The organism is Streptomyces sp. SP18BB07, assembly GCF_036322545.1.
Taxonomy (GTDB): domain Bacteria; phylum Actinomycetota; class Actinomycetes; order Streptomycetales; family Streptomycetaceae; genus Streptomyces; species Streptomyces deccanensis.
Genome location: NZ_JAQYWT010000333.1, coordinates 169,491 through 217,439, shown reverse-complemented (window position 1 = coordinate 217,439; position 47,949 = coordinate 169,491). Strand labels below are relative to the sequence as shown.

At 72.2% G+C, this 47,949-nt stretch carries 32 protein-coding genes, 1 other RNA gene and 2 pseudogenes; 15 read left to right on the top strand and 20 right to left on the bottom strand.

Features of this window, described 5'->3' with window-relative positions; all coding sequences use genetic code 11:
* The 5 genes and pseudogenes from PUR53_RS26595 to PUR53_RS26575 all read right to left on the bottom strand — a co-directional run.
* Window positions 1-918 (bottom strand): annotated as a pseudogene (locus tag PUR53_RS26595) (hypothetical protein); the annotation flags it as partial.
* A complete protein-coding gene (locus PUR53_RS26590; protein ID WP_329895333.1) occupies window positions 915-1,349 on the bottom strand; it encodes a DUF6507 family protein in 435 nt (144 codons plus the stop codon). The gene PUR53_RS26590 and the pseudogene PUR53_RS26595, both read right to left, overlap by 4 nt.
* Window positions 1,350-1,493: 144 nt before the next feature.
* Entirely contained in the window at window positions 1,494-2,474 is a 981-nt protein-coding gene (gene galE, locus PUR53_RS26585; RefSeq protein WP_329909863.1) for a UDP-glucose 4-epimerase GalE, read from the bottom strand.
* A gap of 63 nt (window positions 2,475-2,537) precedes the next feature.
* Entirely contained in the window at window positions 2,538-4,166 is a 1,629-nt protein-coding gene (locus tag PUR53_RS26580) for a glycosyltransferase family 2 protein (RefSeq protein WP_329909862.1), read from the bottom strand.
* 133 nt (window positions 4,167-4,299) lie between these two features.
* A complete protein-coding gene (locus PUR53_RS26575) occupies window positions 4,300-4,815 on the bottom strand; it encodes a MarR family winged helix-turn-helix transcriptional regulator (protein ID WP_329909861.1) in 516 nt (171 codons plus the stop codon).
* 129 nt (window positions 4,816-4,944) lie between these two features.
* On the opposite strand from PUR53_RS26575, the gene PUR53_RS26570 reads away from it, so the two are divergent.
* Complete coding sequence (locus PUR53_RS26570; RefSeq protein ID WP_329895329.1) at window positions 4,945-5,358, top strand: organic hydroperoxide resistance protein; 414 nt, start codon at window positions 4,945-4,947, stop codon at window positions 5,356-5,358.
* Window positions 5,359-5,432: 74 nt separating this feature from the next.
* On the opposite strand, the gene PUR53_RS26565 is transcribed toward PUR53_RS26570, so the two are convergent.
* From PUR53_RS26565 to PUR53_RS26525, 9 genes are all read right to left on the bottom strand, one after another.
* Window positions 5,433-7,049: a hypothetical protein gene (locus PUR53_RS26565; protein WP_329909860.1), complete on the bottom strand. Its 1,617-nt coding sequence runs from the start codon at window positions 7,047-7,049 to the stop codon at window positions 5,433-5,435.
* A 39-nt stretch (window positions 7,050-7,088) separates the two neighbouring features.
* A complete protein-coding gene (locus PUR53_RS26560) occupies window positions 7,089-8,387 on the bottom strand; it encodes a hypothetical protein (RefSeq protein WP_329909859.1) in 1,299 nt (432 codons plus the stop codon).
* Window positions 8,384-10,609 carry a bifunctional glycosyltransferase/CDP-glycerol:glycerophosphate glycerophosphotransferase gene (locus tag PUR53_RS26555; protein WP_329909858.1) on the bottom strand — a complete coding sequence of 742 codons (2,226 nt, stop codon included), beginning with the start codon at window positions 10,607-10,609 and terminating at the stop codon, window positions 8,384-8,386. The genes PUR53_RS26560 and PUR53_RS26555 overlap by 4 nt, the downstream gene beginning before the upstream one ends.
* A gap of 4 nt (window positions 10,610-10,613) precedes the next feature.
* Window positions 10,614-12,815 carry a bifunctional glycosyltransferase/CDP-glycerol:glycerophosphate glycerophosphotransferase gene (locus PUR53_RS26550; protein ID WP_329909857.1) on the bottom strand — a complete coding sequence of 734 codons (2,202 nt, stop codon included), beginning with the start codon at window positions 12,813-12,815 and terminating at the stop codon, window positions 10,614-10,616.
* Between the two features lie 233 nt (window positions 12,816-13,048).
* On the bottom strand, window positions 13,049-15,295 hold the full coding sequence (locus tag PUR53_RS26545) for a bifunctional glycosyltransferase/CDP-glycerol:glycerophosphate glycerophosphotransferase (RefSeq protein ID WP_329909855.1): 2,247 nt from the start codon (window positions 15,293-15,295) through the stop codon (window positions 13,049-13,051).
* 162 nt (window positions 15,296-15,457) lie between these two features.
* Complete coding sequence (locus PUR53_RS26540) at window positions 15,458-16,354, bottom strand: carbohydrate ABC transporter permease (RefSeq protein ID WP_329895323.1); 897 nt, start codon at window positions 16,352-16,354, stop codon at window positions 15,458-15,460.
* The gene (locus tag PUR53_RS26535) at window positions 16,351-17,640 is read right to left on the bottom strand and encodes a carbohydrate ABC transporter permease (protein WP_329909853.1); all 1,290 of its coding nucleotides are present in this window, start codon (window positions 17,638-17,640) and stop codon (window positions 16,351-16,353) included. Before PUR53_RS26535 ends, PUR53_RS26540 begins: the two co-directional genes overlap by 4 nt.
* Before the next feature lie 90 nt (window positions 17,641-17,730).
* Window positions 17,731-19,170: an ABC transporter substrate-binding protein gene (locus tag PUR53_RS26530; RefSeq protein WP_329895321.1), complete on the bottom strand. Its 1,440-nt coding sequence runs from the start codon at window positions 19,168-19,170 to the stop codon at window positions 17,731-17,733.
* 286 nt (window positions 19,171-19,456) lie between these two features.
* The gene (locus PUR53_RS26525; RefSeq protein ID WP_329909867.1) at window positions 19,457-23,632 is read right to left on the bottom strand and encodes an FHA domain-containing protein; all 4,176 of its coding nucleotides are present in this window, start codon (window positions 23,630-23,632) and stop codon (window positions 19,457-19,459) included.
* A 506-nt stretch (window positions 23,633-24,138) separates the two neighbouring features.
* Between PUR53_RS26525 and PUR53_RS26520 the strand changes: the two genes are divergently transcribed.
* From PUR53_RS26520 to PUR53_RS26505, 4 genes are all read left to right on the top strand, one after another.
* Window positions 24,139-25,869 (top strand): serine/threonine-protein kinase, encoded by a 1,731-nt coding sequence (locus PUR53_RS26520; RefSeq protein WP_329895320.1) that lies wholly within the window; start codon window positions 24,139-24,141, stop codon window positions 25,867-25,869.
* Between the two features lie 343 nt (window positions 25,870-26,212).
* Entirely contained in the window at window positions 26,213-27,454 is a 1,242-nt protein-coding gene (locus PUR53_RS26515) for a serine/threonine-protein kinase (RefSeq protein WP_329895319.1), read from the top strand.
* A 283-nt stretch (window positions 27,455-27,737) separates the two neighbouring features.
* Complete coding sequence (gene prfB / locus PUR53_RS26510) at window positions 27,738-28,841, top strand: peptide chain release factor 2 (RefSeq protein WP_329895318.1); 1,104 nt, start codon at window positions 27,738-27,740, stop codon at window positions 28,839-28,841.
* Between the two features lie 308 nt (window positions 28,842-29,149).
* Window positions 29,150-30,076: a hypothetical protein gene (locus PUR53_RS26505; protein WP_329909851.1), complete on the top strand. Its 927-nt coding sequence runs from the start codon at window positions 29,150-29,152 to the stop codon at window positions 30,074-30,076.
* 123 nt (window positions 30,077-30,199) lie between these two features.
* On the opposite strand, the gene PUR53_RS26500 is transcribed toward PUR53_RS26505, so the two are convergent.
* Window positions 30,200-30,391 carry a hypothetical protein gene (locus PUR53_RS26500; protein WP_005486830.1) on the bottom strand — a complete coding sequence of 64 codons (192 nt, stop codon included), beginning with the start codon at window positions 30,389-30,391 and terminating at the stop codon, window positions 30,200-30,202.
* A 242-nt stretch (window positions 30,392-30,633) separates the two neighbouring features.
* Here PUR53_RS26500 and ftsE point away from each other — a divergent pair, with 242 nt between their 5' ends.
* The 5 genes from ftsE (at window position 30,634) to ssrA (ending at window position 34,670) form a co-directional block, all read left to right on the top strand.
* Window positions 30,634-31,323 carry a cell division ATP-binding protein FtsE gene (gene ftsE, locus PUR53_RS26495; RefSeq protein WP_009320785.1) on the top strand — a complete coding sequence of 230 codons (690 nt, stop codon included), beginning with the start codon at window positions 30,634-30,636 and terminating at the stop codon, window positions 31,321-31,323.
* A 34-nt stretch (window positions 31,324-31,357) separates the two neighbouring features.
* Window positions 31,358-32,275 (top strand): permease-like cell division protein FtsX, encoded by a 918-nt coding sequence (ftsX, locus tag PUR53_RS26490; RefSeq protein ID WP_239754858.1) that lies wholly within the window; start codon window positions 31,358-31,360, stop codon window positions 32,273-32,275.
* A 68-nt stretch (window positions 32,276-32,343) separates the two neighbouring features.
* Window positions 32,344-33,543, top strand: coding sequence for a S41 family peptidase (locus PUR53_RS26485; protein WP_329909849.1), 1,200 nt, complete (start codon window positions 32,344-32,346; stop codon window positions 33,541-33,543).
* Window positions 33,544-33,641: 98 nt separating this feature from the next.
* Window positions 33,642-34,184 carry an SsrA-binding protein SmpB gene (gene smpB / locus PUR53_RS26480; protein WP_329895335.1) on the top strand — a complete coding sequence of 181 codons (543 nt, stop codon included), beginning with the start codon at window positions 33,642-33,644 and terminating at the stop codon, window positions 34,182-34,184.
* Window positions 34,185-34,283: 99 nt separating this feature from the next.
* Window positions 34,284-34,670, top strand: a transfer-messenger RNA (tmRNA) gene (gene ssrA / locus PUR53_RS26475).
* A 55-nt stretch (window positions 34,671-34,725) separates the two neighbouring features.
* Here ssrA and PUR53_RS26470 read toward each other — a convergent pair.
* Genes PUR53_RS26470 through PUR53_RS26450 form a run of 5 tightly spaced genes read right to left on the bottom strand, consistent with a single transcriptional unit; the run spans window position 34,726 to window position 41,117 of the window.
* Window positions 34,726-35,739 carry a LacI family DNA-binding transcriptional regulator gene (locus tag PUR53_RS26470; protein ID WP_329909847.1) on the bottom strand — a complete coding sequence of 338 codons (1,014 nt, stop codon included), beginning with the start codon at window positions 35,737-35,739 and terminating at the stop codon, window positions 34,726-34,728.
* A complete protein-coding gene (gene yicI, locus PUR53_RS26465) occupies window positions 35,736-38,021 on the bottom strand; it encodes an alpha-xylosidase (RefSeq protein ID WP_329909845.1) in 2,286 nt (761 codons plus the stop codon). Before yicI ends, PUR53_RS26470 begins: the two co-directional genes overlap by 4 nt.
* 26 nt (window positions 38,022-38,047) lie before the next feature.
* Window positions 38,048-38,872, bottom strand: a complete 825-nt coding sequence (locus PUR53_RS26460) for a carbohydrate ABC transporter permease (RefSeq protein WP_329895313.1) — start codon at window positions 38,870-38,872, stop codon at window positions 38,048-38,050.
* Window positions 38,869-39,822: a carbohydrate ABC transporter permease gene (locus tag PUR53_RS26455; protein WP_329909843.1), complete on the bottom strand. Its 954-nt coding sequence runs from the start codon at window positions 39,820-39,822 to the stop codon at window positions 38,869-38,871. Before PUR53_RS26455 ends, PUR53_RS26460 begins: the two co-directional genes overlap by 4 nt.
* A complete protein-coding gene (locus PUR53_RS26450) occupies window positions 39,819-41,117 on the bottom strand; it encodes an ABC transporter substrate-binding protein (RefSeq protein WP_329909841.1) in 1,299 nt (432 codons plus the stop codon). Before PUR53_RS26450 ends, PUR53_RS26455 begins: the two co-directional genes overlap by 4 nt.
* 274 nt (window positions 41,118-41,391) lie before the next feature.
* Here PUR53_RS26450 and PUR53_RS26445 point away from each other — a divergent pair.
* From PUR53_RS26445 to PUR53_RS26425, 5 genes and pseudogenes are all read left to right on the top strand, one after another.
* Window positions 41,392-42,183: pseudogene (locus tag PUR53_RS26445) on the top strand (LysR substrate-binding domain-containing protein); the annotation flags it as partial.
* Between the two features lie 160 nt (window positions 42,184-42,343).
* Window positions 42,344-43,327: a hypothetical protein gene (locus PUR53_RS26440; RefSeq protein WP_329909839.1), complete on the top strand. Its 984-nt coding sequence runs from the start codon at window positions 42,344-42,346 to the stop codon at window positions 43,325-43,327.
* A 206-nt stretch (window positions 43,328-43,533) separates the two neighbouring features.
* Entirely contained in the window at window positions 43,534-45,636 is a 2,103-nt protein-coding gene (locus PUR53_RS26435) for a glycosyltransferase (RefSeq protein ID WP_443080362.1), read from the top strand.
* Window positions 45,633-46,874, top strand: a complete 1,242-nt coding sequence (locus tag PUR53_RS26430; RefSeq protein ID WP_329909837.1) for an acyltransferase family protein — start codon at window positions 45,633-45,635, stop codon at window positions 46,872-46,874. The genes PUR53_RS26435 and PUR53_RS26430 overlap by 4 nt, the downstream gene beginning before the upstream one ends.
* Window positions 46,875-46,992: 118 nt before the next feature.
* Entirely contained in the window at window positions 46,993-47,841 is an 849-nt protein-coding gene (locus tag PUR53_RS26425; protein ID WP_329895306.1) for a hypothetical protein, read from the top strand.
* The last annotated feature ends 108 nt before the right edge of the window (window positions 47,842-47,949 follow it).

The following is a 47,949-nucleotide window of genomic DNA, read 5'->3' as shown; positions in this document are numbered from 1 at the left end:
GGCCGCCCGGGAGGGGTTCTTGCCCCACTCGTCGTACGCGATGAGCGCCTTGCCGGTCTCCACGACGGCCGTACGGGAGTCACGCAGCCAGGAGGGCAGTTTGTCGTCCGGGGCCAGCCAGTACGCGGCACCCACCACCGGGACGGCCGTGATGAGGATGCCCGTGGCGAGCTTGCCGAGACCGACCCAGGCCTGACCGGCCGCGTCCCAGCCGTTGAAGCCGACCAGCGTGCCCAGGCCCTTGATCGTGCCCCACACGCCGTCGACGACGAAGCCGACCGTGAAGTCCCAGGCGTGCTCATGGATGTAGTACCAGGGGTTGGACTCCTCGACCGGGTCGCCCCACGGCAGACCCCCGGCGTTGTTGAGGTCCTCGCCCCGGTAGCCGTACATGTTCTCTTTGTTGCTGCCGTCGTTGACGACGAGCGCCTCGCCGCCGACCAGCGCGACGATCTTGTTGTAGCAGTCGCGTTCGGCGGCCTGGAACGCGGCGTACGCGGCGTTGATGTCGGAGCGGCGGTTGTTGTTCTCCTCGACGAGGTCGCCGTCGGCCCGCCACTCGTCGTCGCCCTCGATCTTCGCGCGGAAGGCGATCGCGTCCCGGCGGAGCTGGTCGAACTTCTGCTTGAGCGGACCGACGGCGGCGGCGTACGTGTCGAGCGCCGAGGCCACGGTCTCCAACTCGGTGGCGAACTCGTCGCCCTTGGCCGCCACCGGCGCGGTCGTCGCGAACAGCGCCTCCGCCTCAGGTGCCTTGTAGTACGCGGAGAGGCCGCCGAAGCGGGTGTGGATCGCCGAGCCCGAGTCCTTCAGGGAGGTGCCGGCCGAACGGACACCCGCGATGCCCAGGTCCAGCTGCTCCAGATTGCCGGTGAACTCGGGGACCTCCTCCGGGATGACGGGGATGTCGTCGCTCACTTCGGCCCCTGCCCGCCGTTCCCGTCGACACCCGGAGGCGGCGGAACGACCGTCGCCTTCAGGGCGTTGGCCTGCTGCGTGGCCGCCATGTCGAGGTCGCCGGTCACATAGGCGTTGGTGGCGTTGGCCGCGCCCTGCACGGAGTCGATGGTGCGTTGCGCCATGTACGCCAGCTTCTGCTGCCGCTCCTGGAGGTACTTGCTCAGCGCCGCCGCGACCGGTCCGACCGGCACCCGTGGCGTACCCGCCACCACCGGCCCGATCATGGGGCCGCTGAACTGCCCGCCCGGCACGGCCGTCCCGGCGGACTCGGCCGCGCTCGCCATGTTCGACACCAGCGAGTTGGCGGCCTTCTCCAGGCCGCCGGCCGCCTCACCGGTCGACTTCAGCGTGGTCTGCACGTTGATCGGATCGATGTCCCAAGCCGGCACCGTCGCTACCCCCGTAACGCCCTGTCGGACACGTCGTACGTACGTCAGTCGCCGAGAAGTTCTTCGTCGGCTTCCCCTAGTACACACGAGCAAACGGCACCGGACAGTTCCCGCTTCACATCGATTCCGTCACAGCAGGCGCTGCTACCGCTCCGTCCGCCGCGTCCACCCCGCCCACGCCGAGGAGATCATGTCCTCGACGCCGTACCGCGACTTCCAGCCCAGCTCGGCGGCGATCCGGTCCGCCGAGGCGACGACGCGCGCGGGGTCGCCGGGCCGCCGGTCGACCACCACGGGCGGCACGTCGTGGCCGGTGAGCGCGTTGATCCGGTCGATCATCTCGCGCACCGAAACACCCTCCCCGCGCCCGATGTTGAGGGTCAGATCCGTGCCCGGCGCCTCGCGCAGCCGCCGCGCGGTCGCCACGTGGGCCTCCGCGAGGTCGACGACATGGATGTAGTCCCGCACGCAGGTGCCGTCGGGGGTCGGGTAGTCGGCGCCGAAGATCCGGGGCGGGGCGCCCTCGGAGAGCTTCTCGAAGACCATGGGGACGAGGTTGAAGACGCCGGTGTCGGCCAGTTCGGGGGTCGCCGCGCCGGCCACGTTGAAGTAGCGCAGGGAGGCCGTCGACAGGCCCGTCGCCCGGCCCGTGGCCCGGACCAGCCACTCGCCGACCAGCTTGGTCTCGCCGTACGGGCTCATCGGCGCGCACGGGGTCTCCTCGGTGACGAGGTCCCCGTCCCGCGCGGCGGACGGCATGCCGTACACGGCGGCGGAGGACGAGAAGACGAAGGACGCGACTCCGGCGTCCGTGACGGCCGAGAGCAGGGTGCGCAGGCCCTCGACGTTCTCCCGGTAGTAGTGCAGGGGCAGTTCGACGGACTCGCCGACCTGCTTCTTCGCCGCGAGGTGGACGACGCCGGTGACGTGCCGGTCCCGGATCACCCGGGCCAGTTGCTCCCCGTCGAGGGTGGAGCCGATCTCCAACGGGACGCCCTCGGGCACCCGTTCGGCGACCCCGGTGGACAGGTCGTCGTAGACGACGGTCTCCTCGCCCGCGTCGAGCATCGCGCGCACCACGTGCGCCCCGATGTATCCGGCGCCACCGGTGATCAGCCAGGTCATGGACGACCGTCCCCTCGTAGTCAAGACGATGTTGCTGGGTTGTTGGTGGAATCGCGTCGGCTCTCAGTGAAGCAGGCGTTTGAGGCGTCGGCGGACGACCTCGGTCAATCCTCGCCAACCGGGCGCGAGTCGTACCGCGAGCGCCCCGGCGTGGGTCGCGTACGGCTGCACCAGGAGCACTCCGTGGCGCGTGCTCGGCAGTGCGCTCCGGCGTAGCAGCCCGGCGCCCGCGAGGGCGTGCGCGGTGGTCTCCCGGCGGCTGCCGTCCGCGAACCGCAGCCGGAGCCGCAGGTCCCACGTGCCCTTGCCCAACGCGGCCAGCTCCAGCGGGACTTCCGCCGTCCAGCTGTCGACGTCCGACTCGTCGGACGCGCCCGGCCCGCTGTCGCCCTCCGCCTCGGGCAGGAGGGGCGCCGTGCCGGTGAAGCCCACGCGCCCGTCGTCGCGTTCGACGAACTCCGCCTCCACGGTCCGGGGCCCCGCCTCCGCCATCCGCCCGTACAGCTCGTGCAGCCGCAGCCGGAGGACCGTGCCCCGGGTGCGGGGGCGCAGTTCCGCGTCGACGGCGGCGGGCAGCAGCTCCATGGGGCGGACCAGGAGATGGTCCAGCTCCACCTGCGGCAGGTCGGCGGACCAGACGGGCGTGCCGTCGCCCGCGCGCGCGTAGGGCGGGGTCAGCCGGGCGGGGCGGGCCGACATCTCCTTGAGGCGGGGCAGGTCGCGCGGCTCCTCGGCGGTGAGGATCACCCGGGCGACGACCCGGCCGGGCGCGGGCGCCGGCGCGAAGTCGCCCTCGTCGAAGGTGGCCAGGTACGCGCGCGTGAGCGTCCACCACTCGCGCCGGTACTCCGCGCCGCGCAGGTCCAGCTCGCGCGCGTACATCCGCAGCGAGTGGTCGAGGAAACGCGTCCGCGTGGCCCGTGCCGGGGCCTTCTCGCCGGCGCCCAGCAGGATGTCGTACGACATCCGGTCGGCATCGAGGCGGGCCCGCCAGTTGGCGATGTCGGAGCGGTCCAGGGAGATGGACAGCCGGGCCGCCGACCGGCGCACCTGCCAGACGTACACCGGGTCGGGGACCAGCGCGACGCGCGGCGCGGCGGCCAGGACGCGTGCGCCGAACACGAAGTCCTCGTACGGGAAGCGGCCCTCGGGGAAACGGATGACGCGCTCGCGCAGGAAGGAGGTGCGGTAGAGCTTGTTGACGCAGAGGGTGTCGTGCACCAGGCGTACGCGCTGGGACGAGTGCGCCACCAGCGTGCGCTGGGCGTACAGCTCGGGCTGCCAGGGGGTCTCCCGGCCGGACGGCAGCTCCTTGCGCACGCACAGCCCCGACGCGACCGGCGCGTCGTGCTCCAGGGCCGCCGCCAGCAGCGCGTCCACGGCGCCGGGCGGCAGGATGTCGTCGCTGTCCAGGAACATCACGTACGGCGCGGTCGCGACGTCCAGGCCGGTGTTGCGCGGGGTGCCGCAGCCGCCGCTGTTGGACGTGCGCCGGACCACCCGCAGCCGGGGCTCGTCCTCGGCGAGTCGCTCCAGCAGTTCCGCGCTGCCGTCCGTCGAGCAGTCGTCGACGGCGATCACCTCACGGACGGCCTGCCCTTGTGCGAGGGCCGAGCGCACGGCGTCCGCCACATGGGCCGCGTCGTCGTACCCGATGACGACGACGGAGACCTGCGCCTGCTGAAGAGCCATGGTTGCCCCGCACCTGTGAGAGGTATGTGTGCAAATCTTCCCTTAAGGGCGGCTTCGCGGCCCCGTGGGGAAGATGGCACGCGGGAGGCTGGGGTTCCGCATGACGGTGTCGGATTCTGCGGGGTACTGACGGTCACCCGGCCGGATCCGTGAGAGCCGCCTCGTCCAGGGCGACCGTCAGGCGGTCCAGGCGGTCGCGCAGATCACGGATGTCGTCGATGTCCAGGCTGGTCGCGGAGACGATCCGGCGGGGCACGGCCAGAGCGCGTTCCCGCAGGGCAGCGCCCTCCTCGGTCGGTCGCACCATCACCGAGCGCTCGTCGCGCGCGCTGCGCTCGCGCCGGACGAGGCCGGCCGCCTCCAGGCGCTTGAGCAGCGGCGAGAGCGTCCCGGAGTCGAGCCGCAGGTGCTCGCCGAGCTTCTTCACGGGCAGCTCGCCCTGCTCCCACAGAACGAGCATCACCAGATACTGCGGATAGGTGATCCCCAGGTCCTTGAGGACCACGCGGTAGACACCGTTGAAGGCGCGCGAGGCGGCGTGCAGGGAGAAGCAGATCTGCCGGTCGAGACGGAGGAAGTCCTCCTCGGAGATCTGCCCGGAGATCTCCGAGGAGATCCCCTCGGGCGTGGAGGCGGGGCTCTTGGTCATGACTCCAGGGTAACTCCTGTCCGCCATTTAGTTGTGTGCAATTGAATTGTGTGCTCTACTGGAGTCCGTGAACGGCGGTCGGACCGGACCGCCGGACGTGAGATGACCTGTGAAAGGGATGGTTCTCCCATGGACGCGCTCTACACCGCTGTCGCCACCGCCACCCACGGCCGCGATGGTCGCGCCGTCACCAACGACGGCAAGCTCGACCTCGACCTGGCCCTCCCGGTGGAGCTCGGCGGCAACGGCCAGGGCACCAACCCGGAGCAGCTCTTCGCCGCCGGTTACGCGGCCTGTTTCGCCAGCGCCCTCGGCCTCGTCGGCCGCGCCGCCAAGGTCGACGTCAGCGACGCCGCCGTGACCGCCGAGGTCGGCATAGGCAAGGAGGGCGAGGGCTTCGCCCTGAAGGCCACCCTCCGCGTCGAGCTCCCCGACACCGTCGACGAGGCCCTCGGCCGCAAGCTCGTCGAGCAGGCCCACCAGGTCTGCCCCTACTCCAACGCTACCCGCGGCAACATGCCGGTCGAGCTGGTCGTCGAGTAGGTCACCCCGCGGGGGCTCCGCCGCAACGGCGTGACACCCCGCCGCTCGGCGCGGATCGCTCCGTACCACTCCCCCTACGGGGCGATCCGCGCCAGCACCTCCCCGGTCCGCGGACTCCAGTCCACGACCACCGCCTCCGCCGGCACCTTCTGCCGCGGGGTCAGCACCAGCCACCGCACCCCGTACCGCCGCGCGACGACCGCACGCCGCTCGCGCGTCGACGCCGGATCCAGATACGCCCGCACATCCGCGTGCCGCCGACCACGCTCTCCCTCCTCCAGCGCGGGATCGGGCCAGGTCGGCGCCGCCATGTTCACCCCGTACCCGGGGAGCGCGCGGGCCGCGGCGTACCCGTCGGTGATCAGCGTCTCGCCCGCCCGCACATGCCGCGCCGCCCAGTCGTACGACGGCCAGCGCGGCGGCTGGTCGAAGCCGACGGGATCCAGCGCCCGGGGCACGACCGCCCCCGCCTGGACGGTCCAGAAACCCACGCAGACCCCGACGGCCGCGGCCCCGCCCAGGAGCCGCCGGGCCCAGCCCCACGGCCGGGGCGCCGCCAGCTCCACCGCCAGGGCGAACTGCGCCGGCACCGCCGCGAGCGCCAGCACCCTCCCGTACGTGTAGTGCCCGCTGACCCAGCCGTACGCCACCGTCAGGCACTCCACCGCGCACATCAGCACCAGCGGGTCCCTCGGCGACCGGCGCCCCCGCGCCCACAGCGCCGGCAGCCCGAGCAGCATCGCCAGCCAGAGGTTCCCCGCCGCGCTCTCGTACAGCAGGCGGTGGACCCCGTCCACGCCCGGGTGCCCGACCAGCGACAGGACGGCGTAGTACGGCCAGGACACCGCCACCGCGAGGGCGGCCGCGCCCGCCGACGCCCACCGGGCCACCACCGGGCGCCGCCAGCCGCGCTGCCAGGCCGCCACGATCGCCACGGCCCCGGCCAGCGAGGCCACCGCCGTGATCGGATGCACCAGCACGATCAGCCCGTACAGCGCCCCGAGTGCGGCGTACGCCCAGACGCCGCCGAGACCGCTCGGCCCGACGTACCGCACCCGCCCGGGGGAGCCGCCCCCACGCGCGCGTGCCCCCGTCCACGCCCAGGCCCAGAACGTCAGCCCGGTCGCGAACGCCGACGGGTAGCCGAGGGTCATGGTCAGCGACATCAGCCCGAGGAAGCCGCTCCACAGGACCCGCTCGGTGCCCCACAGCAGCGTCATGAACAGCACCGCGAGGACCGGCGCCCACGGCCGGGGCGTCAGCACGCGGACGAAGCGGCCGATCCCGGTGAGCAGCACCAGCAGGTTCACCGGCCCGGCCAGCTTCACCACGGACCAGCCGCTCAGCCCGGTCAGCCGCGCGAGCACGCCCTGCGCGACGGCGTACGGGGAGTAGTACGGGCTGCCCGCGCCCGGCAGATCGGCGGTCGGGTGGGCCGGGTGCAGCAGGTCCCAGCGCAGCCGCTCGACGACCGCGGCGTGCTGGCCGGCGTCGCAGCACAGGGGCACCCGCCAGTACGCCAAGGTCATGACCAGCCAGAACAGCCCGCCCATGACGACATACGGGGTCGGTCGGCGGGACAGCCGGGTACGGCCGCCGCGCAGCGCGGTGACACCGAGCGCGCCCCGCCGACGGCGCCGGACGCGCGGGTCCGGGCCGGAGCCGGGGGTGGTGTGGGCTGTGCGGGGCATTTGCCGTGTATTCCCGGTATGGCCGGGAGGGTCAACGGCTCAGCTCGCGGTCACCACATCGAGTGAGTCGCGGGTGGTGGTGATCCGCTCCAGCAGCAGCGGCAGCCCCAGGACCGGCAGCAGCCACGCCACGACGATCAGCCGGTCGCCCCAGATGGTGATGTCGGGATGCGCGGCCTGGTTGAGGATGCCCGTGCACGCCGCCGCGAGCACGAACCAGCCGAACACCGGCCGCTGCCGCAGCGCGCCCCACGCGCCCGCCACCAGTGCGGCGAGGAACAGCGGCTGGGTCAGCTGCCGACGCCCCCACTCCGCCCAGAAGTTCGCCTCCAGGCGCAGGAACTCCGGCCACGGGGCGGTCCGGTCGGGGCGCGTGAAGTGATCGGTGAGCAGGTCCTGGAGGCTCTCCGTGGACGCCGGGTGGTGCAGCAGCGCGGCGAGCGCCGGCGTGCCCACCACCGCGCACGCGGACACGGCCCCGACCGGCAGGACCCATGGCTCACCACCGCGCACGCTCCCGTGCCCGCGTCGCGCGGCGACCACCGCGCACGCCCCCGCCAGACACACCCCCAGGAACAGCGCCTGTGAGTGCTTCACCGTGAAGAGCGCCGCCAGGGAACCGGCGACCAGCGCCGCCCCCGCCCGCACCCGGCCCTCCCTCGCCAGGGCGCACCCCCAGAGCGCCGTCAGCGTCAGGGCCAGCAGCACACCCTCGGTCATGGGCCGCATGGCGGTCGCGCCGCAGGGGAGCACGTAGTAGAGGGCCTGTCCGGTGAGGGCGACGCGCACAGGCGCGCGGACGGCACGCAGGACCACGTAGGCCAGGACGCCCCCGGCCGCCGCGATCAGCACGCTCGCCAGCCACACGCCCCACAGGACCCCGAACACCGCGACGAACGGGGCCAGCAACAGCGGATACCCGGGCCGCACCTCGAAGATCCGCAGGAACCGCTCCGAGGTGAACGGCGCGATCGGGACGCCCGACTGCCCGGCCGCCAGCCGCCGGTCCACCTTCCGCCACAGCTCCCGCCGGCACTCCTCGGCGACCCGCGCCGCCGGACTCGGCGCCCGGAACCGCACCACGTCCACGCGCTGCTTCCGCTCGGCCCACGCCGCCCGGCTCCCGCAGTAGTGGTCGATGGTCCCGGCGGCCGACTCCCGCACACCCGCGCCGCCCAGCGTGAGGGCGTACGAGACGTAGTTCCTGGTGTCGGGAGTGGCGCGCCCGGTGACGCTCGCCAGTTGGCACAGCGCGAAAACGGCGGCGAGCAGCAGCACCCACGCCCGCGCGCGCGTCGCGAGGACCCGCGCCCGCACGCCGACCGTGGGCGCCCTCATGACGACGGGACAGCGGCGGCGGCCGCCGAGGACGAGGCCGGTCGAGGCGCGGGCACCGCCCCCGCCGTCCCACCCAGCATCAGTGTCCGCACGACCCGCTCGGACGCCCGCCCGTCGTCGAACTCGCAGTACCGCTCCCGGAATCCGGCCCGCAGCCGCGCCGACTCCCTGTCCCGCCACTGCCCGGAGTCGAACAGCCAGGCGAGCTCCCGGTAGGAGCGGGAGACATGGCCGGGCGGGTCGGCGGTGATGTCGAGGTACATGCCCCGGCTCGCGGCGAAGGCGTCGAGGTCGTCGGCGTGGACGACGATCGGCCGGTCCAGGTTGGCGTAGTCGACCATCAGGGCCGAGTAGTCCGTGACCAGGACGTCGGAGGCGAGCATCAGCTCCTCCACATGCGGTTCGTCGGTCGCGTCCACGACGACACCCCGCCGGTGCAGCTCGGCCAGCCCGAACCCGCGCGCCGGGCCGTCCGCGAGCGACGGATGCAGCCGCACCAGGAGGGTGAGCGCCTCGCCCAGGCTGCGCCGCAGGTCGGCGGCGAACCGGGCGAGGTCGAAGCGCTCGACGTGGCCGCCGCGCCGGTAGTCGCGGGGCGTGGGCGCGTACAGCACGACCGTGTGCCCGGCCGGGACGCCCAGCCGCTCACGGACCGCCGCGCCGCTACCCGGACCGGCATTCACGAGGACGTCGTTGCGCGGGCTGCCGGTCCGCAGCGAGGTGAAGCCGCACGGGTACGCCCTGCTCCACACCAGCTCGGAGTGGCGGTTGGCGACGAGACTGTGGTCCCAGCGGTCGGCCCCCCGCAGCATCCCCGGCACATCCACGCCGAGCCGGGCACCCGGCTTCCGCAGCAGGTCGGCGCCCATGAACTTGAGCGGGGTCCCCTGGTGGGTGTGGACGTGCACACTGCCCGGCCGCTTGGTGAGGGCGCCCGGCCAGTCGGCGTTGCCCACGAAGTACGTCGCCCGCGCGGCCAGCCGCAGATACTCGGGCGAGCCCGGCGTCACATGCTCCACACCCGGCGGCAGCGCCGCCACCCGCTCCGGCCGCACCACCCACACGCCCCGGATGTGCGGCGCGAACTCCCGGGCGGCCTGGTACACGGCCGCCGGATCCCCCAGCACCCCACGATGGGAGAACGCCGAGTACAGGGCCAGGTTCGGGTCCAGCGGCAGCCGCTCGTGGGCCAGCGACCAGCCCCGCCCGATCCACTCGGCGCCGGCCGCCCACAGTCGCTCCCCGCGCACGCCCAGCGCGGTACGGGCGCGGGCCGCGCACCGCCGGGCGCGGTAGGCGGGCCAGCCGCCCTCCAGTACCCGGTGCGCGGGGGCCGGGGAGTCGTCGCCCGACCGGTGCTTCCGGTACAGCCCCTCCGTCCGCCGGAAGAACTCGGCCTGGTCGCCGGGCGGCACCCGGTCCGATGCGGCGAGGATGTCCAGACAGTGGTCCGCCATCGCGCTCCGCACCCGGGAACACCAACTCGCCAGTTCCGGACGGGACTTCAGATGGGCGAAGACCCTTTCGTACTGGTCGTGCACGTCGAAGTGCCCCCGGCCGGAGGTGGACAGGAGGGTGCCCCGCGGGCGCTGCCGGCAGGACACGCAGATCCGGTCCAGCGTGGCGATCCGCCCGGCGCCGAGCAGCACCGGGAACGTCCACGGCGTGTCCTCGTAGTGGCCCGGCGGGAACCGGAAGCCGTGCGCCTCCAGGAACTCCCGCCGGTACGCCTTGTTCCACACGACCGTCGGCAGGCCGAGGACCTCCGGGCGCTCCGCGACCGTGAAGACGCCCTCGCCCACCGCGCTCAGGAGGTGCGCGCGGGCGTCGCGGCGCGTCTCGCCCCACCAGTACGCGCGGACGTGGTCGAAGACCAGCACATCGGGGTCCCCGGCCTCCTCCAGCCGGTCCGCCAGCGCGCGCAGGGCGCCCGGCACGAGGGTGTCGTCGCCGTCGAGGAAGAGGACGAAGTCACCGGTGGCGTACGGCAGTCCGGCGTTGCGGGCGCGGCCCGGGCCCACGTTCGCGGGCAGGTGCAGCACCCGTACCCGCGCGTCACGGGCGGCGTACGCGTCGAGGATCTCGCCGCCGCCGTCCGGCGAGCAGTCGTCGACGGCGATCACCTCCACGTCCCCGTACGACTGCTCCAGAACCGAGTCGAGGCACTCGCGCAGCTGGCCCCGGACCTCGAAGACGGGAATGACGACAGTGAAACGGGGCATGTCCTCAGCTCCTCACGAGGGTCGCGGCGGTCGGAGTCGGCGTCGGGGCCGGTGTCGGGGTCGGCGTCGGGGCCGGGGCGCGCTCGGCGAGCGGCACCACCGGCGGCAGCGCCTCCGGGCGCTCGCGGAGGAACACCCGCCGTACCACCCGCTCCGCCGCCCGGCCGTCGTCGAACTGGCAGAACCGCTCCCGGAAGACGGCCCGCAGCGCGTCGGACTCCGTATCCGCGTACGAGCCGTCACGGAACAGGTCCGCCAACTCCCGCTCGGTGCGCGCCACATGACCGGGCGGCGCGGCCGGCAGATCGAAGCAGACGCCCCGGGTCTCCCGGAACACCTCCCAGTCGTCCGCGAGGATCACGACGGGACGGTCGAGGTGGGCGTAGTCGAACAGCAGGGACGCGTAGTCGGTGATCAGCGCGTCGGCGGCGAGGCAGACCTCCTCGACGCGGGGGTGCGCGGTGACGTCGATGATCCGCCCGCCGCTTCGGCGAGGGGGGCCGGCGGCGGAGCGGCGGGGCGCCCGCAGCAGCACCACGAACTCCTCGCCCACCGCCTCGCACAACGCCTCCAGGTCGAGCCGGGCCTCGTGGCCGGGGGCGTGGTCGCGGTGCGTGGGGGCGTAGAGGAGGGCCTTCCTGCCGTCGGGAACGCCCAGCGCACGCCGGGCGCGCGCCACGTCCTCGGCCGTGGCCGTGCAGAGGACGTCGTTGCGCGGGCAGCCGTACTCCAGCTGTTCGTACCGCCCGGGGAAGGCCCGCTCCCAGGTCTCGGTGGTGTGCCGGTTGGGGGAGAGGACGAAGTCCCAGTGGTCCACCTGCCCGAGGAGCTTCTTCGCCCCGGCGGGACCGTCCGCCCCGGCGGCGACCACCGGATACGCGGACCGGTCCAGGCCCGTTGCCTTCAGCGGGGTGCCGGGCGGGATCCGGAGATGGACGCTTCCGGGACGCTTGACGACCGTGTCGCCGAGGTCGGCGCAGTCGGCGCCGTCGACGAGGTACTTGGCGCGGGCCAGCAGCCGCCAGGCGCGCGGAGTGCCGACGACGGCGTGCTCGGCGCCCCGGGGGACCCGGTCCACCGCGTCGGCCGGGACGAGGAACACCGAGCGGACCCGGGGGGCGAGTTCGCGGACCTTCGCGTGGAGGGCGACGAGGTCACCGCCGACGCCACGGTCCCGGTGCGCGCGGTACACGGCGAGGTCGCGGTCCAGCGGCAGACGGCGCTGGGCGGCGTACAGGGCGCGGGACAGGGGCGTGCGAGGACGAGGGAGCGCGGCCAGGGCTTCGACGGCGGCCCGGTGCGCGGCGTGCAGGGCCCGGAACCCGGCGTACGAGCCGCTCGCGAGCAGTCGGTGCTGGAGTCCGAGGCGGCCGGCGGGCGGGGTGAAACCGGCCGGGCGGTGAAGGTCGTAAAGATGGGTGGCGCGGCGGAAGAAGGCCCGGCGGTGGTGGGCGGGCAGCCGCTCCAGGTGCGCGAGACCGCGCAGGACGATCGCGAAGAGCCGCCCGAACAACGCCTCCGACAGCCCCTGCCCGGCCGCGGCCCGGGCGAGCACCAGCTCCACCTGGTCGAGGAGCTCCAGGTGGTGGTCGCCGGGCGCGTACAGGCGGCTGCCCTGTCGGCGCAGCAGATGGCGTACGCAGACCGTGTCCCGTAGCTCGGCCGTGCGGTCGGCGGCGAGGGCGACCAGGCCGTTCCAGCCGAGGTCGGTGAAATAGCCGATGGGGAAGGTGAGTTGGCGCTCGACGAGGAAGTCCCGGCGGTAGGCCGCGCTCCACGCCGGGGCGTCCGGGCCGGCCGGGCGCACGACGGTCGTGGCGCCCTCCCACCAGTGCGCCCGCTCGTGCGCGAAGTACAGGACGTCCGGGTCGTCGGTCTCGTCCAGCCGGTCCGCGATCGCCCGCAGCGCGCCGGGCGCGAGCGTGTCGTCCCCGTCCAGGAACAGCACGTACGACCCGTGCGCGGCCGCGAGTCCCGCATTGCGGGCGGCGCTCAGCCCGCCCGCCGGGGGCGACTCGACCGGGGCGACACGGGTGTCCCTGACGGCGTACGCGGCGCTGATCGCCCCGGCCGGCGAGTCCGCCGCCGCCTCGTGCACCGGAATCAGCTCGAAATCACCGAACGGCTGACCGAGAACCGACTCCAGAGCGAGCGGTAGCCGCCCTTCTACGCCGTAGGTGGGGACGATGATGCTGAAGCGGGGCATTCTTTCCTTTCGGGATGCGTTGTCGGGGGCGTCGTGGGGTGCGTCGTCGGGTGCGGGTCCGGTGGGGCTTCTCGCGCAGTTCCCCGCGCCCCTAACGGCATGGGGCGCGCCCGGTGCTTTTAAGGGGCGCGGGGAACTGCGCGACCAGCCCCCGCCGGGCCCGCGGATGGGGGTCGAAGGGGCGCAGCCCCTGGGGATGGGACGGGTAGGGGCGGCGGGGGCGAGAAAAACGCCTACGTCCCCAGCAGCTCGTCGGTCGCCCCCGCCCGCATACTCGCCGCGGACGGAACCGGATGCCGCTCACCCAGCGGCACGACATCACCCGGCGGCACCTGCTCACCCAGCACCACCCGCCGCACCACCCGCTCCGCCGCCCGCCCGTCGTCGTACGGACAGAACCGCTCCCGGAACGCCGCCCGCAGCTGCGCCGACCGCGACCCCCGCCAGTGCCCCGTCGCGAAGATGTCGATCAGTTCGTCCTCGCTGCGCGCCACCGCCCCCGGCGCGCACGCCCGCAGATCGAAGTACGTCCCGCGCGCCGCCTCGTACGCCTCCCAGTCCTCCGCGTGGATCACGATGGGCCGGTCGAGGTTGGCGTAGTCGAACATCAGCGACGAGTAGTCCGTGATCAGCGCGTCCGAGGCGAGGCAGAGGTTCTCCACGCTCGGATACCCGGTGACGTCCAGCAGCCGGCCGTGCGCCAGATCGGTCAGCGGGGAGCCGTACGCGTGGTGCGCCCGGGCCAGGACGACGAAGCGCGGCCCGAGTTTGCGCAGGACGCGCTCCAGGTCCAGATGGGCGCGCTGCGCGTGCCGGTAGTCGCGGTGCGTCGGGGCGTACAGGACGGCGACCGCCCCCTCGGGCACCCCGAGGTGCTCGCGCACCCGGGCCACGTCCGCCGAGTTCGCCCTCAGGAACACGTCGTTGCGCGGCGAGCCGTATTCGAGGGTGGTGAACGGCGAGGGGTAGACGCGCTCCCAGACGAGCGTGGAGTGGCGGTTGCCGGACAGGACGTAGTCCCACTGGTCGCTGCCGCGCAGGACGTCCTCGAAGTCCGTGCCGCGCGCTGCCGCCGGCCGGTCCCGCAGATCGGTCCCCATGTGCTTGAGCGGGGTGCCGTGCTGGGTCTGCAGCAGCACCTGGCCGCGCCGCTTGACCAGCCGTCGGTCGAAGTCGGTGTTGTTCACCAGGTACTTGGACCGGGCGAGCGCCGTCCAGTACGCCATCGAGCCGGGCAGCACCCGCCGGGTCGCCACCGGGAGCGTGTGGTGGTGCTCCGGGCGCGCGACCCACGAGGTGCGCATCGAGGGGACGTACGTCCGGAACGCGTTCTCCAGCGCGGCCGGGCTGCACTCGTAGCCCCGGCCCCCGTACGCGGCGAACACCGCCCGGTCCGCGTGCAGCGGGAGCAGACGCTGGACGCGGTAGTGCAGGCGCAGGCCGCCGGCGCGGAGCAGCCCGGCCAGGCCCCGCACCAGGCGACCGGCGCCCCGGACCAGCCGCGCTCCGGCCCACAGGGCGCGGTAGAGGCGCGGGCTGCCCAGCCGCAGGAGCGCGTGCCGGAGCCGGGCGCGGGCGCGGAGCGGCGCACCGGTGGTGCGATAGCGGGCGCAGTGCGCGCGGACCGTGCGCAGGAACTCGGCGCGCGCCTCGCGCGGCAGCCGGTGGCGCCGGGAGAACACGGAGGTGAGGTGATCGAGCATGCGCCGGAACAGCACCGGACGCCACTGCGCCAGCTCCGGCCGCTCGTCGAGGTAGGCGAACACCCGGTCGTACTGCTCGAACACATCGAAGTGACTGTGCGTAGTCGCCCCGAGGAGGCTGCCGTGGCGGCGCCGGCGGTGGTGGACGCAGACCCGGTCGAGGGTGGCGACGGACTCGGCCGTCATCAGCACGGGGTACGTCCAGGCCGTGTCCTCGTAGATGCCGGGCGGGAACCGGAAGTCGTGGTCCTCGACGAACTCCCGTTTGTACGCCTTGTTCCAGGCCGCGGGGCGGACGGTGAGCAGTCCGGGGCGGTCGTCGAGCCGGAACGGGGCCGGGCCCTGCTCGGTGAGCCGGCGGTCGCGCGGGTCGTGGACCGGCTCGCCCGACCAGGAGACACGGGCGAAGTCATGGACGAGGACGTCCGGTTCGCCGGTCTCCTTGACTCGGTCGGCGATCGCCTGCAGCGCGCCCGGCGTGAACGTGTCGTCGCCGTCGAGGAAGAGGAGGTAGTCGCCCCTGGCGTGCTCCATCCCCGTGTTGCGGGCGGCACCGGGCCCCGCGTTCTCCCGCAGGCGCACGGTGCGCCGCACCCGCGGGTCACGGGCGGCGAACTCGTCGGCGATCGCCCCGCAGTTGTCGGGCGAGGCGTCGTCGACGACGATCAGTTCGAGGTCGGTGAAGGACTGGGACAGCACAGAATCCAGGCATTCGTGCAGGTACGCCTGAACCTTGTACGCGGGAACGATGACACTGAACCTGGGCAAGGAGGACATCCATGGGTCGGCGCGGGCATACTGCCCGGAAACGGCCGATGGGATGATTTGGTTACGGTGCGTGTTCCATACGGGGGATTCGACGGGGAGTTGGGGGCGCACGGGTGTGTTCGCGGGGGGCTGGTGGTGAGGGCCGCGCGCGCAACCCCCACCACACGGCGCCTACTTCACGGCTCCCGCCATCACCCCCGACACGAACTGCCGCTGGAACGCGAAGAACACGGCCAGCGGGATCACCATCGAGATGAACGCGCCCGGCGCCAGCACCTCGATGTTGCTGCCGAACTGCCGTACCTGCTGCTGGAGTGCGACCGTCAGCGGCTGCGAGTCGGAGCTGGAGAAGACCAGCGCGACCAGCATGTCGTTCCACACCCACAGGAACTGGAAGATCCCGAGGGACGCGAGCGCCGGTGCGGCCAGCGGCAGGACGACCGTCGCGAACAGCCGTACCTCACCGGCCCCGTCCAGTCGCGCCGCCTCCAGCAGCTCGCGCGGGATCTCCGCGAAGAAGTTCCGCAACAGGAAGATCGCGAACGGCAGTCCGAAGCCGACGTGGAAGAGCACCACACCGATGATGTCGCCGAAGATCCCGAGGTCCCGGAAGAGCCCGGACAACGGGATCAGCGCCACCTGCACCGGCACCACCAACAGCCCCACCACGCCCATGAACCACCAGTCCCGGCCCTTGAAGTCCAGCCAGGCGAAGGCGTATCCGGCCATCGCGCCGATCAGGACGACCAGCAGCGTCGCCGGGACCGTGATCCAGACCGTGTTGAACAGGGCGTCCGTGATGCCGTCGTTCTCGAGCAGCGACTCGTAGCTCTTGGTGGTGAGTTGGGCCGGGGCCGAGAACACCTTCCACCACCCGGAGGTGGAGATGTCGGTCGGGTCGCGGAACGACGAGACCAGCAGCCCGAAGGTGGGCACCAGCCAGAACAGCGCCACGAGGAGCAGGAAGAACCGCAGTGCGCCCCCGGCCGCGCCGCTCGCGAGCCGGGAGGCGACGGAGCGTTTCTCGACCGGCCCGGTAGCCACGGGGCGTTCCTCGACAGCCGTCACCGCTGGCGCTCCTTCCTGAGCCGCCGGATGTTGACCCACATCACCGGCAGCACGAGCAGCAGCAGGACCACACCGATCGCGCTGCCGAGACCGAAGTCGCCCCCACCGCCGTACGACACCAAGTAGAGCTGCAGAGCGAGGACGTTGGCCTCGTCCTGGGTGGGCTGGGGCGCGATGATGTAGACGAGGTCGAACACCTTCATCACATTGATCATCAACGTGACGAGGACGACGACCAGGACCGGCGCGAGCAACGGCACGGTGACCTTCCGGAACACCTGCCACTCGTTGGCCCCGTCCACCCGGGCCGCTTCGAGCAGATTGCGGTCCACCCCGGCCAGCCCGGCCGCGATCAGCACCATCGCGAAGCCGGCCCACATCCAGACGTACGACCCGATGACGGCCGGCGTGACCAGGGTCGGGCCGAGCCAGTCGATGCCGTTGTAGGGAGCCGCGAAGTTCGAGCCGGGCAGGCGCAGTTGAGCTCCGTCGGCCGCCGCGGGCAGGCTGAACGTGCCGTCACCGCCGCTGGTCGCGGTGGCGACGACCTCGCCGTCCTTCACCGCCTCGACCTTGACGCCCTCCAGCCCCTTCTCGCCCGGGTCGACGGCCCCCTTCTCGCCACCGCCGCCGAGCCGGAAGTCCAGCCAGACGGTCCCGGTGACCCCGCCGGCGTCGGCGGGCCCGGCGGCCTTCGCGTCCCGCGCGTCGCCGGGCAGGCTGTTGGGGGCGATCCCGACGAGGGGGAGGAGCGCAGGGGTGCCCGACCGCACGGTCCCGTCCGTGATGAACGACCCGCCGCCGGACGCCTTGAGGTCGCTCACCTGGGCATTGGGCCGGGCCTTCGGATACACCGACTCGTCCACGAACACGTCGTGCACGGACGTCACGACCGCGTTGGCGACACCTTGGTCCGGATCCTGTTCGTACACCAGCCGGAAGATGATGCCCGCGGCCAGCATCGAGATCGCCATCGGCATGAAGACGATCAGCTTGAACGCCGTTCCCCAGCGCACCCGTTCGGTCAGCACCGCGAAGATCAGTCCGAGCGCGGTGACGAGGGCCGGGGCCACCGCGACCCAGATCGCGGTGTTGCGTACGGCGACGAGGGTCGCGTCGTCGGAGAAGATCTCCGCGTAGTTGTCGAGGCCGACGAAGCCCGAGCCGTCCGCGTCGAACAGGCTCCGCCAGACCGAGTACCCGATCGGGTAGACCACGAGCGCGCCGAGCAGCACCAGCGCGGGCAGCAGAAACAGCACCGCCACCCACAGCCGGGTACCCGTCACGCTCTTGCGCGGTGCGGCGGGGGACGCCGGCCCTTCACCGGCGCCCCCCGCCGTCTTCGTCGTTGTCCCGGCGGACGACATGAGTCGCCGTCAGCCGTTCCCGTAGGCCTTGGCCGCGTCGGTCTCCAACTGCTTCTGCGCACCGGCCACGTCGTCGGGGTTCTTCAGGAAGTCCTGGAGGTCCTTCCACTCACCGACGCCCTGGGTGCCGCCGAACGCCGCCGGGGCCTGGTCGGACATGTCGAAGCGGAAGTCGTCACCCGCCGCGAGCAGCGCCTTGGCGATCTCCCTGGTCACGTCGTCCTTGTAACTGCCCTCATCCATCTCCTTGTTGGGGGACAGGAAGCCGCCCTGCGCCGCCCAGATCTCCGCCGCGTCGGTCGAGGCGAGGAAGGTGAGCAGCGCCTGCGCGCCCTTGCCGTCCTTCAGGGCCACGGCCGCGTCGCCGCCGGTGACCACGGGGGAGTCGTCGCCGACCGCCGGGAACGGGAACACCTTGGCGTCCGTGCCGATCTTGGCGTCCGTGTCGCCGTTGATGGTGACGGCCACGAAGTCGCCCTCGAAGACCATGCCGGCCGGGGCGTCCCCGGTGAAGGTCTGCGTGATCGACTTCGGGTACTCGGTCCGCAGCGCGCCGGACGCCCCTCCCGCGATCAGCTCGTCCTTGCCCCACAGCTCCGCGAGCTTGGTGAGGGCTTCCTTCACCGAGGGGTCGGTCCACTTGATCTCGTGCTTGGCCAACTGGTCGTACTTCTCCGGGCCCGCCTGCGACAGATAGACGTTCTCGAACCAGTCGGTGAGCGTCCAGCCGTCGGCGCCGCCGATGGACACGGCGGGCGAGCCGGCGTCGGACAGCGTCTGCGCGGTCTGCAGGAACTCGTCCCAGGTCTTGGGCTCCTCGGTGATCCCGGCCGCCTCGAACGCGGCGGTGTTGTACCAGACGAGGGACTTGTTGGCGGCCTTCGCGTAGACGCCGTACTGCTTGCCCTCGTAGGCGCCGAGTTCCTTCCAGCCGTCCGAGAAGTTCTTGTCCAACTGGGCCTGGGCCTCGCTGCCGAGCGGCTTCACCCAGCCCTTCTCGGCGAACTGGTGCAACACGCCGACCTGCGGCAGGAACGCCACGTCCGGCGGTTTGCCGCCCTCGATCTTCGTACCGAGGAACGTGGACGTGTTGTTGCCGGTCGGCACGAACGTCACCGAGGCGCCGGTGCGTTTCTCGAACTCGTCCAGCACCTTCTGGAAGTTGTCCAGCTCCGGGCCGGTGAAGACCGCCGCGACCTCCAGCTTCTGGCCGTCCAGCTTGGGGAGTTCCACGGTGGCCTCGGTGCCGCCGTCGTTGCCGTTGTCTCCGCCGTCGTCCTTGTCGTCGTCACCGCCGCACGCCGTGAGCGAGAGGGCGAGGACGCCCGCGGCGAGGACCGCCAGGGCCTTGGACGTGGGCTGGCCATGGGGGTTGGGCTTGCGTGTGCGGCCGATGCGGCTGATACGGCCGATGCGTGCAATGCGATCTGTGCGGTGGATGTTGCGCATCTCTGACCCCGTTCTCCGTGCGTCGTCGAACGTAGAGCGCTGTCCCGTGCGCTCTGGTCTACGCCGGGTGCTCGGGGGCGGCAAGAGCGCCTGCCGTGTCAACGTCTTGATCGTGATGGCGTCGTGACCATGGCGCCGCCGGGTCCGCGCTCTGCGGGGCCGGGTCCGCGCTCTGCGGGGCCGGGCGCGCCTGTGCGCCGTGGGGCGTCCCGGCGTGTGGCGGGTGACCGTTCGTCGTGGTTGCTCGCGCAGTTCCCCGCGCCCCTGACGGGCCTGCGGCCCGCAGTCAGAGCAACGACGGTACGGACGGTGCCGAGACCTCTCGGGCCGCTCGGTCCAACGCGCTGGCCAGCAGGGCCAGGTCCGTGGGGCCGTTGCCCAACTCCCGTACGGGGCGGCGGGCGGGCGGGTCGCCCATCCGGGTCCAGTCGAGGGGGACGACGGTCGGCCGGAGGGTGGCCGTGCGCGGGATGCGCCCCGTCACCCGGCCCGCCTGGAACGCGGTCGTACGACCCCCCTCACCCAGCAACTCACCCCGCCCGGGCGCCGGTTCGTCGGGCCCCGGCACCGGCGCGCTCAGCACGACCCGCCCGCCGGCCGCCCGCGCCAGCTCGCTCTCGCCCTTCGGCCCGCCCCCACCGGTCGTGGCCACGAGATGCACCCCGAGCCGCTCGCCCTCCCGGGCCACCGCCTCCAGGGCCCGGACGACCGACCCGGCCGCCGGCCGCCCCGTGGAACCCAACGGGGGCGACAGCAGTGCGTCGAGGTCGTCGACGATCACGACGAGCCGGGGGAGCTCCGAGGCGAAGCCCTTCCCGGTCCCGCCCCGGCCGTCCTGCCCGGTGCTCCTCCGGCTCGGCCGCAGCCGCAGCGTGGAGCTGGAGGACGAGTCGAGGTCGGCGGCCCCGGCCGATGCCGCCTGCGCGGACCCCGGCCCCGACGAGCCCGGCCCGGACGATCCCGCCCCCGGGGCCACGGACTTCGCCGACCCGGACCCCGACACCGCCGAGGTCGCCGAGCGCTGCGGGACGATACGGCCCGACACCTCACGCCGTGTGTGCCACTCCACGAACCCGAGCCCGCCCAGCAGTTCGTACCGGCGCTTCAGCTCGGAGATCAGGGACTGGGCGAACTCCCGCATCCGAACGGGGTCGTTGGCCGTGAGATGGGTCCCCACATGGGGCAGGTCGGTACAGACCCCGAGCCCTTCCCCGGCCCGGCCCCCGCCTGCCCCGGCGGTGCCACCGCCACCGCCGTCCCGCCCGTCGACGAGGACGATGCCCAGCCGGTCGGGCCGCTCGGCGGCGGCGAGCGACGCGGCGACGGCCCGCAACAGCTCCGTACGGCCGCTGCCGACCGGCCCCTCGATCAGCAGATGGGGGCCCTCGGCGACGAGGTCCACGGAGACGGGCCCGCGCGGCCCGGCGCCGAGCACGGCCCAGGCGCGCCCCCCGAGCGCCGTCGTGTCGTCGCCCGCGTCCGCCCAGCGCGCCATCAGCGACGCCGGTGTGGCCCGCGCGAGCCCCAACTCGTCCAGCAGCCGCGCCGATTGCGGCAACGGCGCCGACACCCGCGCCTGGCGGTCGGCGACCGCCGCGTCCGTCCGCAACGGCGCGAGCGCCCGCGCGAACCGCTCGGCCCACGCCGCCGACACCGCGTCCAGCGTGGCCACCGTGCCGTGGTTCAGCAGGCCGGGCGCCTCCCGCGCGTTGAGCGAGGGGAGGTCCCGGGTGCCCGGATGCGTCCGTTCGTCGGCACCGGAGAGCGCGCCGCCCGAGAGGTCGAGGGCCGTGTGCGTACGGCTCACCACGGCGGGGTCCGCGTGGTCGGGGCGGGGGCGCCCCGGCGAGACGTCGGACGCCGTACCGCGCGCGTGGTCCACGGGCTCCCGCGACGGAAGCCCGCCTTCCACGCCCCGCCCGGCCGCACCGACACGCGCCGCTCCCGAACGCCCCACGGGCCCGTCATGCGCCGACCCCGTACGTCCGGGGGCCCCGCCCCGCGCGGCCCCCGAGCCTCCGGCGCGGTCGCCGGACCCCGACACCGGGCCCGCCGCGCCCGTCGTCGGACCGGTCGCAGCGGTCACACGGGCCGCACCGGAACCGCCCACCGCGCCGGACCCGGCGGAGGTGACGCGCAGCAACCGCAGCGCCGTGGCGACGTCACCACTGAGCAGGGCGACGGCCCCGCACGCGCGGAACGCGGGAGAGACCTCGCAGGCCGCCGTGTACGTCTCCGCCACCGGTGAGGCGGGCGACGCGGACTCCGTCTCGGCGAGGCACACGACATGGATCCCGGCGACGGGCCCCTCGTGCGCCAGCCGCACCACGGCCTCACGCACGTCCGCGCCCCCTGGGTCCCCGTCCACGACCACCACCGTGTACGGCCCGGCGAAGCCACCGCCGGCCGGTCCGTCGTCCCGGGCCCACGACGGCCGCCGCGCGCCCCGCCGGCCCGCGCCGCCCTCGGCCGCCCCGGTCCCGCGATCGGCCGAGCCCGCCGCCCCGGCCGCCGTCGTACGTCCGCCGTCGGTGCCCGGTGTGCTCCCGGGCGCGTGGCCCGCGGTGTCCGCCGCGTGGTCCTCCACACGGCGCAGCAGCTCGTCCAGCCGGGCGGTCGTCTGCTCGCGGTCGTAGGCGAGGAGGAGACGGCAGTCCTGGCCGTGGGCGGGGCGGAGATGGGGGAGCCAGCCGAGCCAGGACCAGTCGGTGGTGCGCTCCTCGGCGGTACGGGTGCGGTCCGCGCTGATCAGGACCAGTTCCAGGGTGTCGGGGGAGTGCAGCGCGGCGAGCTGGGCCACAACCGCGCGGGTGAGCCCCAGCAGCCGGGGGCGCGGTCCGGCCAGCCCCAGCGCGCCGACCTCCCGCAGCCCGGTGGTCACCGGCACCGCCGGCAACAGGCCCGAGCCGTCCGGCGCCACCCGGTCGGTCGTACCGAGCCGCACCGTCAACGCCTCCGGGTGCCCCGGCCCCCGCTCCCACAGCCGGGCGCCGGGCCCGAGCGCGGTGAGCAACAGGGCGGCGAGGTCCGGCCAGGTCTCCGGCAGCCGCTCCCCGGCCGCCGGGAGCACCGAGGCCAGCGCCCCGCGCTCGTCCTCGTCGTACTCCGTGTCGTACTCGTACGGGTCGTCCTCGGCCCCCGGCTGCGCCCGCCCGCCGGTCAGCCGCCGTGCCCAGGCCCCGAACCCGCCCCGTTTGCGCACCCCACGCGGCACGTCCGTCCCCCGGAGGGGCGTGCCTTTGCGGGTGCCGGACTCGGGGGCGTCGCCGCCGTTCCCGACTCCGTCGTTCCCGAGACCGCCGTCACCGGGCCCGCCGGGCTCACCGGCGCGCGAGTCACCAGCGCCGTGCGAGCCCCCCGGGCCGCCGTGGGAGCCGTCGCCGCCGCGCGGGTCACCGGAACCGTGCGGGTCGTCGGCGGCGCGGGAACCCCGGGCACCGCCGAGGGGATCATGCGTGTCGCGGGGACGGCCGTGGACCTCCGCCCCGAGCGCGCCCCCGCCGCGCTCGCCGGCGCCATCGCGCGCAGAGCCCTGCCCGGTACCGGGCGCGGCCCCCCGACCCGTACCCCCGGTCGCGCCGGACCCCGCACCCCCCGTCGTCCGCTCGATGCCGGGCACCCCGCCCTGCCCCGGCACCGTCCGCCGCTCGCCTCGCCCGGGCCCGGCAACATCTCCCCCCGGCGCTCCCGTACCCCCACGAGACACTCCGCCGGAACCGGCACCAGACCCGGAACCGGCACCAGCACCCGAACCGGCACCCGCATCAGCCCCGCCGTCACCCCCCGCCGTGACCCGGACATGCCCTTCACCGTCAGGTGTCGTACCCACCCCGCGAGCCCCCGACGACGAGGCCAGCCGGAGCGCGGACTCGCCGATGCGCAGGAGCGCGCCCGGGGCCAGGCGGACCGGGCGGTCGCCGACGCGGGTGCCGTCGAGGGTGGTGCCGTTGGTGGAGCCGAGGTCGACCACGGAGACCCGGCCGTCGGCGGCGAGGGTGACCGCGCAGTGGAGGCGGGAGACGTCCGGGTCGTCGAGCGGGACGTCGGCGTCGGCGGAGCGGCCGATGTGGATCTTGCCGCCGTGCAGCAGATGGACGCCGCCCGCGTCGGGGCCGGCCACGACATGCAGCTGTGCGGCGGCCTCGTCGACCTCGGGGCCCGGCTCGGAGGGGGCGCCCAGGGAGAGCACCGCGCCGTCGATGAGGGGCGGCTCGCCCAGGGTGCAGCGCTGGGCGTCGAGGCGCTCGGCACCGGCGTACAGCACGACCTGCCCGCCGCCGGTCTCCCGGCTGCGCTCCAGGCGCTCCGCGCCGCCCTCCCCGACGGCGGAGGCGAGGCCCGAGGCCACGGCGGCGAGGGCCGTCCCGGCGGGCGCCGTGACCAGCACGTCGCAGGCCGTGGCACGTCCTCGCGGCTCGGAGGGCGGTCCCAGCGGGTCTACGACGGTCAGCCGGATCTGCATCGCCGTCAGCGGTCCCTTCCGCGCGGGCACCCGCGACGACGAGGACGAGACTGCGCGGTCCCCACCGCAGACTTCCCCCACCGCTTCACGGGCACGTCGGCCAGTACTGGAGGCATCCTCGCACCTGCCACTGACAACTCGCCCGCCGCCCAGCGTCAAGTGATCTTGATTGGTCGGCTCTGCCCCCAAAAATGCCTGACCAGTGCCCGCCAGTTGATCACTTGAGATCGGTCACGTCCGTATCGGGTCCGCATTCGGGATCGCTCCCGTCCGCATCCGGAACCCGGCATACCCCCGCACAGCAACCAACCGCCCATCGGGGAGCGTCTTTCCATCGAACGCACAGGGGTACCCGTACGTACTCGAACCACAGCAAGCGGACAGAGTGGGCAGGAAGAGTCGGGAAGTGAACAGCCCGGTCCCGAGGACGGCCGCACTACAGTGGTCGGAACGTCCGTGGGAGTCCAGGGCGTGACCAGGCAAGCAAGCAACAGGGAGCGCATGACGTGCGGCCGGTAGGCAGTAAGTACCTCCTTGAGGAGCCGATTGGACGCGGCGCCACAGGCACGGTCTGGCGCGCCCGCCAGCGGGAGACCGCCGGTGCCGAGGCGGCCGTGCCCGGCCACCCCGGCGAGACCGTCGCGATCAAGGTCCTCAAGGAGGAGCTCGCGAGCGACGCGGACATCGTGATGCGGTTCCTGCGGGAGCGCTCCGTCCTGCTGCGGCTCACCCACCCGAACATCGTGCGCGTCCGGGACCTCGTCGTCGAGGGCGATCTGCTGGCCCTGGTCATGGACCTCGTCCAGGGCCCCGACCTGCACCGCTACCTCCGGGAGAACGGCCCGTTCTCGCCCGTCGGCGCGGCCCTGCTCACCGCCCAGATCGCCGACGCGCTCGCCGCCAGCCACGCCGACGGCGTCGTCCACCGCGACCTGAAGCCCGCGAACGTCCTGCTCAGGCAGGACGGCGGCGAGATGCACCCGATGCTGACGGACTTCGGCATCGCCCGGCTCGCCGACTCCCCCGGCCTGACCCGCACCAGCGAGTTCGTCGGCACGCCCGCGTACGTCGCCCCCGAGTCCGCCGAGGGCCAGCCGCAGACCTCCGCCGTCGACATCTACGGCGCCGGCATCCTGATGTACGAACTGGTCACCGGACGCCCGCCGTTCAACGGCCAGTCCGCGCTCGAAGTGCTGCACCAGCACCTCAGCGCCGAACCGCGCCGCCCCTCCACCGTCCCCGACCCGCTGTGGACGGTCATCGAGCGCTGTCTGCGCAAGAACCCGCGCGAGCGGCCCAGCGCCGTCAACCTCGCCCGCGCGCTCCGTATCGTCGCCGAGGGCGTCGGTGTGCACGCGAACTCCATGCAGATCGCCGCCGCCGAGGGCGTGGGCCACATCCTCGCCCCCGACCCGGCGCCCGCACAGGTGCCGGGCGCCCCGGAGCCGTTCGGCTCGGCCGACCCGACCCAGGTGCTGCCGCACGGCGCGGGTTCCTACGACCCGAACGCGGCGACCAGCGTCCTCCCGCACACCTCAGGGCCGGCGGGCGCGGGCGACCCGACGACCGTGCTCCCGCACACCTCCGGCGCCGACCCGACGTCCGTCATGCCACCGGTCCCGCCGCACGACCCCGGCGGGCAGCCGCCCGAGCAGCCGCACCCCTGGCAGAACCAGCTCCGCGCGGCCCGCGACCGCAACGAGCAGACGCAGGTGCAGTACCTCGACCCCAGCGAGGACCCGCTGCGCCGCCGCCCCCAGCGGCAGGCGGGCCGCCCGCAGCAGCCTCCGCAACAGCCCCAGCAGCAGCCGCGCCGGCAGCAGCGTCCGCCGCAGGGCGGGCCCGGCCCCGGGTACGGGCACCCGCAGCAACAACAGCAGCCGTACGCGCCCGCCCCCGCGCCCGCGCGGCAGCCGCAGCGTCGGCAGCCGGAGCGGTACGCGCCCGCGCCGCAGCCCCAGCCCCAGCAGCCGGCGCCCCGGCCCCAGCGGGAGCCTCGGCCGCCGCGTGAGCCGCGTCAGCGCAGCGCCAATCCGATGCGGATCCCGGGGCTCGGGTGCCTCAAGGGGTGCCTGTTCATGATCGTGCTGCTCTTCGTCGGTGGCTGGCTGATCTGGGAGTTCACGCCGCTGCAGGGGTGGGTGGGCACCGGCAAGAGCTGGTGGGGCCAGCTCTCGGACTGGGTCGGCGATGTGGACAAGTGGGTGCGGGACTTGGACAACGGCTCCGGTTCGTAGGGCGCCTCATGGCTCGGGGGTGCGGGTTTCGTCGGCGGGTGCGGCTCCGGTGGGGCTTCTCGCGCAGTTCCCCGCGCCCCTAAAAGACCAGGCCCTGCGGGCCTGAAAAGCACGGGGCGCAGCCCCTGCTTTTCAGGGGCGCGGGGAACTGCGCGATCAGCCCCCACGCACCCGCACTCGCCGACGCACCCAAGCTCCCCACCCCCATCCGCGCACCCCGCCCCCGACGGAGCCCCACGTTGGGGACTTGTCGACATCTGAGGGGTGATTTCCGCCTCGGCGGTGAAGGTTGGGTCCCCGGGCGCGTAGCTTTGTCGCCAACACGCGGCCTGTAGGAGCAGTCTTGGGACGGAAGATCGGAAGCCGGTACACCGCGAACCAGATTCTGGGGCGGGGCAGCGCCGGCACGGTGTGGCTGGGTGAGGGCCCGGAGGGCCCCGTCGCCATCAAGCTGCTGCGCGAGGACCTCTCCTCCGACCAGGAACTCGTCAGCCGCTTCGTGCAGGAGCGCACCGCGCTGCTGGGCCTCGACCACCCGAACGTGGTATCCGTCCGCGACCTCGTCGTCGACGGCAACGACCTCGCCCTCGTCATGGACCTCGTCCGGGGCACGGACCTGCGCACCCGCCTCGACCGGGAGCGGCGCATGGCCCCCGAGGCGGCGGTCGCCATAGTGGCCGACATCGCGGACGGCCTGGCGGCGGCGCACGCGGCCGGGGTCGTCCACCGGGACGTGAAGCCGGAGAACGTGCTGCTGGACATGCAGGGCCCGCTGGGCCCCGGCGGCGCGCACCCGGCCCTCCTCACCGACTTCGGCGTCGCCAAGCTGATCGACTCCCCGCGCCGCACCCGCGCCACGAAGATCATCGGTACGCCGGACTATCTCGCCCCCGAGATCGTCGAGGGCCTGCCGCCCCGCGCGGCCGTGGACATCTACGCCCTCGCGACCGTGCTGTACGAGCTGCTGGCCGGGTTCACCCCGTTCGGCGGCGGCCACCCCGGCGCGGTGCTGCGCCGCCACGTCACCGAGACCGTCGTCCCGCTGCCCGGCATCCCCGAGGAACTGTGGCAGCTGCTCGTGCAGTGCCTCGCCAAGGCGCCGGCCTCGCGGCTGCGGGCGTCGGAGCTGGCGGCACGGCTGCGGGAGCAGCTGCCGCTGCTGGCGGGGATGCCGCCGCTGGACGTCGACGAGCCGGGGACGGAGTCCGGCGAGGGGTACGAGGAGGAGCCGGCCGAGGCCGCCGCCGCGCCGCGTGAGCGGGTGCGGCGCGGGGCGGTGCCGCTGGTGCCGGGTGCCAAGCCGGACTCCAACCGGGACACCCATACGTCGATGCGGGTGCCGGGGCCGGACGAGCTGGCGGGGGGTGCGCGGGGGACGGCGCGGGTGCCCCGCCCGACGGGGGCGCCGCGTCCGGGCTCGGCGCGCAACCGGGGCAGCGCGGTGCGGCGGCGGCGGATCACCCTGGGGGCGGCGGCGGTGGCGTTGATCGCGGCGGTGGGGGTGGGGACGTGGGCGGCGACGTCGGGGGACGACGACGGGGGAGCGCCGACGGACACGAAGAATTCGGCGCCGGGGAGTCCGTGAGGGTGCCCTGTAGCTCGGGGCTGCGGGTGCGTCGGCGGGTGCGGCTCCGGTGGGGCTTCTCGCGCAGTTCCCCGCGCCCCTGAAAAGCAGGGGCTGCGCCCCGTGCTTTTCAGCCCGCAGCCCCGTCGCCTTTCACCCCGCCGGGCCGTGGTCTTTCAGGCCCGCAGGGCCTGATCTTTTGGGGGCGCGGGGAACTGCGCGAGAAGCCCCACGCACCCGCGGCGGAAGTACATGCCCCCGCCGCCCCGCATGGCTTGCCCGGCGGAGCCGTTACGCTGGGGGCGTGGCAGTCGTCGATGTATCCGAAGAGCTGAAGTCCCTCTCCTCGACCATGGAGTCGATCGAGGCCGTTTTGGACCTCGACAAGCTGAGGGCAGACATCGCCGTGCTCGAGGAGCAGGCGGCCGCGCCGTCCCTGTGGGACAACCCGGACGAGGCGCAGAAGATCACCAGCAAGCTCTCCCACCTCCAGGCCGAGGTCAGGAAGGCGGAGGCGCTGCGCGGTCGCATCGACGACCTCGGTGTCCTCTTCGAGATGGCCGAGGAGGAGGACGACCCGGACACCCGCGCCGAGGCCGAGTCGGAGCTGGTCTCCGTCCGCAAGGCGCTGGACGAGATGGAGGTCCGTACCCTCCTGTCCGGCGAGTACGACGCCCGTGAGGCCCTGGTCAACATCCGCGCCGAGGCCGGTGGCGTCGACGCCGCCGACTTCGCCGAGAAGCTCCAGCGGATGTACCTGCGCTGGGCGGAGCAGAAGGGCTACAAGACCGAGGTGTACGAGACCTCGTACGCGGAGGAGGCGGGCATCAAGTCCACCACCTTCGCCGTGCAGGTGCCGTACGCCTACGGCACGCTCTCCGTCGAGCAGGGCACCCACCGGCTGGTCCGTATCTCGCCCTTCGACAACCAGGGCCGGCGCCAGACCTCCTTCGCCGGTGTCGAGGTCCTGCCCGTGGTCGAGCAGACCGACCACATCGAGATCGACGAGTCCGAGCTGCGTGTGGACGTCTACCGCTCCTCCGGCCCCGGCGGCCAGGGCGTCAACACCACCGACTCCGCGGTCCGGTTGACCCACCTCCCCACCGGCATCGTCGTCTCCTGCCAGAACGAGCGGTCGCAGATCCAGAACAAGGCCACCGCCATGAACGTTCTCCAGGCGAAGCTGCTGGAGCGGCAGCGCCAGGAGGAGCGGGCCAAGATGGACGCCCTCAAGGACGGCGGCAGTTCGTGGGGCAACCAGATGCGTTCGTACGTCCTGCACCCGTACCAGATGGTCAAGGACCTCCGCACCGAGTACGAAGTCGGTAACCCCGAGGCCGTGTTCAATGGCGAGATCGAGGGCTTCCTGGAGGCCGGAATTCGCTGGCGCAAGCAGCAGGAGAAGTAGGCCCGCCGAATTCAGCGCTTTGTCGACAAGGCAACTGCCTTCCCTCGGGAGGTAGTTGCCTTGTCTGTGTGGGGATGTCTGGGTCTTACGTCACACTCACATGTTATTGACGAGGTCAAATGCGGTGAACGGGACATCGCGTACGCAACGACCTTGACGTTGCTGGGAAAACTGGGAAGGTTGGCGTATGGCATGCGCATTACTGGGGCGCATGTGAACCGGGGGACTTCGAACCAACCGACTGCTCCCGTTGATCGCGGCCCCGGGCGCTGCTCCATTTACTGATAGCTACTGGGGGTAGCAGCCATATGACGAAGAAGACGCGGATCCGTGTGGCGCGAATAGCCGCCGGTGCCGTGATCGCCGCCGGCGCGTCGCTGACCGCCGCGGGCGCCGCTTCCGCGCTGGACCTCGGTGTCGGCGTCAATGTCAGCACCGACGACGGAGGTTCCCTCGGGGCCGGCGTCTCGGTCCAGACCGGCAACGACACCGAGGGCAACACCAACGTCGGTGCGACCACGGGTGAGACCACCGGTGAGACCACGACCGGTGAGACCACCGCCGGCACGACCGGCACGACCGGCGCGGTCAGCACGACGGGCACCATCGGTACGTCCGGCACGACCGGCGAGACCGGCACCACGGGCACCACCGGCACCACCGGTACCACGGGGACGACTGGTACCACCGGCACGACCGGCACCACGGGGACGACCGGCACCACGGGGACGACCGGCACCACCGGCACCACGGGCGCCACGGGCACCACGGGTACGACGGGCACCACCGGTACCAGCGGCTCCACCTCGAACGGAACGTCCAACGGGACGTCCAACGGCACCTCCGGCGGTTCCACCTCGAACGGGACGTCCAACGGCACCTCGGGCGGTTCCACCTCCAACGGGACCTCCGGCGGCTCCACCGACGGCGGCTCGACCTCCGGCGGCACCGACGGCGGTTCCTCCGTCTCCGGCGGCTCCACCGACGGCGGCTCCACCTCCGGTGGGACCGACACCGACGGTGGCAACGACGAGGTCGTTCAGCAGGAGGGCTCCTCGGCCCTCACCGACACCGGCTCGGAGACCGAGGCCCAGGGCGCCGGCACCGGCGAGCTGGCCGAGACGGGTGCCGCGGAGACCACGTTCCTGCTGGTCGGCGCCGCCACGATGATCGTCGGCGGTATCGGCTTCCGTCTGCTGCCGCGCCTGATGGTCGGCCGCGGCGCGGCCGCCTGACCGTAGACGGTCGGGCACAGCACCGCATACGTACGACGAAGGCCCGGGGCAGCCAGCCCCGGGCCTTCGTCGTACGTCGTGATACGTCCTGCTCCCGCGCACGCCTGCGGCGGCGTGGCGTCCCTATGCCGTCTGGTGCGCCAGCAGCGCCACGGCCGCTATGAGGATCGCCAGGAGGGCGATCAGGGTCATGGGGCTCAGGCTCGCGAAGGGGTTCTCCTGCTGGAGTCGCTCGCGGCTGGCCCGGCACACATGGCAACGGCCCTCGGCGACGGGGGACGCGCAGTTCGCGCACACCAACCGGTCGTACGTCATGCGCCTCGCCCTCCTTGCAATGGCCTCACACATACCTCAACGCTTCGCGGAGCCGGACCGTTCCTCTACACCACTGTGCCAGGTTCCGCCGGAGGTTGCGCGGGCGCCTACGAAAGGGGCTGGTACCCGTGGTCGCGCGGCTGCGGGTCGGTGGGGGCTTGTCGCGCAGTTCCCCGCGCCCCTTACGGGGCCGGGGACGGTACAGTCTCGTCCATCCATTCCCGACGGCTTGTGGTGCATCCGTGATCCGATTCGACAACGTGTCCAAGGTCTACCCCAAGCAGACCCGCCCCGCACTCAGGGATGTCTCCCTGGAGGTGGAGAAGGGCGAGTTCGTGTTCCTCGTGGGCTCCTCCGGCTCCGGAAAGTCCACGTTCCTGCGGCTGATCCTCCGGGAGGAGCGGTGCAGCCAGGGGCAGGTGCACGTCCTGGGCAAGGACCTCGCGCGCCTGTCCAACTGGAAGGTGCCGCAGATGCGCCGCCAGCTGGGGACGGTGTTCCAGGACTTCCGGCTGCTGCCGAACAAGACGGTCGGCGAGAACGTCGCCTTCGCGCAGGAGGTCATCGGCAAGTCGCGCGGCGAGATCCGCAAGTCCGTGCCGCAGGTGCTGGAACTGGTCGGCCTCGGCGGCAAGGAGGAGCGGATGCCGGGCGAGCTGTCGGGTGGTGAGCAGCAGCGCGTGGCCATCGCGCGGGCCTTCGTGAACCGGCCCAAGCTCCTCATCGCGGACGAGCCCACCGGCAACCTCGACCCGCAGACCTCCGTCGGCATCATGAAGCTGCTCGACCGCATCAACCGGACGGGCACCACCGTGGTGATGGCGACCCACGACCAGAACATCGTGGACCAGATGCGCAAGCGCGTCATCGAGCTGGAGAAGGGCCGCCTCGTCCGCGACCAGGCACGCGGCGTCTACGGCTACCAGCACTGACCGCCCCCGTCCACGAAAGGCTCAGCGAGACGCCATGCAGGCCCAGTTCGTCCTGTCGGAGATCGGTGTCGGTCTCCGCCGCAATCTCACGATGACCTTCGCGGTCATCGTCTCCGTCGCCCTCTCCCTCGCCCTGTTCGGCGGCTCGCTGCTGATGAGCGACCAGGTCAGCCAGATGAAGGGCTACTGGTACGACAAGGTCAACGTGTCGATCTTCCTCTGCAACAAGAGCGACGCGGAGTCCGACCCCAACTGCGCCAAGGGCGCCGTCACGACCGAGCAGAAGAACCAGATCAAGTCCGACCTGGACAAGATGGCGGTCGTCGACAACGTCGCCCACGAGTCGCAGGACGAGGCGTACAAGCACTACAAGGAGCAGTTCGGCGACTCCCCGCTGGCCAGCAGCCTCACCCCGGACCAGATGCAGGAGTCGTACCGCATCAAGCTGAAGGACCCGGAGAAGTACCAGGTCATCGCGAGCGCCTTCAACGGCCGTGACGGTGTGCAGTCGGTGCAGGACCAGAAGGGCATCCTGGACAACCTCTTCAAGCTCCTCGGCTACCTGAACCTCGCGGCGCGCGGTGTGATGGCGGTCATGCTGGTCGTGGCGCTGCTGCTGATCGTCAACACCGTGCGTGTCTCGGCGTTCAGCCGTCGTCGTGAGATCGGGATCATGCGGCTGGTGGGCGCCTCGGGCTTCTACATCCAGGCGCCGTTCATCATGGAGGCGGCGGTCGCCGGTGTCATCGGCGGAGTGATCGCCTGTGTCTTCCTGGGCCTGGGCCAGTACTTCGTGATCGACAACGGGGTGGCGCTGTCCCAGAACCTGCCGTTGATCAATTTCGTCGGCTGGGACGCGGTCCTCGTGAAGCTGCCGCTCATCCTCACGGTGAGCTTCCTGATGCCGGCGTTGGCCGCGTTCGTCGCGCTGCGCAAGTACCTGAAGGTGTGACGCACGCCCCTGGGGGCCGTACCGGCAAGGGCCGGTGCGGCCCTTCGCGTTGTCCTAGACTCGCCGACATGTCAGGCCGCGACCTGTTCTGCCAGCCCCGCCGCGTCGGCCGCGGGGCCGCCCTGACATTGGTCTTCGCGAGTGTGCTCGCCACGGGCGCCGCGACCGGCTCCTTCGACGCCCCGGGCCGTGGGACCACGGCCGTCGCGAACCCCTCCCTCTCCGCCCCGGCCGACCGGGAGCAGGACGTCGCCGACGCCGCGGCGGAGGCCATGGCCGAGGGCAAGTCCCCCGTGGAGGCCGCCGAGCGCGCCGTCAGCCGCAGCGGCGACCGGTGGGGCGCGGTCTACTCCGAGGGCGAGTACGAGCAGTTCGAGGAGGCCCTCGACGGCGAGTACACCGGCGTCGGCCTCTGGACCCGGCTGGAGCGCGACGGCCGCGTCGAGGTGACCCGGGTGCAGGACGGCTCGCCCGCCGCCCGCGCCGGGATCCGCGCGGGCGACCGTCTCCTGAGCGTCGACGGCGAGAAGGTCGACGGCCGCCCGGTCACCGAGGTCGTCTCCTTACTCCGCGGCGACGCGATCGACGAGGGCACCGGGAGCACCGGCACCCCCGAGAGCGCGGCCGCCGGCACGAAGGTGGAACTGGCGCTGGAGCGCGCCGGCCGGACCTGGTCCGCGACCCTGCGCCGGGCCCGCCTCTCCACCGAGGACGTGACCGTGAGCCGCACCGCCGGCGGGGCGAGGGTCATCACGGTCGACGCGTTCACCAAGGGCTCCGGCGATCTCGTACGAGCCGCCGTCGAGCAGGGCGCCGACGCCGCCGGCTTCGTCCTCGACCTCCGTGGCAACTCCGGCGGTCTGGTCTCCGAGGCCGTCACCGCCGCCTCCGCCTTCCTCGACGGGGGCCTCGTCGCCACGTACGACGTCAAGGGCAGGCAGCGGGCCCTGCACGCCGAACCCGGCGGCGACACCACCAGACCCCTGGTCGCGCTCGTCGACGGCGGCACGATGAGCGCGGCCGAGCTGCTCACCGGAGCCCTCCAGGACCGGGGACGCGCGGTGGTCGTGGGCTCCCGCACCTTCGGCAAGGGCTCGGTGCAGATGCCGAGCCGCCTCCCCGACGGCTCCGTCGCCGAACTGACCGTCGGCCACTACCGCACCCCCTCCGGCCGGGGCGTCGACGGCCGGGGCATCACCCCCGACCTCGAAGCGGACGAGGACGCCCTGCGGCGGGCCGAGACGGTGCTGAGCGGTCTCGGGCAGTGAGCCACCCCCGTTGACCGTGGTCGCTGATCGCGCCCGTTAATCGGCTTCCCCCGCACCCCCTGTGTGGTGCGAAAATGGACGGCACTATGAGCAAGGGAATGTACGTACCGAAGGAGTCCCAGCCCAAGCAGGGCGGGACGGCCGCCAAAGCCAGGGACGGCGAGAAGGGCGGCAAGAAGAAGATCGTCGCCCAGAACAAGAAGGCCCGGCACGACTACGCGATCATCGACACCTACGAGGCCGGTCTCGTCCTCATGGGCACCGAGGTCAAGTCGCTGCGCGAGGGCCGGACGTCACTGGCCGACGGCTTCGTCCAGATCGACCGGGGTGAGGCGTGGCTGCACAACGCGCACATCCCCGAGTACCACCAGGGCAGCTGGACCAACCACTCCGCGCGCCGCAAGCGGAAGCTGCTGCTGCACCGCGAGGAGATCGACAAGCTGGAGTCCAAGGCGCAGGAGACGGGCCACACGATCGTGCCCCTCGCCCTGTACTTCAAGGACGGCCGGGCCAAGGCCGAGATCGCGCTCGCGCGAGGCAAGAAGGAGTACGACAAGCGGCAGACGCTGCGGGAGAAGCAGGACCGGCGGGAGTCGGACCGGGCGATCGCGGCGGCGAAGCGGAAGCAGCGGGGCCAGTAGGGCGAGGCCGCCGGGAATACGGTGGCACGCCCTCCCGTTGGTCACGTACGATGGTGTCAACACCGGCCGCGGCCGGTGTGAGCATTGAAAACAAAACATGGGGATGATCGGTTTCGACAGCGGCTGTTGAGGCAGGGGAAGCGTGTCGAGGAAGCGGCAATGATCTCGTTAACCATATGTCGCAACCAATAATCGCCAACACCAAGCGCGATTCCCAGACCTTCGCTCTCGCTGCCTAATAAGCAGTGATCGAAGGCCCTAATGGGTGTCAGCCCGGGAGTGTTCCCGGCCCGGATCCTGGCATAATCTAGGGAACTAAACCATTGAGCCCGGTCACGGGGTTCGATGGGAAATCAAACAGTGACTGAGCCCGTCGGCGACTTGTTCGCGTGATCGCCGGGGCTGAGAAAATCACAGCGAACTGCACACGGAGAAGCCCTGATTTAGCACCGTTGGACGCGGGTTCGATTCCCGCCATCTCCACAATTCCCATGTGGGCGAAAGCCCCGCTGCGCCACAGCAGCGGGGCTTTCGTCATGTCTCAGGCGGTCACCCGGCGGGCCGTGCTCGCCCGGACGGTCAGTCGGGGCGGGAGCAGGGTGGCCTCGGGGACGGGCGTGCCGGAGAGCTTCCGCATCAGCAGGGCCACCGCCTGTTGACCCACCTCGGCCGCCGGGATGGCGATCGAGGTGACGGGCACCGGGAGGCCTGCGGCGACGTCGTCCGGGCAGAGGGCCGTGATCGAGAGGTCGGTGGGGATCCGCAGGCCGAGGTGCTCGAACGCGTCGACCAGGGGTTCCAGGACCGCCTCGTTGTGGATCACCACGCCGGTGAGGGCCGGTTGTTCGCGCAGGAGGCGTTCCGCGACCGTGCGGGCCGCCGCCGGGGTCGCCTCGCAGGGGTGGACCGTGGACGCCATGCCGTTGCGGGTGGCCGCCGCGGTGAAGCCCTGGACGACACGCTGCGCGAAGGACGTCTGGCGGACGTACACCTCGGGCGGGGAACCGATCAGGCCGACCACCCGGTGGCCCAGACCGGCCAGATGCTCCACACACAGCTCGCCCGCCGTCCTGAAGTCCAGGTCGATGCAGGTCAGACCGGAGGGGTCGGCGGGAAAGCCGATCAGGACCGAGGGGCGGTCCAGCGTGCGCAGCAACGGCAGCCTCGGGTCGTGGAGTTGGACGTCCATCACGATCAACGCGTCCACCAGGGCCGAGTCCGCCACCCGCAGCAGGCCCTCCTCGCCCTCCTCCTGCGTCAACAGCAGGACGTCGTGGTCGTGTTGGCGGGCCGTCGTGACCGCCGAGACGGCGAACCGCATGACCACCGGCACATGGATCCCGGCCCGTAACGGCACCACCATCGCCAGCACGTTCGACTTGCTGCTGGCCAGGGCGCGGGCACCCGCGTGCGGGCGGTAGCCGAGCTCGCGGATGGACGCCTCGACCCGCGCCCGTGTCTCCGCCGAGATCGGGCGTTTGCCGCTCAGCGCGTACGAGACGGTGCTCGGGGACACGCCCGCGTGGCGGGCCACGTCCGTGATCTTCACCGTCACATCGTCCTCGTTCCCGGGGGAGCGGACTCCCCGTCCAGATCCATCGTCAGGAACCCCGTGCCCGCCTCCGCCCGGACCTCGCGCCCGTGCGCCGCCAGACCCCAGGGCGCCCTCGGGTCGGCGCAGGACGCCCGCAGCACGTTCCCCTCCCGTACGACGGTGAACGTCACCCCGCCCACCGGGACCGTCACCCGGTCGCCGTGGTCGAGGCCGTACGCGCGCAGGGTGACCCCGTCGGCGTGGTCGTAGTCCGGGCGGTCCGCCGTCGCGCCGACCGGGACGACCGCGCCCGGACGGACCAGGAGGGGCACGCTTCTGAAGTCGTGGCGTTCGCGGACCCAGCGGGGGCCGGTGACCGTGCCGCCGTCCGGGAAGCGGGTCCAGGTGCCCTCGGGGACGTAGTACGTGACGTCGCCCTCGTCGCTGAAGACGGGTGCCACGAGGAGGTCGGGGCCGAGCATGTACTGGCGTTCCAGATGTGCGCAGCCAGGGTCGTCCGGGAACTCCAGCACCATCGCCCGCATCATCGGCACCCCCTCGGTGTGGGCGGTGCGCGCGGCCTCGTACAGGTAGGGCATGAGGCTCAGCTTGAGGCGGGTGAACGTGCGGAGCACGTCGACCGATTCGTCGTCGAAGAGCCAGGGGACCCGGTACGACGACGAGCCGTGCAGCCGGCTGTGGGAGGAGAGCAGGCCGAAGGCGATCCAGCGTTTGAACAGGGCCGGTGAGGGGGTGCCCTCGAAGCCGCCGATGTCGTGGCTCCAGTAGCCGAAGCCCGACAGGCCCAGCGACAGGCCGCCCCGCAGGGACTCGGCCATCGACTCGTACGTGGACTCGCAGTCGCCGCCCCAGTGGACGGGGAATCGCTGGCCGCCGACCGTCGCCGAGCGGGCGAAGAGGACCGACTCGCCCTCGCCCCGGTGTTTGCGCAGGACGTCGAAGACGGTGCGGTTGTAGAGGTGGGTGTAGTAGTTGTGCATCCGCTCCGGGTCCGAGCCGTCGGACCAGGTCACGTCCAGGGGCACCCGCTCGCCGAAGTCAGTCTTGAAGCAGTCGACGCCCTGGGCGAGCAGCGCCTCCAGCTTCGACGCGTACCACTCGCGGGCCGCCGGACTGGTGAAGTCGACCAGCGCCATACCGGGCTGCCACAGGTCCCACTGCCAGACGCTGCCGTCCGGCCGGCGCAGGAGGTGGCCGAGGGCCTTGCCCTCCGCGAAGAGCGGGGAGCGCTGGGCGATGTAGGGGTTGATCCAGACGCTGATCCTGAGGCCCCGGCGTTTGAGGCGGGCCAGCATGCCCTCCGGGTCGGGGAAGACCCGGGGGTCCCACTCGAAGTCGCACCACTGGAACTCGCGCATCCAGAAGCAGTCGAAGTGGAAGACGGACAGCGGCAGCCGGCGCTCCCGCATGCCCTCGATGAACGAGGTCACCGTCTCCTCGTCGTAGGAGGTGGTGAACGAGGTCGACAGCCACAGGCCGAACGACCAGGCGGGCGGGAGGGCCGGGCGGCCGGTGAGGGCCGTGTACTTGCGGAGGATGTCCTTGGGGGTGGGGCCGTAGATGACGTAGTACGTGAGCTGCTGGGTCTCCGCGCTGAACTGGACCCTCGACACCACCTCCGAGGCGACCTCGAAGGACACCTTGCCGGGGTGGTCGACGAAGACGCCGTAGCCCGCGTCGGTGAGATAGAACGGCACGTTCTTGTAGGCCTGCTCGGTGGCCGTGCCGCCGTCGGCGTTCCAGATGTCCACGACCTGGCCGTTCTTGACCAGCGGGCCGAAGCGTTCGCCGAGGCCGTAGACGGAGGTGCCGACACCCAGGTTGAGCTGCTCGCGGAGGTAGTGGGCGCCGGACGCCTCGCGCATGATGCCCATCGACTTGGCGCCGCTGGAGGTGAGCGTGCGGCCGTGGGCGAGGAAGTCGACCTGCCAGGGGCCGCCGCGCGCGATACGGACCGACAGCTCTCCGGCGGTGAGGGTGGCGTGCTCGTCGTCGTAGGAGGTGTGCGGGGTGAACTCCTCGGTCGTCAGCTCGAATCGGGGGCCGCGTGGCTGTTCGCCCTCGAAGTGGGTGAACGTGACACCGATGACGTCGGGCATCGGGGCGTGGGCGCTGATCGTCACGACCGGTCCCTTCAGCAGGTCGCCGCGATGGCGGACGGGCTGGGTCGGGGCGTGCAGCTCCAGGGCGCCGCCGTCCGTGGCGGTGACGTCGAGCACCTGCGCCGGGTACGCGGCGGTGACTCCCTCGCGGAGCAGCCAGTAGCCGTCGGTGAACTTCATGTGGGGCGATCTCCTTACGTCACGGCCTACTTCACGGCTCCCACGGCGATGCCCCGGGTGAGCGTGCGCTGGAAGAGGAGGAAGAACACGAGGGCGGGGAGCAGCCCGAGCAGGGCGGCCGCGTTGGTCATCGTGGCGTCCATGAGGCGCTGGCCCTGGAGGACGCCGAGGGCCACGGACACGGTCTGGTTGTCGTTGGAGATCAGCATGACCAGGGGGAGCAGGAACTCGTTCCAGGTCCAGATGAAGAAGAAGACCAGGAGCACGCCCAGGGTGGGGCGGCTCACGGGGACGACGATCCGCCACAGCACCTGCCACTTGGTCGCGCCGTCGATCCGGGCCGCCTCGACGATCTCGCGGGGGAACTGCCCGAGGACCGAGGCGAGGAGGTAGGTGCCGAAGGCCGCCTGGATCACCGTGAAGACGATGATCACGCTGAGCCTGGTGTCGTAGAGGCCGACCTCCTTGCTCAGGTAGTAGACCGGGTAGACCAGCGCCTCCTGCGGGAGCACGTTCGCGAGGACGAAGAAGGCGAGGACCCAGGTCCGGCCCCTGACGCGGCCGATGCCGATCGCGTACGCGTTCAGGACGGACAGGACCACGGCGAGCACCGCCACCGAGCCGCTGATCAGCACTGAGTTGACGAGTTTCCGGCCGAAGTCGACGCGCTCCCAGAAGTCCCGCACGCCGTCCGTGTAGAAGCCCTCGGGGAGGCTGAGCGGGCCGTTCTGGGCGTACTCCGCAGGGGACTTGACCGCGTTCAGCGTGACGATCAGGAACGGCACGATCATGAACAGGGCCGCGACGCACAGGGCGATCAGCACCGGGTAGCGGCGCAGGGCGGTGGTCATCGGTCGGTCCTCTCCTGGAGCTTCAGGCCGACCAGGGCCAGGGCGAGGACGAGCACGGTCAGGACGGTGGAGATCGCCGCGCCGTAGCCGACCTGGGTCTTCTCGAAGAACGTGGTGAAGGAGAAGTACGACGGCACGTCCGTCGCGCCGCCGGGGCCGCCCTTGGTCAGGACGTACACCGCGCCGAACACCTTCAGCGCGGCGATCGTGCACCAGAGGAGGACCACGTGGATCTCGGGCCGGATCTGCGGCAGCGTGATGTGCAGGAAGCGGCGCCACCAGCCGGCGCCGTCCAGCTCGGCCGCCTCGTACAGCGCCGGGTCGACGCGTTGCAGGCCCGCCATGAAGACCACCAGCGGGAAGCCGAGCTGCACCCACACCATCACGGCCATGACGGTGTAGAGGGCGAGGTCCGGGTCGCCGAGCCAGTCCTGCTGCCAGCCGCCGAGCCCGACCGCCTTCAGCAGCTCGTTCAGGGAGCCGTTCTCCGGGGCGAGGATCCAGCTCCAGACAATGCCGGCGACCGCGATCGGCAGCACCTGTGGGAGGTAGAAGCAGGCGCGCAGTACGGCGGTGACCCGGCCGCCGAAGTGCTTGCCGACGAAGTCGAACAGGGCGGCGGCCAGGACCAGCCCGAGCGCGGTCGGCACGGCGGCCATGGCGACCACCATGAACAGGCTGTGCCGGAACGACGCCCAGAAGTCCTCGTCGCTGATCAGCTCCCGGTAGTTGGCGAGACCGGACCACTCGGGGCTGCCCACCCCCTGCCAGTCGGTGAAGCTCACCCCCGTGTTCATCAGGAACGGGACGACGACGACGGCGAGGAACGCGAGGGCGCCCGGGAGGAGGAACAGGGCGTAGGAGTCACCGGGGCGGCGCGGCCGGTGGCGCGCGCGGCCGGCCCGGCGCTCCGCACCGGCCGCCGCCCCCCGCTCGACGGTCACCGTCATCGCTTCGGCGCGTCCTTCTCGTACGCCTCCCCGATGGCGTCCAGATAGGCGTCCGGGTCCGTGCTGCCGGTGATCAGTTTCTGGGTCTCGGAGACGAGGACGTCGTAGAAGCCGGCGACGGGCCAGTCGGGGTAGAAGGCCAGAGCGTCCTTCTCGGCGAGGGCGTTGAAGTCGGCGATCAGCTCCTTGGCCCGCGGGTCGGTGATGGCGTCCGGGTCGGCGGCCACCGGGACCCCGCCCTTGTCGCCCAGCAGGTTCTGGATCTTCTCCGACATGGTGATGTCGATGAAGTCGTAGGCGAGTTCCTTGTTCTTCGCGCCCTCGGGGACGACCCAGAGGTTGCCGCCCGAGCCGAGCGTGAGGTCGGTGCCGGGCCACGGGAAGGTGCCCCAGTCGAACTGGTTCTCCGCCTGGAAGCGGCCGTACCACCAGCTGCCCGAGAACAGGATCGGCGCCTTGCCCTGGATGAACGAGACGCCCGCGTCCTCGGACTTCGTGCCCGTCGACTTCTCGCTGATGTACCCCTTCTCCACCCAGTCGGCGAAGGTCCGCGCCCCGTACGTCCACGCGGCGTCGTGGAAGTCCACCTCGCCCCGGTACAGCTCGAAGGCGTCGACCCAGGCGCGGTCCGCCTTGCTCAGCGCCAGCTGGTACAGGTACTGCTGCGCCATGTACTCGGCGCCCGCGTTGGCCAGCGGGGTGATGCCCGCCTTCACGAACTTGTCCATGGCAGCGGTGAGTTCGGCGAGCGTGGTCGGCTCGTCGATGCCGTGCTCGGCGAAGAGGTCCTTGTTGTAGAAGACCATCGTGTACTCGGCGTAGTTCGGCACGCCGTACCACTTGCCGGAGCCCATGACCCCGTCCTCGTCGTACTGGCTGGTGGTACGGACCCCCGCGCCGATCTTCTTGTCCCAGCCGCGCGCGGTGACCTCCGGGGTGAGGTCGGTCAGCAGGCCCTGCTGGGAGAGGAGCCCGGCCGTCGCGTTGCCCTTGTTGTACTCCATCAGGTCCGGCGCGTCGGAGGAGTTGAGGACCATCGGGGCGGTCTTGCGGATCTGTTCGAAGCCCTTCTCCTCGAACTCGACCTCGACGCCCGGATGGGTCTTCTCGAACTCCTCGATCGCCGCGTTCCAGGCCACGCCCATCGCGCTGTCGGGGCCCTCGTAGTGCCAGAGGCGGAGCGTTTTCCCGTCCCCGCCACCGCCGCCGTCCGAACCGCCGCAGGAGGCCAGGAGCAGGGCCCCGCTCAGAGCCGCCGCCGCGACCGCCGTCATACGCCTTCGTGCCGCCCACATCCCGCGCCTCCAGGGGAGTCGGATGGATCTCGGACTCGGATGGTTCGTCGGACTCGGATGGATCGTCGGACTCGTGGATCGTCGAACGGTGTAGTCGAATCGCTTCGACGAGTGACGTCGAAGCGCTTCGACGGAAGGTAAGGGCGGGCTCAGAGCGCGTCAATGGGTGAGAGGGAATTCGGCCGGATCACCGCGATCAGCAGGGCCAGGGCCGCCGCGGCCACCGGCACCGCGAAGCCGGCCGTGTCCGAGGCCGGGCCGGTGCCCGCCGCCGGTGGCGTTGACGGCGGACGGGGAGCGGCTGGTGCCCCACGCGCGGCGGGTGGTGGACGCGCAGGAGGAACTGGTGGCCGCGTTCCGGCAGGTGCGGCCCCTCCTGGTGGACCTCAACTCGCCGGGGCTGGCCACCGGGGCGCGGGTGCTGCGGCGGGCTCGGGAACTCGCCCCGGAGCTGGAGCTGATGGCCCGCTACGAGAGCGGACTGACGTACGCGGCCGCCGAGATCCTCGCGGGGCGGCTGGACGTGTCGTTCGGGAGGTTCGCGGGGCTCGAACCGGCGGTGCGGGCGCGGCTCGCCCAGCAGCCGGTGCGGTACGCGCCGATGACGGTGATCCTGCCCGAGGACCACCGGCTGGCCGCGCTGGACGCCGTACCGCTGGCGGAACTCGCGGGCGAGCGGGTGTACGCGGGGGCCGGCAACCCCCGTACGCGGGAGTGGACGGACCTGGCGACGCGGCTGTTCGAGGGGCGGGGGATCGAGGTCGCGGCGCCCGCCCCGCTGGCCGTGGGGGAGGAGGAGTTCCAGCGGATCATGGCCAAGACCAGGTCACCGGTGCTGGCGGTGGTGGACTTCCCGCCCATGCCGGGCACGGTCGCGCGGCCGCTCGTCGACCCCGTACCGCTGTCGCCCGTCTCGCTGGTGTGGCGCGAGGGGCTCAACCATCCGGGGCTGGACGCGTTGCGGCGGGCCGCCGCCGAGCTGGCGCGGGCGGAAGTATGGCTGTCACATCCGGAGGACGGGTGGATTCCGCCCACAGATGCACTCATCATGATGACCTTCGCCTGACGTCACACACATACACATCTTTCCCGCCCATACATTCGTTGGCCCGGGTGCGTGTGATGGGTGGGGCGCCCCGGATCGGGTGGGGGCCCGGTCCGGTACAGAAAAGTGCGACAGTCCGGCATCGACCACGCGCTCGGAACGATCCCGTGGGGGGAAGTGCGTGCACGTCGACAACTGGCCCAAGGGCATTCAGCCGAAGCGGACCGAGGGTGAGGGCCCGGGTCCGGGCCGTGGTGGTAGTGACAGCGGTGCGTCGGACGAGGTGGTCTGGCCCGACGCCGCCGGCAGAACGGGAGCGGTCTCCCAGGTGGAGGCGGCGCCCTGGGAGCGGCCCGACCAGCCCGGGCGCAACCACGATCCGCACGAGGTGACCGTCCAACTCGACGGTGTCGGGCGCGAGGTGGAGGAAGGAACCGGCAAGCACGCCGGGAAGAACGGGGACGCGGCGGGTGCCGGCCAGGACTCCGACGGGCCCGTCTTCGTCGACGAGTCGGGGCGGCGCCGGAACCTCTACCGGCGCCTCGGCATCGCCGTCGGCACCGCCTGCGCCGCGTACGCCGTGGTCATCGTCGGCACCCTGGTGTCGGGCAACTCCGACGCGCCCTGGCTGCCGGTGCCGATGCAGAAGGACGACAAGCCGGCGGGCAAGGTGGACACACCTCCGCGGCCGGCCGAGTCGGACGACCGGGCCGACACGGCGGACGGTTTCGTACCGGACTCCGGTCCGGGCGGCGGCCGCGCGGGAGCGACGGTCTCGCCCGGCGGCAAGTCGCCGACCGGCGCGGCGGGCCGGGCGAAGCGGCCGGAGTCGTCCGCCGGCGCCGAGCCCTCGGCCGAGCCCAGCGCCGGAGTGGTGCCCCGGCCGAAGCCGAGCGCCAGCGCCAAGGACCCCGAGCCGTCCCCCTCCGCCTCCGAGCCGCCGAAGGTCGACCCCAGCCCCTCGGGCTCGCCGTCGCCCTCGCCCTCGGACACCACCGACCCCGGCCCCGCCCCGGGCGGCGGCACGGACACCGTCGCCGGCGGTCCGGCCTCCCCGGCGCCCGTCGAGCCGGCCCCGGCGACCTCGGACGGCTCACAGAGCCCGCAGGAGCCGGCGAGCCCGCAGGACCCGCAGGGCCCGCAGAACCCGGAGACACCCGCCTGATGACCCGCTCCCAGCGCGGCGGCACGCCCTCGCGTGCCGCCCAGCGCCCCACCCGCTCATCACCGTCCTCGAACGCAGGTTCGGGTGATCCCGTCAACACCACCGGGAACGGCTCCGCGAAGCGTGCGCGCAAGAGCCCGAAGAAGCGTTCCGGGCGGCGGGTGCCGCTGCGTCATCTGCTGCCCTGTGTGCTGCTCCTCGCCCTGATGGCCATGCTCATGCTGCGCGGATACGTGCACAGCGAGATCCTCGCGGACCACCGGGTCCGGCCGCCCGTCTCGAACGACCGGGTACCGAAGGACATACTGAAGGGCGGGCCCGTCATCGACACCCGCTCGGAACGCCGGCGCAGCCTGGACGTCCCCGACTACGAACTGGTCCTGACGTTCGACGACGGGCCGGACCCCCGGTGGACCCCCAAGGTCCTCGACATGCTGAGGAAGCACGACGCCAAGGCCGTCTTCTTCATCACCGGCACCATGGCCTCCCGCTACCCCGACCTGGTCCAGCGCATGGTCGACGAGGGCCACGAGATCGGGCTGCACACCTTCAACCACCCGGACCTCTCGCTCCAGAGCAAGGACCGCATCGACTGGGAGCTCTCCCAGAACCAGCTGGCGCTCGCGGGCGCCGCCGGCATCCGCACCTCGCTGTTCCGGCCGCCGTACTCGTCGTTCTCGGAGCGCATGGACAACCGGACCTGGCCGGTGACGCAGTACATCGGCAGCCGCGGCTACATCACCGTCGTCAGCGACACCGACAGCCAGGACTGGAAGCGGCCGGGGGTCGCCGAGATCATCCGCCGATCCACGCCCGAGCGCGGCGAGGGCGCGGTCGTGCTGATGCACGACTCCGGCGGCGACCGCTCGCAGACCGTCGCCGCGCTGGACCGCTACATCCCGCAGCTGCAGGTCAAGGGCTACAAGTTCGACACCCTGACCGGCGCCCTGAGGGCCCCCAGCGCCCACACCCCGGTCACCGGCCTCGGCCTGGCGAAGGGCAAGGTCTGGGTCACCCTGGTGCAGGTCTCGGAGAAGACCACGAGCGTCCTCGTCGTCGCCCTCGCGGTCGTCGGCGTCCTCGTCCTTGCCCGCTTCGGGCTGATGCTGATCCTGTCGATCGCGCACGCCCGCAAGGTCCGCCGCCGCGGCTTCCGCTGGGGCCCGGACGGGCCGGTCACGGAACCCGTCTCGGTGCTCGTCCCGGCGTACAACGAGGCCAAGTGCATCGAGAAGACGGTCCGTTCCCTGGTGGCGAGCGACCACCCCATCGAGGTGCTCGTCATCGACGACGGCTCCAGCGACGGCACGGCCGGCATCGTCGAGGAACTCGGCAAGGACCTGCCGGGCGTCCGCGTCGTACGGCAGCTCAACGCGGGCAAGCCCGCCGCCCTCAACCGGGGCATCGCCAACGCCCGGCACGAGATCATCGTCATGATGGACGGCGACACGGTCTTCGAACCGTCCACCGTCCGCGAACTGGTCCAGCCCTTCGCCGACCCCCGCGTCGGCGCGGTCGCGGGCAACGCCAAGGTCGGCAACCGGGACACCCTCATCGGCGCCTGGCAGCACATCGAGTACGTGATGGGCTTCAACCTCGACCGCCGGATGTACGACATCCTGCGCTGCATGCCGACGATCCCCGGCGCGGTCGGGGCGTTCCGCCGCACGGCCCTCGAACGCGTCGGCGGGATGAGCGAGGACACCCTCGCCGAGGACACCGACATCACCATGGCCATGCACCGCGACGGCTGGCACGTCGTCTACGCCGAGAACGCGCGCGCCTGGACCGAGGCCCCGGAATCCGTCCAGCAGTTGTGGTCCCAGCGCTACCGCTGGTCGTACGGCACCATGCAGGCGATCTGGAAGCACCGGGGCTCGCTCTTCGACCGGGGCCCCTCCGGCCGCTTCGGCCGCGTGGGCCTGCCGCTGGTGTCCCTCTTCATGGTCGTGGCGCCCCTGCTGGCCCCGCTCATCGACGTGTTCCTGCTCTACGGGCTGATCTTCGGGCCCACGGAGAAGACGATCGGCGCCTGGCTGGGCGTGCTGGCCGTCCAGGTGGTCTGCGCCGCCCTCGCGTTCCACCTCGACAAGGAGCGTATGACCCACCTGATCTCCCTCCCGCTCCAGCAGCTCCTCTACCGCCAGCTCATGTACGTCGTCCTGCTGCAGTCGTGGATCACAGCGCTGACCGGCGGCCGGCTGCGCTGGCAGAAGCTGCGGCGGACGGGGGCCGTGGGGCTGCCCGGCGCGCCCACGGAGGGGGCCGTGCCCCAGCAGCAGTCGGGTGAGCGGAGGCCGGTCGGATGAGCACCCTCGCACACGGCTCCACGCCGCCCGATTCCTCGCCGCCCGGTTCATCGCCGCCCGGCTCCGCCGCGCCGGGCGTGCCCCCGCAGGCCGGCGCGGGACCGCAGGAGTCACCCGCCCGTGCCCCGGGCCGGGACCGCTACTTCGACCTCCTGCGGGCCCTCGCCCTCTTCCGGGTGGTGCTCTACCACCTCACCGGCTGGGCCTGGCTGCCGCTCCTCTTCCCCTCCATGGGCGTGATGTTCGCCCTCGCCGGCAACCTCATGGCGCGCTCGCTGAAGCGCCCGGCCCTGGGAGTCGTCCGGGGCCGCCTGCGCCGACTGCTGCCGCCGGTCTGGCTCCTGGGGGTCGTCGGCGTGACGGGGATGGTGGCCCAGGGCTGGGGGCCGGACGCGGACGGGCACCCCGCCTGGTGGTGGTTCCACCTCACGTTCTGGATCCTCCCGATCAGCGACCCGCCGTACGCCGAGGGCCTCCCCGGAGTCCACGGCCTCATCGGCGCCGACTGGGCCGGGGAACTCGCCGGCCCGCTCTGGTACGTCCGCGCCTACCTCTGGTACGTCGTCCTCTCCCCGCTGCTGCTACGCGCGCTGCGGGCGGTGCCGGCGGTGACGGTCCTCGCGCCGATCGCGCTGGCCGGGGTGTTCGAACTGGGTCTGCTGGAACTGCCGGGCGAGCGGTTCTCCTCGGGACTGACGGACTTCAGCACCTTCGGCGCCTGCTGGATCCTCGGCATGGCCCACCAGGAGGGCATCCTCGCGCGCCTCCCGCGCTACCTCGTCCCCTCGGTGGCCCCGGTGGTCGCCCTGACCGGCCTCTGGTACGCCCTGAACCACGGCTTCGGCACCGGCAACGACCTGGACAGCATGCCGTTCGCCCAGGCGCTCTGGTCCGTCGGCACGGTGGCGCTGCTGCTGCACATCAGCCCGTCGTGGCAGGAGTGGCCGGACCGGCTGCGCCGCTGGGACGGGCTGATCACCCTCCTCAACTCCCGTGCGGTGACGATCTACCTCTGGCACAACACCTGCATCCTGATCGCCGCGACCCAGTGGGACCGGCTGTGGAACGTGGTGTTCCTCGAACAGAACACCCCCTGGCTGCTGGAGAGCGTCTGGCCCGTGCTGGGCGTGACGTGGCTGCTGATCGCCGTCTGCGTGGTCGCCTTCGGCTGGGCGGAGGACCTGGCGGCCGGGCGCAGGCCGCGGTGGTGGCCGACGGGTCGTGTACTGACCCGGTAACCAACCGGGATACGCACTTGCGTACGACTGACCTGGTGTTGGATGTTGGGCTCGCTTGAGGCAGGTGTTCCTCGCACTGCTCGCCTCGTCGAAGCGACTCAAGGAGTGACACCCGCCGATGACCCAGCCTCCCGGCCAGCCGCCCTACGACGGTTACGGAGCCCAGCCGCCGCAGCAGCCGTACCCGGGCTCGTACCCGCCTCCGGGCCAGGTGCCGGGCCAGCCGCCGAACCCGTACGCGACGGCTCCGCAGCAGCCGTACGGGACGGGCGGGCAGCCGCCGTACGGCCCCGGCGGTCAGCCTCCGTACGGGGCGCCGGGGGCTCCGGGTGCGCCTGGGGCGCCGAACTACGGTCCCCAGTACGGGGGTTACCCGCCGCCGCCCCCGCCCTCCGGTGGTAGCGGTGGCAAAGTCGCGCTGATCATCGTGGCCGTCGTGGCGGCGCTCGCGGTGATCGGCGGGGGAGTCTTCCTCCTGACCGCCGACGGGGACGACGACACCACGGCCAAGCCCGAGCAGAGCGTCTCGGCCACGGAGACCGGCTCCGCGACCCCGACGGACGAGGCCACGGGGGAGGACGCCGGCGACGAGGGCACCGGAACGCCCGACGGCGGTCTGGACGACGGCGGCTCGACCACCGCGCCCGCCAAGGGCGTCGAGGGCCAGTGGCAGGACGACCAGGCCCGGACCCTGACCATCGGCGCCGAGCAGACCAGCGGTGACGGCAAGGGCCAGCACCCGCTCTCCTACATAGACATGGTCGGCGGCAAGGGCATCATGACCGGCGTCGGCGCCTACCGGGACGAGAACAACTTCCGGATGGCCCTGACCCCCATGGCCTCGAAGGACGTCAGCGACGAGGACGTCACCTTCGCCACGGTCCGCCGCTCCGGCGACGAGGTGATCATCACCTGGGAGAAGGGCGGCACGGACCGACTCGGCTATGTGGGTGAGTCGACGAGCTGACGCGCCGGGGTACGTCGGTGGGGGTGGGCCGGAATTGGTGGCCCACCCCCACCGCTGTGTTCGGGGCAACCAAGTGGTGGGGCGGCGGCGACTGAGGGGGAAGGCGGG

Bases quoted from the DNA above. Each gene is read 5' to 3' on its own strand.
- PUR53_RS26555 (WP_329909858.1), bottom strand. From the start codon at position 10,609: ATGCCCCGTTTCACTGTCGTCATTCCCGTCTTCGAGGTCCGGGGCCAG.
- PUR53_RS26485 (WP_329909849.1), top strand. From the start codon at position 32,344: ATGTCAGGCCGCGACCTGTTCTGCCAGCCCCGCCGCGTCGGCCGCGGG.
- PUR53_RS26435 (WP_443080362.1), top strand. From the start codon at position 43,534: ATGGCCATGCTCATGCTGCGCGGATACGTGCACAGCGAGATCCTCGCG.
- smpB (WP_329895335.1), top strand. From the start codon at position 33,642: ATGTACGTACCGAAGGAGTCCCAGCCCAAGCAGGGCGGGACGGCCGCC.
- PUR53_RS26455 (WP_329909843.1), bottom strand. From the start codon at position 39,822: ATGACGGTGACCGTCGAGCGGGGGGCGGCGGCCGGTGCGGAGCGCCGG.
- PUR53_RS26430 (WP_329909837.1), top strand. From the start codon at position 45,633: ATGAGCACCCTCGCACACGGCTCCACGCCGCCCGATTCCTCGCCGCCC.
- PUR53_RS26500 (WP_005486830.1), bottom strand. From the start codon at position 30,391: ATGACGTACGACCGGTTGGTGTGCGCGAACTGCGCGTCCCCCGTCGCC.
- PUR53_RS26460 (WP_329895313.1), bottom strand. From the start codon at position 38,872: ATGACCACCGCCCTGCGCCGCTACCCGGTGCTGATCGCCCTGTGCGTC.
- PUR53_RS26565 (WP_329909860.1), bottom strand. From the start codon at position 7,049: ATGCCCCGCACAGCCCACACCACCCCCGGCTCCGGCCCGGACCCGCGC.
- ftsX (WP_239754858.1), top strand. From the start codon at position 31,358: ATGCAGGCCCAGTTCGTCCTGTCGGAGATCGGTGTCGGTCTCCGCCGC.
- PUR53_RS26450 (WP_329909841.1), bottom strand. From the start codon at position 41,117: ATGTGGGCGGCACGAAGGCGTATGACGGCGGTCGCGGCGGCGGCTCTG.
- yicI (WP_329909845.1), bottom strand. From the start codon at position 38,021: ATGAAGTTCACCGACGGCTACTGGCTGCTCCGCGAGGGAGTCACCGCC.
- PUR53_RS26580 (WP_329909862.1), bottom strand. From the start codon at position 4,166: ATGGCTCTTCAGCAGGCGCAGGTCTCCGTCGTCGTCATCGGGTACGAC.
- PUR53_RS26575 (WP_329909861.1), bottom strand. From the start codon at position 4,815: ATGACCAAGAGCCCCGCCTCCACGCCCGAGGGGATCTCCTCGGAGATC.
- PUR53_RS26530 (WP_329895321.1), bottom strand. From the start codon at position 19,170: ATGCGCAACATCCACCGCACAGATCGCATTGCACGCATCGGCCGTATC.
- PUR53_RS26525 (WP_329909867.1), bottom strand. From the start codon at position 23,632: ATGCAGATCCGGCTGACCGTCGTAGACCCGCTGGGACCGCCCTCCGAG.
- PUR53_RS26505 (WP_329909851.1), top strand. From the start codon at position 29,150: ATGACGAAGAAGACGCGGATCCGTGTGGCGCGAATAGCCGCCGGTGCC.
- PUR53_RS26545 (WP_329909855.1), bottom strand. From the start codon at position 15,295: ATGTCCTCCTTGCCCAGGTTCAGTGTCATCGTTCCCGCGTACAAGGTT.
- PUR53_RS26570 (WP_329895329.1), top strand. From the start codon at position 4,945: ATGGACGCGCTCTACACCGCTGTCGCCACCGCCACCCACGGCCGCGAT.
- PUR53_RS26550 (WP_329909857.1), bottom strand. From the start codon at position 12,815: ATGCCCCGCTTCAGCATCATCGTCCCCACCTACGGCGTAGAAGGGCGG.
- PUR53_RS26425 (WP_329895306.1), top strand. From the start codon at position 46,993: ATGACCCAGCCTCCCGGCCAGCCGCCCTACGACGGTTACGGAGCCCAG.
- PUR53_RS26560 (WP_329909859.1), bottom strand. From the start codon at position 8,387: ATGAGGGCGCCCACGGTCGGCGTGCGGGCGCGGGTCCTCGCGACGCGC.
- galE (WP_329909863.1), bottom strand. From the start codon at position 2,474: ATGACCTGGCTGATCACCGGTGGCGCCGGATACATCGGGGCGCACGTG.